This window comes from Streptomyces sp. NPDC001717 (assembly GCF_042892775.1).
In the GTDB taxonomy this organism is placed as follows: domain Bacteria; phylum Actinomycetota; class Actinomycetes; order Streptomycetales; family Streptomycetaceae; genus Streptomyces.
This window is the reverse complement of sequence record NZ_JBIAUK010000010.1, coordinates 1-41,565: the sequence shown is the minus strand read 5'-3', so window position 1 is coordinate 41,565 and position 41,565 is coordinate 1. Positions and strand designations below refer to the sequence as shown.

Sequence of the window (41,565 nt, the reverse complement as noted above, 5' to 3'; positions counted from 1 at the left end):
CGCCCCCCCCCCCCCCCCCCCCCCCCCCCCGGGGGGGGGGGCCCGCGCCGCCGCCCCCCCCCCCCCCCCCCGCCCCCCCCCCCCCCCCCCACCGGCCATCCTGGGGAGAGCGCAGGGCAACGTGTTCGACTTTCTTACTTCCGGGCAGTACGACGTGCTCGGAGCCTTCTGGGTGACGGTTCAGCTCACCCTCTACTCCGCGGTCGGATCCCTGATCTGGGGCACGATCCTGGCCGGGATGCGGGTCAGCCCGGTCCCGATCATGCGGTCCTTCGGCACCGCGTACGTCAACGTCGTGCGCAACACGCCGCTGACCCTGCTGATCATCGGCTGCTCGCTGGGCCTCAATCAGACGCTGAAGATCACGCTCGGCGGCGAGAACTTCAAGGAGATCGGCTTCCGCCTCGCGGTCCTGGGCCTGATCGCCTACACCGGCACGTTCGTCTGCGAGGCGCTGCGCTCGGGCATCAACACCGTGCCCGTGGGGCAGGCCGAGGCCGCCCGCGCGCTGGGCCTGAGCTTCTTCCAGGTGCTCACGCTGATCGTGCTCCCCCAGGCCTTCCGGGCGGTCATCGCACCGCTCACCAACGTACTGATCGCCCTCACCAAGAACACCACGGTGGCGGCGACCATCGGCGTGGCCGAAGCGGCTCTGCTGATGAAGGAAATGCTGGAGAACGAGGCGGACGCCATCTTCGCGGTCTTCGCGGTCTTCGCCCTCGGCTTCGTCCTGCTGACCCTGCCCACCGGCCTGCTGCTGGGCTGGGTCTCCAAGCGAGTGGCGGTGAAGCGATGAGCTCCGTTCTGTACGACACCCCCGGCCCCAAGGCCAAGGTCCGCAACCGGATCTACACCGGCCTGTTCCTGGTGCTCCTCGCGCTGGCCCTGTGGTGGGTGCTGTCCCTCATGGCCGAGCAGAACCAGCTCGACGCCGACAAGTGGACCCCGTTCATCACGGACAGCCAGATCTGGACGACGTTCCTGCTGCCCGGCCTCGGTGAGACCCTCAAGGCCGGCCTGATCGCCATGGTGATCGCGCTGCCGCTCGGTGCGCTCCTCGGCATCGCCCGGCTCTCCGACCACACCTGGGTGCGCGTCCCGGTCGGCACGGTCGTGGAGTTCTTCCGCGCCATCCCGGTCCTGATGCTGATGTTCTTCAGCTCCGCGCTGTACGTGATGCTCGGCACCGTCAGCTCGGACCTGCGGCCGCTGTACGCGGTGGTCACCGCCCTCGTCCTGTACAACGCCGCGGTGATCGCCGAGATCGTCCGGGCAGGCATCCTGTCGCTGCCGCGCGGCCAGACCGACGCGGCCAAGGCGATCGGCATGCGCAAGGGCCAGATCATGACGTACGTCCTGGTCCCGCAGGCGGTCACGGCGATGCTGCCCGCACTGGTGAGCCAGCTCGTGGTGATCCTGAAGGACACGGCGCTCGGTGGCGCGGCCCTCGGCTTCGCCGACCTGATGTCGATGAACCGGCAGATCTCGGCGAACTACAGCAACACCATCGCGACCATGGTCGTGATCGCCCTGATCTACATCGCGGTGAACTTCACCCTGACCACTCTGGCCTCGTGGCTGGAGAAGCGGCTGCGGCAGTCGAAGAAGGGCACGGGCGCCGTGGTCGAGGCCGACGTGGCCGAGGTCGACGCGGGCGGCGCGGCGGGCGTGGGCAAGGCTCCCTGACGCCCGGTCAGTACACTGGCGTGACACGTGTGGTGCGGCGGAAGTCATCCGCCGCACCACACGGCGTTGTCCCGACCTGTGTCACTTGACGCAGGCACCTCCAGTGGGTTGCATACGTTCTGTGATCACATACCGGACACCGGGAGCCACATCATGGACCCGGTGATCGTCGTCGGCGCGGGCCCCGTCGGGCTGTCCCTGGCCCTCGCCCTGGCCGGCCAGGGCGTGCCCTCCGTCGTGCTCGACGAAGGCCCCGGCAAGGAGGAGATCCGACCCGCGCGCACCGTCGTCCTGCACGCGGACACCGCCGCCATGGCGCACCGGCTGGGCTGTACGACGCTGCGCGACGAAGGGGCGTACTACGCCGCCTGGCGCACCGTGCGCCGCGGCCGGCCCGCCCAGCGGATCACCTTCGAGGAGCACCCGGCACCCCTGCACGTGCCGCAGCACGCCCTCACGCGCGGACTGCGCGAGTCCGCGGCCGCGCACCCGCTCGTCCAGCTGGTCACCGACAGCAAACTGGACTCCCTGGAACAGGACGAGCGGGGGATCACCGCGCACACCCGCGGCGCCGAGACCACGTGGTGGCGCGGGAGTCACCTCGTCGGCTGCGACGGCGCCCGCTCCACCGTCCGCAAGCTCCTCGGGATCCGCTTCCCGGGCCGCACCGCCGTGGAACGGCACGCCGTGGCCGCGCTGCGCACCGAACTGCCGTGGCCCGGCGAGGCCCTGCTGCACCGCAACCCGCCCTCCGGCCCCGCCGAGGTCACCTCACGGCCGCTGGCCGACGGGGTGTGGCGGTTGGACTGGCTGCTCCCGGCCCGCGGTGAACTCGTCACCCCCGACGCGCTGGTGACCCTGATCCGGGACACCCTCGCGGTGTGGTGCGGGGGCACGACTCCCCCGTACGACCTCCTCGACACGGGCGTCCACACCCTGCACCACCGCCTCGCCCGGCGCTGGCGCGACGGCCGTGCCTTCCTCGCCGGGGACGCCGCCCACCTGTTGGGAGCCCTCGGAACCCAGGGCGTCGAGGAAGGGCTGCGGGACGCGGAGAACCTGGCCTGGAAACTGTCCCTGGCCTGGCACCAGGGTGCCTCCGAGGAACTCCTCGACAGTTACGAGGGCGAGCGGCGCACCGCGGTCGCGGCCCGGCTGCGCGCCGCCGACCAGGCGATGCCCACGCTGCGGGCGGGGGGCGCGCTGCGCACCTACCTGCCCGGGGCCGCGCGTTCCGCCGAGACCCTGCTCACCGACGGCCACCTGGGACGGGGGCCGCTGGGCGCCGAGCCGACGTACGCCCCGCCGATGGCCGTGCGGGAGGTCCCGACGGCCACCGAACCGGGGGGCCCCGTGGCCAACGTCCCGGTGACCGCGCCCGACGGCTCGACGGTGCCGCTGCGCGACCTGCTGGGGCAGGGCCGGCTGCTGGTGGTGCTGGTTGCTCCGGGCACCGGGGTCTGGGACCGCCGGCACTGGCTGGGCGCCGGGCTGATGCCCCGGCTCGCGGCGGCGGTGAGCGCCCTGCCGGTCCGGACCGATCTGCTGGTCGCGGACGGCTACCCGGGCGCGCCGGCGCACACCGTGCTCCTCGTACGACCGGACGGGCACCTGGCCGCGACGTTCGCGGGGGTCCGTCCGGCGGAGCTGTACGAGGCGGCGGACGCGGTCCGCGCGGGGGCGCCCGCGGCGCGGCCCGCGCCCCCCTCGGCGACGGCTCCGGCCACGACGCCGACATCCGTGATCGATTGACCGTTTCCGGGACCGCGTGGTTCACTCGCGGAATGACCGGCAACGACGTACGCCTGTGGCGGAGGGTCCATATGGACCTGCTCCGCTATGCGGGCTGCGTGTGTCGCCCTTCCTGCTGAGTCGCCCTTACGCCCCCGCGCGCCCCGTGCCGTCCACCGGCCCGCGCGCACCTCCGCGAACCCAGGAACGGTCACCTTCCATGTCTGCACCCGCGTTCTCCCCTGCCACCACGGTCAACGCCGCCGGCCCCACGGCCGCCGAACTCCTCGCCTTCGCGCTGCGCACCGCGGCGGACCCCGATGTCGTCGCCGCGCTCCCCCTCGACCCCGAGGGGCGTACCTGGATCCGGCTGGACGGCCCTGGCGGCAGCGAGGCCTGGCTGATCGGCTGGCCGCCGGGCACCGGCACCGGCTGGCACGACCACGCCGAATCGCGGGGCGCGTTCGCCACCGCCCGGGGCCGGCTCACCGAGCACTCGCTGTCCGTACGACTCCCCTCGGAGGGCTGGCAGTCCCTGCACCTGGCTTCCGGTGTCGACCGCAGCCGACGGCTGGGCGCGGGCGCCGGACGCGCCTTCGGGGAACACCACGTGCACGAGGTCCTCAACGAGTCCACGACCGAGCACGCGATCTCCGTGCACGCGTACTACCCGCCGCTGCCGCTGATCCGCCGCTACAGCCGCAGCGGCCCGGTGCTGCACCTGGAGCACGTCGAGCGCCCGGCGGACTGGCAGTGAGCGCCCCGGTCGGCATCGACGAGCTGCTGGAGCGGGTCCGCGCGGGCTACGACCGCGTCGACGCGCGGGAGGCGTACGAGGCGTCCCGCGCGGGCGCCCTCCTCGTGGACATCCGCTACCAGGCGCTGCGCGAGCGCGACGGCCTGATCCCGGGGGCGCTCGTGGTGGAGCGCAACGAACTGGAGTGGCGGCTGGACCCGCTGGGCAGCCACCGTGCGGCCGAGGCGACGGGGCACGACCTCCAGGTGGTGGTGATCTGCAACGAGGGCTACGCGTCGAGCCTCGCGGCGGCCTCGTTGCACGCGCTGGGGCTGCGCCGCGCGACGGACCTCGCGGGTGGCTTCCAGGCCTGGCGAGCCGCGGGCCTCCCCGTGTCCCTTCCCTGACGCCCCTTCGGCACCGCCCCCCCCTCGGCATCGGCCGCACCGGCCGGGCGCCGGGGCCGGACCGGCGTGGCCCGGCGGGGCGCGGGCCGCTGCGCGGAGCCGTCCCCCTACCCGCCCTTCCACCGTTCCCCGGGGCTCCGCCCCGGACCCCGCGCCTCAAACGCCGGCGGGGCTGGAGTTTCGCCCGGCGGGACTGGATTGCCCGCAGGGCAATTTCAGCCCGTCCGGCGTTTGAGGACCGGGGGTCCGGGGGCCGGCCCCCGGCAACGGCGCCGCACCGAACCAGCCCCGCCGGCGTTCGCAGCGCGGGGCGCGGGGCGGAGCCTCCGGCAGCCGCGCCGCAGCCCGGCGGCTACGCCTTGGACGTGGCCACGTCCACCGGGCGGACCCGGAGCGCCACCCTCCCCGGGAGGGAAGTGGCCGCGAGGGCCAGCAGTCCGGCCGCCCCGACCACCACCGCGTAGGCCACCGGCAGGACCGCCGGCGCGGCCACGCCCGTCATGCCCACGCTGAACGCGGTCAGTACGGCCAGTGCGATGCCCGACCCCAGCACCGCCCCGATCAGCAGGACGGAGACGGCCTCCGCGCGCAGCATCCGCAGCACCTGCCGCCGCTTCGCGCCCGCGAGCCGCAGCATCGCGAACTCCCGTACCCGCTCGGCGGTGGACATCGCGAGGGTGTTGACCACCGCGATCGCGGTGAAGGCGAGCACCAGGCCCATCGCCAGCAGGTTGATCTCGGCCCCGGCGTCCTGCCGCTCGGCCCGTGCCGCGTCGGCGTCCGCCGCGGAGAGCAGGGCCACCCCCGGGTAGGCCTTCACCGCGGTGGCGAGCCGCTCGCGCCCCGCACCCGCACCCGGCTCCGTCGCCACCAGCACGGTGCTCGCGAGCGGGTTGTCGACGTGTGCGGCGACGAGGCCGTGCGGCAGCGTCAGGTCTCCGAAGCCCAGCCCCCGCGCGTACACGGCGGTGACCTTCAGCGTGACCGGGGTGCCGTCGCCGAGGGTCAGCTCCAGCGGGCTGCCCGGCTTCAGGCCGAGCTGGTCGGCGGCGAGTTCGCTCACCGCGGCGTCGCCCTCGCCGAAGCCGGCCAGGCTGCCGCCGGTGACCTCGGGGTCCCAGGTCCGGGTCAGGCCCGCAGGGGTCACGCCCTGCGCGGCGTACTTCGCCAGGCCCACGCGTACGGAGGTGTGGACGATCTCGGTGGCCGCGGCGACTCCGGGCGTACGGCGGATCGTTTCGGCCGCTGCCGGGGTGACGCCCGGGCCCTGCGCCGCCAGCACCCAGTCGGCCCGGATGCCCTCGCGGGCCTGCGTCCGGGCCGCGTCCCCGAGGGTCGGGGTGATGAAGAGCACGGTGCAGGTCATGCCGACCAGCAGGGCGAGCGGGGTGACGGCGGAGGCCATGCGGGTGGCGTTGCCGCGCAGGTTCGCGCCCGCCAGGTGTCCGCCCGCCCCGGTCAGCTTCAGCGGACCGGCGAGCAGCGCCGTGGCACCTCGTACGAGCAGCGGCCCGAGCAGCGAGACCGCCCCGGCCAGGACCACCACGGCCAGGAAGGTGACCGGGGTGGAGGCCGGCTCGGTGCGCAGCGAGCCCAGTACGACGACCAGCACCGCGCCGCCGGCCAGCAGGAGCAGCCCGAAGGCGGTCCGGAGCCGGCGCGGTCGGGCGGTCTCGACGGCGGCTTCGGCGAGTGCTTCCGCGGGGCGGATCCGGGCGATGCGGCGGCCGGTGATCCGTGCGGCGGCCCAGGCGCCGAGCAGGCTCGCCGCGACGGCGGCGAACATCGGGAAGATCCCGGCGGTGCGCTCCAGCGAGGCGGGGACGACGCCGCTGTCGACGAACCGGCCGTAGAGCCAGGCGGCGAGCGGCAGTCCGGCGAAGGCTCCCGCGATGCCGGCGGCCAGGCCGACGAGCAGGGCCTCGCGTCCGATGAGCTGTCGCAGCTGGCGGGGTGTGGCGGCGATGGCGCGCAGCAGGGCGAGTTCGCGGTAGCGCTGCTGGACGGAGAGGGAGAAGGTGCCGACGACGACGAGGATCGCGACGAGGAGCGAGGTGCCGCCCATCGCGCCGCCCATGGAGACCAGTTTCACGCGGGCTCCGGCGGCGTCGAGGAACTCCACGGGGCCGCGCTCGTCGCCGGTGGCGACCTGCGCTCCGGTGCCGCGCAGGGCCTGCTCGACCCGGCCCGCCAGCTCGGCGGCGTTCACACCGGGTGCGGGCAGGATTCCGATGGCGCCGATCCGTCCGGCGCGGGCGGCGAGCCGCTGGGCCTCGGCGTCGCCGAAGAAGAGGGCGCTCTGCCGGGCGAGGTCCCCGTGGGCGCCCTGCGCGATGCCGCTGACCCGGTACGTCTTCGGTTCGCCGGTCGCCTGCACGGTCAGCTGCGAGCCGGCCTTCAGTCCTGCCCGGGTGGCCAGTGCCCGGTCGACGACGACCTCGCCGTCGCCCTGGGGCGCGCGGCCCTCCACGAGTGCGAAGGGGGTGAGCGCGGCAGAGGTCCAGGCGTGCCCGTACGAGGGCTTCGACTCACCGGGGGTCTTGACGAGCGGGACGGCCTGGAAGGTGAGCTCGGGCACGGCCCGCTCGACTCCGGGGACGGCGCGGACCGTGTCCAGGGTGCCGGCGGGCAGCCAGGCCCGCTCTGCGACGGGCTTCGCCTTGTGCTTCGTCTTCGTCTTGCCCTTCTTCTCCTTGACCGTGGTCTCGTGGACGTTCTGGTCGGCGGAGACGAGGACCGGCGTCGCCGCGTAGCGCTCGGTGCCGATCTTTCCGCGGAGTCCCGTTTCCAGGAGCGTGCCGCAGGCGGTGACGAGGGCGGCCGCGCAGAGGAGCGCGACGAAGGCGCCGAGGAAACCGGCTTTGCGGTCCCTGACGGTCTGGAGGGCGTAACGCAGCATCATGCGGTCAACTCTGGCGCCGGGCGCGCCTTTTGACATTGGCGTGCCCCGGCGTCCGCACCCGGGGGTTACCCCCACCCCGGGCGCACCGGCTCACTCCCCCGGGTACCCGAGTTCGTCGGCGTCGTCGGGGTCCGGGCCTTCCGCCTCCAGGGCGCGGCGGACCACCCGCAGGGCCATGCCCTCCGGGTACCCCTTGCGGGCGAGCATCCCGGCGAGGCGCCGGATCCGCTTGTCGCGGTCCAGGCCCCGGGTGGCGCGGAGCTTGCGCTCCACGAGTTCCCGGGCGGTCTCCTCCTCCTGATCGGAGTCCAGCTGTTCCAGGGCCTCCTCGACGAGGGTGGCGTGGACCCCCTTGGTCCGGAGTTCCTGGGCGAGCGCGCGGCGGGCCAGGCCCCGGCCGCGGTGCCGGGACTCGACCCAGGCCCCGGCGAAGGCGGCGTCGTCGATCAGGCCCACCTCCTCGTATCGGGAGAGGACCTCCTGCGACACCTCCTCGGGGATGCCCCGCTTGTGCAGGGCGTCCGCGAGCTGGCGCCGGGTGCGCGCACTCCCCGTGAGCAGACGCAGGCAGATGGCCCGCGCCTGCTCCTCGGGGCTCTGGGGCGGCAGCTCCTGGCGGCCCTCACGGCCGCCCCGGCGTCCGCCGCCCCTTTCCTGCTCCTGCACGGGTCAGCTCTTGGACGCGGCGGCCTTGGCCGTCGTCTTGGCCTTCGTCGCCGGCGCGGGCACGGCTGCCGAGCCGTCGGCCGGCGCCGCGGCCGCCTCGTCACCCGCACCGTCCGCGGCGTCCTTGCGCACGCCGACGCCCAGCTTCTCCTTGATCTTCCGCTCGATCTCGTTGGCGAGATCCGGGTTGTCCTTGAGGAAGTTGCGGGCGTTCTCCTTGCCCTGGCCGAGCTGGTCGCCCTCGTACGTGTACCAGGCGCCGGCCTTGCGGATGAAGCCGTGCTCCACGCCCATGTCGATCAGGCCGCCCTCGCGGCTGATGCCCTGGCCGTAGAGGATGTCGAACTCGGCCTGCTTGAAGGGCGGCGCGACCTTGTTCTTCACGACCTTGCAGCGGGTGCGGTTGCCGACCGCTTCCGTGCCGTCCTTCAGGGTCTCGATACGGCGGATGTCGATGCGCACCGAGGCGTAGAACTTCAGCGCGCGGCCACCGGTCGTGGTCTCGGGCGAGCCGAACATCACACCGATCTTCTCGCGGAGCTGGTTGATGAAGATCGCGGTGGTCTTGGACTGGTTGAGCGCACCGGTGATCTTCCGGAGCGCCTGGCTCATCAGTCGGGCCTGGAGACCCACGTGCGAGTCGCCCATCTCGCCCTCGATCTCGGCGCGCGGCACGAGGGCCGCCACGGAGTCGATGACGATCAGGTCGAGGGCGCCGGAGCGGACGAGCATGTCCACGATCTCCAGCGCCTGCTCGCCGGTGTCCGGCTGCGACAGGATGAGGTTGTCGGTGTCGACGCCGAGGGCCTTCGCGTACTCGGGGTCGAGCGCGTGCTCGGCGTCCACGAAGGCGACGGTGCCGCCGGCCTTCTGCGCGTTGGCCACGGCGTGCAGGGTCAGGGTCGTCTTACCGGAGGACTCCGGGCCGTACACCTCGATGACGCGGCCGCGGGGCAGCCCGCCGACGCCGAGCGCGATGTCCAGCGCGGTCGACCCGGTGGGGATGACCTCGATGGGGTCGTTCGGCTTGTCGCCGAGGCGCATGACCGCACCCTTGCCGAATTGTCGTTCAATCTGTGCGAGCGCGGCGTCGAGAGCCTTCTCGCGGTCGGTGCCTGCCATGGGTTCCACCCGGTTTGCTTGAGTCGATCGCTTCACGCCATTGACGCTAATGCCTGCCACTGACAATGCGCCTCCACGACCGGTTCGGCTGTGGACAACCCATCAGAATGGATGTTCGATTTCCCTGTCAAGCGCGCCACGCCGGCCCCGGCGGACGGCGCCGCGGGGTCAGAATCCAGGCCCGTGATCATCAGCGGGCGCGCACTCGACCGGGCCGCCCTCGGCCGCCGGCTGCTGCTGGAACGCAGCCACTGACCGTTCCCGACGGACTGCGACGCGTGGTCGCCCTCCAGGTCCGGCATCCCGCCTCGCCCTACGTCGCCCTGCGGAACAGGCTCGCCGGCTTCACCCCCGCCGAACCCGACGCCGCGTCCTCCGGGCGGTCGGCGGTCAGGGCGACCCCGGTGCGGATCGCCTCCGTCGCGGACGTGGCGCAGTTCGGTGCAGCGGGCGCCCGTCCGCGCGGCGCTCCGCGCCCTGGACGACGCCGTCGAGGAGCTCCGGGGGCCGGACGGCGCGACGCCCCCACCACGGGTGGGCGAAGCTCCCGGAGGCAGAGGTCCGGGTGCCGTGGAGCGGCGGCGGCCCGCCGAGTCAGGGGGAGAGCGCGGTTCCGAGGGAGGCCGCGCCCATGGGTTTCGGTGCGCCCTCCTCGTAGAAGACGTCGAGCGCCGTGATCGTGAACCCCGCCGCCTCCACCATGTCGACGGTCGGCCGGGTGAGGTGACAGCCGCCGAGCAGCCGCTTGTTGAGCGGTTCGAGCCGTCGCTGCCAGTCGCGTACGCGCGGGTCCCCCTCCGGGGCGAGGCCGTGCTCGACGAAGTGCAGGGTCCCGCCGGGCTTCAGTACGCGCCGCAACTCCCGCAGGACCGCTCCGGGATCGGGGACCGTGCACAGGGTCCAGGTGGACAGGGCGGCGTCGAAGGTGCCGTCCCCGAAGGGAAGTGACCGGCCGTCGAGTCCGGCCCGGCGCACCGGGATCCGCGAGGCCCCCACGCGGTCGGCGGCCAACTTCCACCCGAGGTCGGAGGGTTCGACGGCGGCCACGCCCGTCACCTCCGGCGGATAGAACGGGACGTTGTGTCCGGAGCCGAATCCGATCTCGACGACCTCGCCGCTCAGGCCTTCGCAGACCCGGCGCCGCAGCGGCCGCGCCTGCTTGACCCCGCAGGCGAGGTCGATGATCCGCGGCAGGATCCGTTCTCCGTAGAACCCCATCCCGACCTCCGTGTCCCGCTTCAGCATGGCACCGCGGGCTCCCGATCGCGTACCGACCGAGCGGCCTACCAATCAACCGACCGACCCCGAAGTGACAACCAACGGTTGACAGTCAACCGACTGTCAACCTAGGGTTGCATCCATGACGAACCCTTCGGTGGAACCCGTTCGCATGACCAATCCGGTACGCCTCGACGATCTGATCGCGGCCATCAACAAGGTCCACACCGACCCCCTGGAGCAGCTCAGCGACGCAGTCGTCGCCGCCGAGGCGCTCGGGGAGGTCGCCGACCACCTCATCGGCCACTTCGTGGACCAGGCCCGCCGCTCCGGCGCCTCCTGGACCGACATCGGCCGCAGCATGGGCGTCACCCGCCAGGCCGCACAGAAGCGCTTCGTCCCCAAGGCCGACAAGGAGGGCGAAGCCGGCCTCGACCCCAACGCGGGCTTCGGCCGCTTCACCCCCCGCGCCCGCAACGTCGTCGTGACCGCGCAGAACGAGGCCCGCGCCGCCGGCAGCCCCGAGATCGGCACGGCGCACCTGATCCTGGGCCTGCTCGCCGAGCCCGAGGGCCTCGCGGCCCTCGCCCTGCGCGCCCAGGACGTCGCGGAGCAGGACGTGCGCGCCGCCGCGACGGCCGCACTGCCCCCGCGCCAGGAGGACCTTCCCGCCCTCATCCCCTTCGACGCGTCGGCGAAGAAGGCCCTGGAGCTCACCTTCCGCGAGGCCCTGCGCCTGGGCCACTCCTACGTCGGCACCGAGCACGTCCTGCTGGCCCTGCTGGAACAGGAGAACGGCGAGGGCCCGCTCAGCGGCCTCGGGGTGGAGAAGGACGCCGCCGAGGCGGCCGTCACCGAAGCCCTGGAATCCGTACTCGGCGGCTCGGACGGTCCGTAGTCGCGGCCGCGCCCTCCGTCAGCTCGTACCGCTTCACGTACGCCCCGAGGAAGGCCTGCAGCGTGGCGACGGCCGGGATCGCGATGAGCGCCCCGACCGCGCCCAGCAGGGCGGTGCCCGCGATGACCGATCCGAAGGCCACGGCCGGGTGGATGTCGACGGTCCTCGAGGTCAGCTTCGGCTGGAGCACGTAGTTCTCGAACTGCTGGTAGACCACCACGAATCCGAGGACGTACAGGGCGTACCAGGGATTGACGGTGAAGGCGATCAGCATCGGCAGCGCGCCCGCCAGGTAGGTGCCGATGGTGGGGATGAACTGGGAGACCAGCCCCACCCACACCGCGAGCGCGGGCGCGTACGGCACCCCGAGGAACACCAGCACGATGTAGTGGGCGATGCCGGAGATCAGCGCCATCAGCCCGCGCGAGTAGAGGTAGCCGCCGGTCTTGGCGACGGCGATCTCCCATGCGCGCAGCACCTCGGACTGCTTCGCGGGGGGCAGTACGGAGCACAGCGCGCGCCGCAGCCTCGGTCCGTCGGCGGCGAAGTAGAAGGAGAAGAGCCCGATCGTCAGCAGCTTGAAGAGTCCGCCGAGCACGGTGGCGGACACGTCGAGCACGCCGGTCGCGCTGTTCTGCACGTACTTGCGCAGCCAGTCGGAGCGCAGCAGGCTCTCCTGGATCTCCAGCCGGGAGAGCTCGGTGTGGAAGGTGGAGTTGATCGAGTCGATCACCGAGTCGAGGTAGCGGGGGAAGCCCTCGACCATCTCGACGATCTGCCCGGCGAGCATGGAGCCGAGCAGGGCGAGGAAACCGACGGCGGCGACGAACACCCCGAGGAACACCAGGAAGGTGGCGAGCCCGCGGCGCATGCCGCGGGCCGCCATCCGGGCCACGGCGGGTTCGATCGCGAGCGCGAGGAAGAACGCGATCAGGATGTTGACGAGCAGCCCGATCAGCTGGTGGAAGGCCCAGCTGCCGAGCTGGAAGCAGGCGACGAGTGCCAGTACGAGGACCACGGCGCGCGGCAGCCAGCGCGGCATCCGCGCGTCGGCTCCGGCGGGAGTGGTGGGTGGGACCCGGCTCCCGTCCCCGGGGGCGCTGCCCCGCGGGCCGGGCATGCGGGGGTGCTCCGCGTGCGCGTCGGCGGGGCCGTCGGCGCCCTCCGGGACGGCGGCCGGTGCTGTCGGCTCCGCCCGCCCGGGCGAGGGCGCGCCCTCGGCGCCCGGGGGCTGATCGGTCGTGTCTTCGGTGGCTGCCACCCGGCCAAGTCTGGCCCACGCGAGGCACTGACCACGAAACGGTGTCCTTCGGGCCCCGGCCGGCGCCCCGGGCGTACCCGGCGGAGCCCCGGGGCGTCAGCGCAGGGAGGCCGGTACGTCCATGGCCGAGCACACGGCGCGCCACACGTCCTTGGTCTCCCAGCCCGCGTCCAGCGCCTGGTGGACGGTCCGCCCGCCGAGCTCCGTCATGACGTGGTCCCGCGCGAAGGAATCGGCGTAGCCCTCGCCGAAGTGCTCCGCCATCCGCTCCCAGAAAATCGTCAACCGCATGCCCCCAGTATCCCGCCCCGGGAGAGTGCACCGGCCGCGTTCGCCCCTCCGCCGTGCGTCACGGCGTCCTACCTTGCACGCATGCCCGGAGACGAAGGTCCTTCACCGACCTCACCGACCTCACCGACCTCGGCGACCCCACTGGCCCGTGCCGAGCAGTTCATCTGGCTCACGGCCCGGGTCCTGGAGCAGCGGCGGTTCGCGTTCCACTTCCTCGGAGGGGACGCCGACGCGGTCGACACCGCCCTCGGCTCGTACCTGAACGGCGACGGCGGCTACGGCCACGCGCTCGATCCGGATCTGCGCGGCCCGCTGAGCCAGCCCCTGCACACCGCGCACGCGCTGCGGGTGCTGGACGGCCTGGGTCGGTGCGGCGGGCAGCGCATCGAGCGGCTCTGCCGCCACCTGACCCGGGTGTCCACCCCGGAGGGTGCGCTTCCGGTGACGTTCCCGGCCCCGCGCTGCTACCCGGCGGCGCCGTACCACCCGGTGCACGACGATCCGCCGGGCGAGCTGCTGACCACGGGCCCGGTGGTCGGGGTGCTGCACCGCAACCGGGTCTGGCACGCGTGGCTCTTCCGGGCCACGGACTTCTGCTGGGACCGGGTCGAGAGCCTGCGCCACACGCATCCGTACGAGCTCCAGGGCGCGGTGGCCTTCCTGGACGGGGCGCCCGACCGGGCCCGCGCGGCGGCGGCCGCGGACCGGCTCGGGAGGCTGGTGCGCGAGCGGGGGCTGGCCGTGCTGGATCCGGGGCGGTGCGAGGACTATCCGCTCGCCCCCGGCTACGCGCCGGGCGAGCGGCTTTTCCCGTACGACTACGCGCGGCGGCCCGAGTCCCTGGCGCGGGGCTGGTTCACCGACGAGGAGGTGCGGCGCTCGCTGGACTTCCTGGCGGCCGAGCAGCAGCCGGACGGGGGCTGGCCGGTGCGCCGCAGGGCCTGGGCGCCGGGCAGCTCGCTGGAGCGGCGGCCGATCGCCACGCTGGAGGCCCTGCTGACGCTGCGGGCGTACGGGCGCCTGCCGGCGCCGGTCAGCCGCCCAGCGCCCGGACGCCCGCGGTGACGACGACGGCGGCCGCGACCACGACCAGGAACGGGGCCCTGAGCAGCAGTGCGAGTCCGGCGGCGGCGAGTCCCGCGGCCCGTGCGTCGAGGACGAGTTCGTGCCCGGTGGCGAAGGTCTGCTGGGCGGTGAGGGCGGCGAGCAGCGCGACCGGCAGCAGCGCGGAGAGCTTGCGCACCAGCGGCCGTTCGAGGGCACCGGCGGGGACGAGGAGTCCGGCGAGCTTGACGGCGTAGCAGCCGAGGACGGTGATCCCGATGGCGATCCACACGTTCATGCCGTTCACGGGCGGCGTCCCTTCATCCAGAGCACGACGGGGGCGGCGAGGGCCGCGATCAGTACGGGCACCCCGGCGGGGAGCACCGGCAGGAATCCGAGTCCGAGGACCAGTGCGAGGGCGGCGACGGCCCGCTCGGTGGTGGTCTTCAGCATCGGTGCGAGGAGGGCGAGGAACACGGCGGGCCCGGCGGCGTCCAGTCCCCACGCGTCGGTGTCGCCGATGGCCTCGGCACCGAGGGCGCCGAGCAGGGTGGTGAGGTTCCACAGCACGTAGAGGGCGAGCCCCGTGACGCCGAAGCCGAGCCGGGCCGACCTGCGGTCCGGCTGCGCGAGTGCCACGGCGGTGGTCTCGTCGATCACCCAGTGCGCGGCGAAGGGCCGTGCCGCGCGGGGCAGCGCGAGCAGCTGCGACAGCCTCAGGCCGTAGAAGGCGTTCCGGGTGCCGAGGAAGAAGGCCCCGGCGGCGGCGGTGAAGGGGTTCCCGCCCGCGGCCAGCGCTCCGACCAGCGCGAACTGGGAGGCGCCGGTGAAGACGAGCAGGCTGAGCGCGCAGGCCTGGAGGGTGCTGATGCCGGCCCCGGCGGCGGTCACGCCGAAGGCGAACCCGGACAGCCCGACGGCCACTCCGACCCCGAGCGCGTCCCTGATCACGGCCGCCCGCGGCCGGGCGACGGGCGGTGCCGGCCGTCGTGTGTCCTGCTCTTCGATCATCGTCTGGTCTCCCACGCCCCGAAACTAGGCGGGGGCGGGCCGGGCCGTCTTGTACGTTCTTGCGCGCGGGGCCCAGGCCCCGCTGTCGTCGGGCGGAGTCCGACCGGCGCGCTCCCGCCGGTAGGCGCCCGGGGGGACGCCCACGATGCGGGTGAAGTGGCGGTTCAGGTGCGGCTGGTCGGTGAAGCCGACGGTCACGGCCGCCTCCGCGGGCGGGGTGCCCGCGTCCAGGAGCCGGCGGGCCCGGCGAACGCGGGCGTCGGTGAGCCAGGTGTGCGGCGGCATTCCGTAGCGGTCCCGGAAGGCCCGCAGCAGGGCGAAGGGGCTGGTGCCCAGTTCGGCCGCCAGCTGCTCCAGGGAGGGCGGGTCGGCCATGCGGTCCTCCAGGACGGCCCGGGCGGCCTCCGCGTCGGTGCCGCCCGTACCGCGGGCCGTGCGGGCCGGCAGCGGTCCCGCGTGCCGGGTCAGCATCCGCGCGACCACGCCCCGCAGCATCGTGTCGGCGGCCAGCGCGTTGCCGGACTCGGCGGCCCGGTGCAACTCGGTGATCGTCCGCGAGGCCTGCGGGTCGGTGACCATGTCGGCGGTGAAGCCGGGCGTGCCGCGCAGGGTGCCGATCTCGGCGGCCACCTCGGCGATCAGTTCGCGGGAGGGGTAGAGGGTGGCGTACGCCCAGCCCTCGGGCACCCCGGCGCGCGCGGTGTGCGCCACCTCGGGGTTGATCAGGACCACGCTGCCCGGTCCGGCGCGCAGTACGTGGCCGGGGAGGCCTATCTCCTCGATGCCGCCGGTGACCGCCGCGATGACGTACCCGTCGTGCGCGTGGCGCGGGAAGGTGTGGCGTACGTAGTGGGCGCGCAGCAGGTCCAGTCCGGGCAGCTCCGGGTACTGCCAGTGCCTGGCCCACTCCCGGCGGCCCTCGTCCGCGTCCGTCCCCATCCCCCCATTCTGGGCCTCGCCCGGCAGGGCTGTTTCCCCAGGTCCGGGCCGTTGTCAGTGGCGGGGTGCACGATGGGGGCATGTCCGGCTCCGCGCTCGATTCGTTCTCCCCCGCGACCCGCTCCTGGTTCACGGGGGCCTTCGTCAGGCCGACCTCCGCGCAGGAGGGCGCCTGGCGGGCCATCTCGGAGGGGTCGGACGTGCTCGTCGTGGCGCCCACCGGCTCCGGCAAGACGCTGGCCGCGTTCCTCGCCGCGCTCGACCGGCTGGCCTCGGCCCCGCCGCCGGCCGAGCAGCGAAAGCGCTGCCGCGTGCTGTACGTGTCGCCGCTGAAGGCGCTGGCCGTGGACGTGGAGCGCAACCTGCGCAGTCCGCTGACGGGGATCCTGCAGGAGTCGGTGCGGCTGGGGCTTCCCGAGCCGGAGATCCGGGTCGGGATCCGTTCGGGCGACACGCCGCCGGCGGAGCGGCGGGCGCTGGCCACACGGCCGCCGGACATCCTGATCACGACGCCCGAGTCGCTGTTCCTGATGCTGACGTCGTCGGCGCGCGAGGCGCTCGCCGGCATCGAGACGGTGATCCTGGACGAGGTCCACGCCGTCGCGGGGACGAAGCGCGGGGCGCACCTGGCGTTGTCGTTGGAGCGTCTGGACGAGCTGCTGCCGCGTCCGGCCCGCCGGATCGGGCTGTCGGCGACGGTCCGTCCGGTGGACGAGGTGGCCCGGTACCTGGCGCCGCGCGGCAGGGTGGAGATCGTCCAGCCGCCGTCCGCGAAGGAGTTCGACCTGTCGGTGGTCGTCCCGGTGCAGGACATGGGCGAGTTGGGCGGCTCCCCGGCGAGCGAGGGCAAGGAGGGCGGGGACAAGCCGTCGATCTGGCCGCATGTGGAGGAGCGCATCGCGGATCTGGTGCAGTCGCACCGTTCGACGATCGTGTTCGCGAACTCCCGTCGTCTCGCGGAGCGGCTGTGCAACCGGCTGAACGAGATCGGGTACGAGCGGGCGATGGGCGAGCGCCTGCCGGAGGGGGCGCCTCCGGCCGAGGTCATGGCGCAGTCGGGTGCCGCGCTCGGCGCGCCGCCGCTGCTGGCCCGTGCGCACCACGGTTCGGTCTCCAAGGAGCAGCGGGCCCTGGTGGAGGAGGACCTGAAGGCGGGCCGGCTGCCCGCCGTGGTCGCCACCTCCAGTCTGGAACTGGGCATCGACATGGGCGCGGTGGACCTGGTGGTGCAGGTGGAGTCCCCGCCGTCGGTGGCTTCCGGGCTCCAGCGGGTGGGCCGGGCCGGGCACCAGGTCGGCGCGGTCTCCACCGGGGTGGTGTTCCCCAAGTACCGGGGCGACCTGGTGCAGGCGGCGGTGGTCACCGAGCGGATGCGCACCGGTTCGATCGAGTCCCTGCGCATCCCGTCCAACCCGCTCGACGTCCTCGCTCAGCAGATGGTCGCGATGACCGCGATGGACACCTGGCAGTTGGACGACCTGCTCGCCCTGGTGCGGCGGGCGGCCCCGTTCGCGGCTCTGCCGGAGTCGGCGTTCACGGCGGTGCTGGACATGCTGGCGGGCCGCTATCCGTCGGACGCGTTCGCCGAGCTGCGACCGCGGGTGGTGTGGGACCGCGTCGCGGGGACGGTCACGGGCCGGCCGGGGGCCCAGCGCCTCGCGGTCACCTCCGGCGGCACCATCCCGGACCGCGGCCTGTTCGGGGTGTTCCTGGCGGGCTCCGATCCGAAGAAGGGCGGCGGCCGGGTCGGCGAGCTCGACGAGGAGATGGTCTACGAGTCCCGTGTCGGGGACGTCTTCACGCTGGGGACCACTTCCTGGCGGATCGAGGACATCACCCGTGACCGGGTGCTGGTGACGCCCGCCCCCGGGGTGCCGGGCCGGTTGCCGTTCTGGAAGGGCGACCAGCTGGGTCGCCCGCTCGAACTGGGCCGCGCGGTCGGTGCGTTCCTGCGCGAGCTGGGCGGCCTGTCGGAGGAGGACGCGCGGCTGCGGCTGCTGGCGGCCGGCCTGGACGCCTGGGCCGCGGAGAACGTGCTGGCGTACCTGACCGAGCAGCGCGAGGCGTGCGGGCACGTGCCGGACGACCGGACGATCGTGGTGGAGCGCTTCCGCGACGAGCTCGGCGACTGGCGGGTCGTCGTCCACTCCCCGTTCGGCGCGCAGGTGCACGCCCCCTGGGCGTTGGCGCTGGGCGCCCGGCTCGCCGAGAAGTACGGCATGGACGCGCAGGTGATGCACGCGGACGACGGGATCGTGCTGCGCCTGCCGGATGCGGACCTGCTGTCGATGGACCTCCTGGACCACGATCCTTCCGCTTCCGCCTCGTTCGAGTTCGACGACGAGCAGGCGCCGCTGGGCGCCGCCGACGTGGTCTTCGACCACGGGGACGTCAACGGGATCGTGACCGACCAGGTGGGCGGCTCCGCCCTGTTCGCCTCTCGGTTCCGCGAGTGCGCGGCGCGCGCCCTGCTGCTGCCGCGCCGCAGTCCCGGCAAGCGGACCCCGCTGTGGCAGCAGCGGCAGCGCGCGTCGCAGCTGCTCCAGGTGGCTTCGGAGTTCGGTTCGTTCCCGATCGTGCTGGAGGCCGTACGGGAATGCCTCCAGGACGTCTTCGACGTGCCGGGGCTGACCGAGTTGATGGGTGACATCGAGGCGCGGCGGGTCCGGTTGGTGGAGGTCACCACTCCGGAGCCGTCGCCCTTCGCGCGTTCCCTGCTCTTCGGGTACGTCGCCCAGTTCCTGTACGAGGGTGACTCGCCGCTCGCCGAGCGCAGGGCGGCGGCGCTGTCGTTGGACTCCCGGCTGCTGGCCGAGCTGCTGGGGCAGGCCGAGCTGCGCGAGCTCCTCGACGCCCAGGTGCTGGAGGAGCTGGAGCGGGAGTTGCAGTGGCTCACCGAGGACCGGCGGGCCAAGGACGCCGAGTCGGTGGCCGACCTGCTGCGGCTGCTGGGTCCCCTCACCGACGACGGGCTGGCGGAGCGCGGCGCGGATCCTGGCTGGGCCCCGGCCCTGGCGGCGGCCCGGCGCGCGATCCGGGTCCGGATCGGCGGCGCGGACCACTGGGCGGCGATCGAGGACGCGGGTCGGCTGCGGGACGCGCTGGGCACGGCGCTTCCGGTGGGCGTCCCGGAGGCCTTCACCGAGCCGGTGAAGGATCCGTTGGGCGATCTGCTGGCCCGGTACGCGCGCACGCACGGGCCGTTCACCACGGCCGCGGTCGCCGCGCGCTTCGGGCTGGGTCCGGCGGTGACCGAGGGCGCCCTGAACCGGCTCGCGGCGGCTGGCCGGGTGGTCCAGGGCGAGTTCCATCCGGCGGGCATCGGGCAGGAGTGGTGCGACGCGGCGGTGCTGCGCAGGCTCCGGCGGCGTTCGCTGGCGGCGCTGCGGCAGGAGGTGGAGCCCGTTCCGCCGACCTCGCTGGCCACGTTCCTGCCGCAGTGGCAGCACCTGGGCGGTGGCCTGCGCGGTATCGACGGCCTGGCGCGGGCGGTCGAGCAGCTGCAGGGCGCCCCGGTGCCGGCGTCCGCGCTGGAGCGGCTGATCCTCCCGTCGCGGGTCGCCGGGTACTCCCCGGCCCTGCTGGACGAGCTGACGACCAGCGGCGAGGTGGTCTGGGCGGGCGCGGGGGCCCTGCCGGGCAAGGACGGCTGGGTCTCCCTCTACCTGTCGGAGGCGGCGCCGCTGCTCCTGCCGCCGCCGCACCCGCTGGAGCCGGGTCCCCTGCACCAGGCCGTGCTGGACGCCCTGGCCGGTGGGTACGGGCTGTTCTTCCGCCAACTCTCCCAGATGGTCCGCGACCGGCATCCCGAGGCCTCGGACCTGGACCTCTCCTCGGCCGTGTGGGACCTGGCCTGGTCGGGTCGGCTCACCAACGACACGCTGGCCCCGCTGCGCTCGCTGCTGGGCTCGGGCCGCACGGCGGGCTCGACGGCCCACCGGGCGCGGCGGACGGTGCCGCGCGGCCGGTACGGCACGCTGAGCTCGACGGTGTCCCGTACGGGCCCGCCCACGGTTTCGGGCCGCTGGTCCCTGCTGCCGTCCCAGGCCCCCGACCCGACGCACCGTGCGCACGCCCTGGCGCGCACCCTGTTGGACCGCCACGGGGTGGTGACCCGGGGCGCGGTCGCGGCGGAGGGCGTGGAAGGGGGCTTCAGCGCGGTGTACCGCGTGCTGTCCGCGTTCGAGGACAGCGGGCAGGCCCGGCGGGGTTACGTGGTCGAGGGGCTGGGCGCGGCCCAGTTCGCGATGGACGGCGCGGTGGACCGGCTCCGTGCGGCCGAGCGCACGCCGCCCCCGCTGGCCGCGGTGGTGCTGGCCGCCGCCGACCCGGCGAACGCGTACGGTGCGGCGCTGCCCTGGCCGGAGCCGCCTGCCGGGGCGAGCCACAAGCCGGGCCGGAAGGCGGGTTCCCTGGTGGTCCTGGTGGACGGTGAGCTGACGCTGTACCTGGAGCGCGGCGGGAAGACCCTGTTGGCGTGGCCGGAGCCCTCCGACCCCCGTCTGGAGGCGGCGTTGGCGGCCCTCGCCGCGGGATCCCGTGCCGGCACGCTCCCGGCCCTCACGGTGGAGCGGATCAACGCCGCGGCCTCGCTGACGTCGCCCCTGGGGGCCGCCCTGGAGTCGGCCGGTTTCCACGCCACCCCCAGAGGGCTGCGCATGCGCCCTTGAAGGCGTCCGACCTCGACCGTCGGGTATCGGGAGGGCTTCGAATGTCTTGGGCATGTCACAGGACCGTCGCCGACCGACTCCCGGACTGGCCTAGGCACTTATTCATCCCCTACAAAGATGATCACAGGCATCACGTTGACGATGCACAGTCATGGGGGAGAAGAAAAGTGAGCAGCATCAGCATGCGCAAGTCCACCCTGGTCGCCGTCGGTCTCGCGGTCGCCGGCACCATGGCCCTGACGGGCTGCAAGAACGGCAACGAGGACGCGGCCGCGCCGAGTTCGTCCGCCCCGGCGGGCGCCCCGGCCAGTCCCTCGGCCGGCGGCTACAGCGAGGCCCCGGGCGGCGCGGCCAGCCCCTCCGCCGGCTACAACGAGGGCACGGGTGGCACGGGTGGCGCGGGCGGTGCGGCGGGTGCCGCGGCGAAGCCCGGCCAGGCCTTCAAGATCGGCGAGACCGCCACGGTGCCGTTCGACTCCGGCAACACCAAGGGCGGCACCATCGCCCTGACGGTCACCGCCGTCGAGCAGGGCAACCCCGCCGACCTGGCGCCGCTCAACCTCGGCGACAAGGTCAAGGGGATGATCCCCTACTACGTGCGCTACACGGTCAAGAACGTCGGCACCGTGGACCTGTCGTTCACCTCGGTGAGCCACATCAAGGGCCTGCTCGCGGACGGAAGCGAGGCGCAGGGCGTCTCGGTCATCGGCAAGTTCGAGAAGTGCAAGGAGGACTCGCTGCCGAAGGGCTTCACCAACGGCCAGACGCAGCAGGAGTGCGCCATCGCGCTGGCCCCCTCCTCGCAGACGAAGGTCTCCGGTGCCCAGTACTGGAACAACCCGTACATGAGCAAGGGCAAGGAGCTCACCTGGAAGTGACGGGGCGGCCGACAGGCCTTCCGTCCTCCCACCGCGAGCCCCCGCGACGGCACCCCGTCGCGGGGGCTCGCCCCTTTGCCCACGGGCTACCCCGTCAGCGCATCACCTTGATGCCGAACCGGGCGCCGCCGAGCGCGAACTGGATCGCGCTGTGCATGTGCGAGTACATCTCCATGCCGCGCGAGCAGACGAGCGGGCCGAGGTCGAGCACGTCCTGCCAGCCGTAGGCCCGCAGCAGGGCGGTGACCTCCGCCTTGGCGTCGTCGTGGTCGCCCGCGACGAACATCGTGTGGTCGCCGCCCGCCACGGAGCGCGGGTCGACGGCGGTCGTCTGCTCCTGGGTGACGCAGGCCTTGACCACCTTGGCCGCGGGGACGGCGCGCTGGATCCGCTCCCCCAGGCTGTCGTGGTCCACCGGGTCCAGGGCGGGCATCACCCCCCACGGGGTGGGCCACGGGTGGGCCTGCTCGGGGTTGTAGACGAACGGCACGGCGTAGTCCATCAGGGTCTTGCCGGCCAGGTGCCGGCCGATCCCGGTGAGCACGTGCACCGCGTTGGCGCCGTCGATCCCGTTGATGACGAAGTCGGCGGCGGCCGCGGCCGCGGCGAAGTCCACGAGCTCGATGTCCGGGTATGCGGCGGCCCACTGCCCGAAGGGATCGATGCCCATGAAATCGGGTTCGGAGCGGCCCAGGGTCACCTGCGCGTCCCGGGTGCCGACGAACACCCGGTGTCCGAGCTCCAGCAGCCGGGCCGCGTGCGCGCGACCTCCACCGCCGGTGCCGAGAACTGCGACCTTCATGCGGATGCTCCGTTCTGCGCGGGCGGCTCCCCGTACGCAGAGCCTCGCGAGGATTCCGCCCCGCCCGGCAGCGGACGCGCGGGCCCACCCCGGCGCGTCCCCCGGCCGGCCGAGTCCACCGCCCCGCTCCGGGGCGGACAATGGGGGCATGCCCGAAGGAGACAGCATCCGCCGCGTCGCGGACCGGCTGCACGCGGCCCTCGCCGGAAAGCCCCTCGTCCGCAGCGACCTGCGCGTCCCCCGCTTCGCCACCGCCGACCTCACGGGCCGCGTCACCCTCGACGTCACGCCCCGCGGCAAACACCTCCTCGCCCGCTTCGAGGGCGGCCTCACCCTGCACAGCCACCTGCGGATGGACGGCGCCTGGTACGTGTTCCCCGTCGACGAGCGCTGGCGCGGCGGCCCCGCCCACGAGATCCGGGCGGTCCTGGGCACCGCCGAGCACACCGCCGTCGGCTACCGCCTGCCCGTGCTGGAACTGATCCGGACCGCCGAGGAGGACCGCGCCGTGGGCCACCTGGGGCCCGATCTGCTCGGCCCGGACTGGGATCCCGCCCTCGCGGCCGCCAACCTGCTCTCGGACCCCGCGCGCCCCCTCGGCGAGGCCCTCCTGGACCAGCGCAACCTCGCGGGGATCGGCAACATCTACAAGGCCGAGCTCTGCTTCCTCGCCCAGGTCACGCCCTGGACCCCGGTCTCCGCCCTCCCCGACCCCGAAACCACGCTCCCCCGGCTGGCCGCCGCCGCCCACCGTCTGCTCGCCGCCAACATCGGCGACACCCACCGCCGCCGCAACACCACCGGCAGCCGCCGCCCCGGCCAGGAGCTGTTCGTGTACGGACGCGCGCACGCCCCCTGCCTGCGCTGCGGCACGCCCGTCCGCGAGGCCCCGCAGGACGATCGGCCCACGTACTGGTGCCCGCACTGCCAATCCGGCCCCACCGCCTAGTTGACGCACCGTCAGATCCGCTCGTACGGTCCCGGCATGCCCACACCCACAGCCTCGTACGACCTCACCGGCCGCACCGCCCTGGTCACCGGAGCCGCCGGCGGCATAGGCCGTGCCACCGCCGTCCTCCTCGCCGCCGCGGGCGCCCACGTGCACTGCGCGGACCGCGACGAAGCCGGCCTCGCCGAAACGGCCGCACTCGTCTCCAAGGCCGGCGGCGCCGCCACCGTCCACCCCCTCGACGTCACCGACCGGGCGGCGCTGCGCGCGGCCGTCGCCGCGGCCGGGCCGCTCGACATCGCCGCCGCGATCGCCGGGATCATGCACAGCAGCAGCGTCCTGGAGACGGCCGACGAGGACCTCGACCGGGTTCTCGACATCAACTTCAAGGGGGTCCTGCGCACCTGCCAGGAGGCCGCCCGCGCCATGATCGCGGCGGGCCGGCCCGGTTCCATCGTCACCATGGCCTCCGGCGCCGTGGACGCCGCCCAGCCCGGTCTGCTCTGCTACAGCGCGGCCAAGGCCGCGGTGGTCCAGCTGACGAAGACCCTCGCCACCGAGGCCGGCCCGCACGGGATCCGGGTCAACGCGGTCGCGCCCGGCTGGATCCGCACCCCCATGACCGACCGGCACAGCCCCGAGGCGCAGGAACAGACCGAGGCGATGATGGTCCGCATGTCCCCGCTGCGCCGGGTCGGCGAGCCGGAGGACATCGCCCAGGCCGTGCTCTACCTGGCGTCGGACGCCTCGTCCTTCATGACGGGACAGATCCTTCGCCCGAACGGTGGAGTGTCGATGCCCTGGTAGCGGCTTCCTCCGCAGCGCCGGACGCCCCCCGCCGGGCCTTCCTCACCGGGCGCGGCACACAGTGCACCGGCAGCAGCCCCAGCCCCCACCCGCCCACGGCCACCGCACCCTCGACGGGCCCGGCCTGAGCCGGCGCGAGGACCAGCCTCAGTACGGCCCACCACCACAGCAGGCCCACCGTGAGGGCCAACGCCACAGGCAGTCGCGGTAACCGCCGCACGGCTGCCTCCCAGGGGGCCGGGACCCGGACGGCCCCATCCTCCCGCACCCCCCGCCAGCCCGCACCCAGAACGGCCGGGAGCCCCGGCCGGTGCTCCACGCACCGACCGGGGCTCCGGCCACACTCACGAACCGACGTGCTCGCTCACGCGGCTACGACATTCACCGCTTCCGCAGGCGCCTTGATGGTCACCCGCTCGGGACCCGTGACCGAAGTCATGGAGACCGAATTGAGCATCGGGCGTACCGGCACACTCACCGGTTCGCTTGCCGCGGCCGACTGTGCCAGCTCGGCCAGCGACAGTTCATCGCTGACTTCGCGCATCAGCTCGGACATCCGTACGTCCAACGCGTCGCAGATCGCGGAGAGCAGCTCGGAGGATGCCTCCTTCTGCCCCCGCTCCACCTCGGAGAGATAGCCGAGCGAAACTCGGGCCGACGAGGAGACTTCGCGCAGAGTACGGCCCTGGCGCTGGCGCTGCCGACGCAGCACGTCACCCAGCAGGCGACGGAGCAGAATCATCGGTGGCTCCCTCCTCTGACCGTGTAGCCGCATCCTTCACGCCCCACCGTACCGCCTCGCGCCGCGGCCGTGCGGGGAGCGATGTCGTGTTCACTCAGGGCTGCAAACATCAAATCCCCCCGTTCTGTTCCGTATCCTGCCTCCGCGCATTCTCACGGAGTTGGCTTGAGAGAAGTTCGAGCACTGTGCGTGCACTCTCCCTACGGATTTCCGCACGGGAGCCGTTCAACCTCAGCCGAGCCGATTTCCTGCCCGCCGGACCGTCCACGGCGACGAAGACGGTGCCCACCGGCTGGCCGTCCTGCGGGTCGGGACCGGCCACTCCGGTGGTCGCGATCCCCCACGAAGCGTCGAGCACCCGCCGCACTCCGGCCGCCATCTCCTCCGCGACCTGCGCGTTCACCGCGCCTTCGGCCGCAAGCAGCCCCGCGTCCACTCCCAGGACGCGGTGCTTGAGCTCCGTCGCGTACGCCGTGACCGATCCGCGGAAGGACCGGGAGGCCCCGGGGACGGCCGTGAGCTCGGCGGCCACCATGCCGCCGGTCAGGGACTCCGCCACGGCGAGGGTCTGGTCACTCTCCGCGAGCAGTCGCAACACCTCCGTCGCCACCGCGACGGCACTCGCGCCGGATCCCGCCCCCGCGGAATTCCCGGCGCTCTCCCCCGCCACCCCTGTCACGCCGCGGCCCGCTCCGCCGCGAGACCCTTGCGGCGCAGTACGACCGCCTGCCGGATGTAGTCCAAACCGGTGAGGACGGTCAGCACCACGGCGAGCGCCATCACCCAGAAACGCATCGTCGCCAGCGCCCCGGTCAGCGCGAGCACGTACATGCCCACGGCCGTGCCCTGGGCGAGGGTCTTCATCTTGCCGCCCCGGCTGGCCGGAATCACTCCGTAGCGGATCACCCAGAAGCGCATCAGCGTGATCCCGAGCTCCCGGCCCAGGATCACCCCGGTCACCCACCACGGCAGGTCTCCCAGCCAGGACAGGCAGACCAGCGCGGACCCCATGATCGCCTTGTCGGCGATCGGGTCGGCGATCTTGCCGAAGTCCGTGACCAGGTTGTACGTCCGGGCCAGGTGCCCGTCGAAGATGTCCGTGATCATGGCGACGGCGAACGCCGCCCACGCCCACGCCCGCCAGACGGGGTCGTAGCCCCCGTCGGCGAGCAGCAGGAGCACGAATCCCGGCACGAGGACGAGCCGGACCATCGTCAGGATGTTGGCGATGTTCCACAGGCTGGCCTGATTGACGGCCGCGGCCCCCAGCTTCGCGCCGGGCGCGGGCCGGCGGCCGGTCCCGCCCGCCGCAGATGCCGGGACTCCGGTCATCCGGCCGCCTCCTCGAGTTCCAGGCCCAGCGGCTCGGCCACGAGGTCCACACCCAGGGTGCCGACCACCTTCGCGGTGACGATGCGCCCCGGGACCAGACCCGTGCTGTCCGTGAAGACCACCTGGCCGTCGGTCTCGGGCGCCTGGTGCGCGGCACGTCCGTAGGCGCCGACCTCGTCCTCGTCGTCGCCGCCGACGGGCTCGACGGACTCGACGAGCACCTCCAGGGTCTCCCCGATCCGCTCCTCCGCGCGCTGCGAGGTGAGCTCCTCGGCGAGGCGCTGCATGTGCGCGAGACGCTCGGCGATCGTGTCCTCGTCCAGCTTGTTCTCGTAGCCGACGGCCTCGGTGCCGTCCTCGTCCGAGTAGCCGAAGACGCCGATGGCGTCGAGGCGGGCGTGGGTGAGGAAGCGCTCCAGCTCGGCGAAGTCGCCTTCCGTCTCTCCGGGGAAGCCGACGATGAAGTTGGACCGCACGCCGGCCAGCGGGGCCTTGGAGCGGATGGTGTCCAGCAGCTCAAGGAAGCGGTCGGTGTCACCGAAGCGGCGCATGGCGCGCAGCACGTCGGGGGCGGAGTGCTGGAAGGACAGGTCGAAGTACGGCACGACCTTGGGGGTCGAGGTCAGTACGTCGATCAGGCCCGGGCGCATCTCGGCGGGCTGGAGGTAGCTGACGCGGACGCGCTCGATGCCGTCCACGGCGGCCAGCTCGGGCAGCAGGGTCTCCAGCAGGCGGATGTCGCCGAGGTCCTTGCCGTACGAGGTGTTGTTCTCGGAGACCAGCATGATCTCCTTGACGCCCTGCTCGGCGAGCCAGCGCGTCTCGCCCAGCACGTCGCTGGGGCGGCGGGAGATGAACGAGCCGCGGAAGGACGGGATGGCGCAGAAGGAGCAGCGCCGGTCGCAGCCGGAGGCCAGCTTGACCGAGGCCACGGGGCTCTTGTCGAGGCGGCGGCGCAGCGGCGCGCGCGGCCCGGAGGCGGGCGCGAGGCCCTCGGGGAGGTCCGAGGGGGCGGCCGCGGGCTCCTGGGCGTGGCCGGGCAGGGCCACGGCGGTGTCCTGGCGCTCGGCCGGGCTGATCGGCAGCAGCTTGCGCCGGTCACGCGGGGTGTGGGCCTCGACGCTGCCACCGCTGAGGATGGTCTGGAGGCGGTTGGAGATGTCGGCGTAGTCGTCGAAACCGAGGACTCCGTCGGCCTCGGGGAGCGCTTCGGCGAGTTCCTTGCCGTAGCGCTCGGCCATACAGCCGACGGCGACGACGGCCTGGGTCTTGCCGTGATCCTTGAGATCGTTGGCTTCCAGGAGGGCGTCTACGGAGTCCTTCTTGGCGGCTTCGACGAAGCCGCAGGTGTTGACGACGGCTACGTCCGCATCGGCGGCGTCCTCGACGAGCTCCCAGCCATCCGCCGCCAAGCGGCCTGCGAGCTCCTCCGAGTCCACCTCGTTACGGGCGCAGCCAAGAGTGACAAGGGCGACGGTACGGCGTTCGGGCATGGACTCAAGACTACTTCGTCCCGACGCCGGCCCCGGCCCCAAGTCCCCTTACATCAAGATCCCCGGGGTGCGGAAGGGCACCCCGGGGATCCGGATCAAAGCATTCCGCCCTAGGGCGGACCGGGCTCAGCCCGCCTGGGGCTGGTTCTGGAGCGGGTCCTGCTTGGTGTATGTGAGACGTTCCACCTGCCCCGGCTGGAAGTCGTCCTTGATCTCCTTGCCGTTCACGAACAGCTTCACGGCCCCGGCGTCGCCGAGCACGAGGTCGACGGACTCCTTGTCCGTGAAGGTCTTCGACTCGCCCCGCGCGAGGGTGCCGTCAAAGAGCAGACGGCCGCTGTGGTCCTTCGCGGAGATCCAGCTCTCCCCCGTCTCGGCCGTCAGGACGACCGTGACGAGGTCCTTCGGTGCCGCGGCGATGGCGCTGTCCGAAGGCTCCGGCTTGGGCGCCTGCGGGGCCTGGGGGGTCTGCTGGGGCTGCGCGGCGGGCTTTCCGCCGCTCTGCTTGGGTGCGGGCTTCGGCGAGGCGGAACCTTCCGCCACGGGCCGCTTGTCCTTCTCGTCGCCACCGCTGAAGGCGGTGAAGCCCACGAAGCCGATCACGGCGACGATGGCGGCGACCATGGCGGCGGTCCAGTTGGGCCGCTGCCGCTCGGGGCGGATCCGCTCGGCTTCGAACATCGGCGCGGCGGGGGTGGGTGCCGGCCGGCCGCCGTGGGCCGCGTCGTAGGCCTCGACCAGGGGTGCCGGATCGAGGTGTACGGCGCGGGCGAGCGTACGGATGTGACCGCGGGCGTAGACGTCGCCGCCGCACCGCGTGAAGTCGTCCTCTTCGATCGCGTGCACGATCGGGATGCGCACGCGGGTGGTGGAACTGACCTCGTCGACTGTCAGCCCGGCGGCGATCCGGGCCTTCTTGAGGGCCGTCCCGATGGACGGTCCTTCGACGGTGCGTTCGACGATGCGGTCCTCGGACCGGTCGTCGGTCGAAGGCCGCTTGTCTTCGGGGGAGTTGGAGTTGCCGATGGACACGAGTGCGCCTTTCGAGCGTGTAGCCACCTGCTGGATGTCCAGTCTAGGGGGGTGACGAAAGGGTGGAGCAACCGGAGGGTGCACTTCCTACGCCATCCGAATGGCGGGGGAAGCTCCCCTCCGTTCAACTTGACGCGGGGCCAAGGGAAACGGTTGCCCGCGGTTTGCTTACGGTCCGGTCTCGCCGCGGATGACGGCCAGCACGGCGTCCAGCTCGTCGGCCTTGAGCAGCACGTCGCGCGCCTTCGAACCCTCGCTCGGGCCGACGATCCCCCGCGATTCCATCAGGTCCATGAGCCGACCGGCCTTGGCGAAACCCACCCGCAGCTTGCGCTGGAGCATCGAGGTGGAGCCGAACTGGGTCGAGACCACCAGCTCCGCCGCCTGGCACAGCAGGTCCAGGTCGTCGCCGATGTCCTCGTCGATCTCCTTCTTCTGCTTCTGCCCGACGGTGACGTCGTCCCGGAAGACGGGCGCCATCTGGTCCTTGCAGTGCTGCACGATCCCGGCGATCTCGTCCTCGGTGACGAAGGCGCCCTGGAGGCGTACGGGCTTGTTCGCGCCCATCGGCAGGAACAGGCCGTCGCCCTTGCCGATGAGCTTCTCCGCGCCCGGCTGGTCGAGGATGACCCGGCTGTCGGCGAGCGAGGAGGTCGCGAAGGCGAGCCGCGAGGGCACGTTCGCCTTGATCAGACCGGTCACCACGTCCACGGAGGGCCGCTGGGTCGCGAGCACCAGGTGGATGCCGGCCGCGCGGGCCAACTGGGTGATGCGGACGATCGAGTCCTCGACGTCGCGCGGGGCCACCATCATCAGGTCGGCCAGCTCGTCGACGATCACCAGCAGGTACGGGTAGGGGCTGAGCTCGCGCTCGCTGCCCGGCGGCAGTTTGATCTTGCCGTCCCGGATCGCCTGGTTGAAGTCGTCGATGTGCCGGTACCCGAAGGCCGCCAGGTCGTCGTAGCGCAGGTCCATCTCGCGCACGACCCACTGGAGGGCCTCGGCGGCCCTCTTGGGGTTGGTGATGATCGGCGTGATCAGGTGCGGGATGCCCTCGTACGCCGTCAGCTCGACCCGCTTGGGGTCGACGAGGACCATCCGCACGTCCTCCGGCGTGGCCCGGACCATGATCGAGGTGATCAGGCAGTTGATGCAGGAGGACTTGCCGGAGCCGGTGGCGCCGGCCACCAGTACGTGCGGCATCTTCGCGAGGTTGGCCATGACGTAGCCGCCCTCGACGTCCTTGCCCAGCGCCACCAGCATCGGGTGGTCGTCCTCGGCCGCGTCCGCGAGGCGCAGCACGTCACCGAGGTTGACCATCTCCCGGTCGGTGTTCGGGATCTCGATGCCGACAGCCGACTTGCCCGGGATCGGACTGATGATGCGGACGTCCGGCGAGGCCACCGCGTAGGCGATGTTCTTGGTCAGCGCGGTGATCCGCTCGACCTTGACCGCAGCGCCCAGCGTGACCTCGTACCGGGTGACCGTCGGCCCCCGGGTGAAGCCGGTGACGTCCGCGTCGACCTTGAACTCGGTGAACACGTTGCGCAGCGAGGCGACGACCGCGTCGTTCGCGGCGCTGCGGGTCTTGCCGGGCCCGCCCTTCTCCAGCAGGTCCAGCGAGGGCAGGGAGTACGTGATGTCACCGCGCAGCTGGAGCTGCTCGGCGCGCGGGGGCAGCGGCTGGGTCTCGGGCGGGGCCTTGGTCAGATCGGGCACCGACAGCGTCCCGGAGGCCGCGGCGGTGGTGGCGTGCGGCGCCTCGGCCTGCGGCACCTCGGCGGGAGGGGCCTGCGGTACGGGGCGTTCCTCTCGGGCGGGCGGCACGGGAGCGGTGACCTCCACGCCCTCCCGCTCGGGCGTGATCCCCTGGGTGAGGTCGGCGACGAGGGGCGAGGGCGGCAGCCCGCCGTAGACCACGCCGTCCAGCGCCGCGGCGGCCGCGGCCGCCACGTCGACGGCGTCCATCTCGCGGTCCATGGACGGCCGGGCCCTGCGCGGGCGCCGGCGCCGGGCCAGCGCTTCCTCCTCGGCGGCGTCGGCGGGATCGTCGGAGCCGGCTGCCGCGCCCGAACGGGCCCGCCACTGCTCGGCGTCGTGCCGGTCCCGGCGCGCCGGGACGGCGCCCTCCTGTTCCCCGTAGACCTCGTCGTACTCGTTCGGGGCGATGATCCCGAGCCGGATCCCGAGCCGGCGCAGTCGCTGCGGGATCGCGTTGACCGGGGTCGCGGTGACGACGAGCAGCCCGAAGACGGTGAGCAGCACCAGCATGGGCACGGCCAGCGGCGCGCCCATGGTGAAGATCAGCGGCTTCGAGGCGCCCCAGCCGATCAGCCCGCCCGCGTTCTGCATGGCGGTGGTGCCCTCGTCGCGGCCGGGAGCGCCGCAGGCGATGTGGACCAGGCCGAGCACGCCGATGACGAGGGCGGAGAGGCCGATGCCGATCCGGCCGTTGGCGTCGGTCTGCTCGGGGTGGCGGATGAAACGTACCGCCATCACGCCGAGCAGGATCGGCACGAGCAGGTCCAGTCGTCCGAAGGCGCCCGTGACCAGCATGGTGACCAGGTCCCCGACGGGCCCGCTCAGATTCGACCAGGTTCCGGCGGCGACGATCAGCGCGAGGGCGAGCAGCAGCAGCGCGACGCCGTCCTTGCGGTGGGCGGGGTCGAGGTTCTTGGCCCCTTGGCCGATCCCGCGGAAGACCGCGCCGACCGCGTGCGCGCAGCCGAGCCACACGGCGCGCACCAGCCGCAGCACGCCCCCGGTCGGGGACGGCGCGGGCTTGGCCGCGACCTTCTTCACCGGGGCGCGCTTGCCCGCCGCGGCCTTCTTCGCGGGCGGTTTGCGCGCGGGAGCCGCCTTCTTCGCCGGCGCCGTCGTACGGCCGGTGCGGCTCTTCGCGGTGCCCGCGGTGCTCTGGGAACCCTTGCCGGACGTACTTGAGGCCATGGGCCCGAGGTTACCGGTGCGCGCCCCGGTGGACACGCGTGCCCACCCCTTCACCCGTTCGTGTCGCGTGCCCCATGGGCTCTTTGACGCCCCACCAAACCTGACGAAGCCTCAACCCGCGCCCCGGGGCCACTTCGCGACACCCCGGGCGCACGTCGGCACCCCGGCTGCCGCGACCCGCCGGGCACCCCGCAGTCCGCCGGCACCCGGGTCCCGACCCGGGCACGGCGGCAGGCCGCGCCCCGGCTCAGCCCTGCGCGGGGAGCACCGCTCCCCCGGCACCGGGCTCCAGCGCGTCCAGGGCCCTGCGCAGTCCGGTGAGCTTGCGCTCCAGGTGCGCCGCGGTCGCCACCACGCCCGCATCCGCCGAATCCTCGCCGAGCTGCTTGGTCAGCGCCTCGGCCTGCTCCTCGACCGCCGCGAGCCGCGCGGAGAGCTCGGCCAGCAGACCGGCCGTCTCCTTGCTGCCGTCGCCGTTGGAACCGCCGCCCTCCAACTGGAGCCGCAGCAGCGCCGCCTGCTCCCGCAGCTTGCAGTTCTTGGTGTACAGCTCCACGAACACCGAGACCTTGGCCCGCAGCACCCACGGGTCGAAGGGCTTGGAGATGTAGTCCACCGCTCCGGCCGCGTAGCCGCGGAACGTGTGGTGCGGACCGTGGTTGATCGCAGTGAGGAAGATGATCGGGATGTCCCGGGTCCGTTCCCGCCGCTTGATGTGCGCGGCCGTTTCGAAACCGTCCATTCCCGGCATCTGGACATCCAACAGGATGACCGCGAAATCGTCCGTCAGCAGCGCTTTGAGCGCTTCCTCCCCCGACGACGCCCGGACCAGTGTCTGATCGAGCGCGGAGAGGATGGCCTCCAACGCCAGCAGATTCTCCGGCCGGTCGTCGACCAGGAGGATCTTGGCCTTCTGCACCATGCCCTGTCCTCCTCGCCCCGGCATGGGGCCTCCCCGGCTCAAGGCTCCGGCCTGTCCGCCGGGCCCCGCCCCAGAGGACGGCATCCTTACGCCGTCCGTCCTTGTGCCGGTCATCGTAGCCCCAGTCCCGAGATCGCCACACCCTGTCACCAAGATGTCACTGTGCACGATGCGGAAACGTGGTGGGAGGGCAGAAGGTTCCCCCCTGCGCCTCCCGATCACCTCCGCACGTTGATCACTTTCCGCGCATATGCCCTTCCATGACCGACAGTAGGTAGTCGGGCTCGACCGGCTTGGTGACGTAGTCGGACGCACCGGACTCGATGGCCTTCTCCCGGTCGCCCTTCATCGCCTTGGCGGTGAGCGCGATGATGGGCAGCCCCTCGAACTGCGGCATCTGCCGGATCGCGGCCGTCGTCGCGTACCCGTCCATCTCCGGCATCATGATGTCCATCAGGACCACCGCCACGTCGTCGTGCGATTCCAGGACCTCGATGCCCTCCCGCCCGTTCTCGGCGTAGAGCACCGCCAGCCCGTGCTGCTCCAGCACGCTCGTGAGCGCGAAGACGTTGCGTACGTCGTCGTCCACGATCAGCACCCGCTCGCCGCGGAAGTCGTACGCCCGCGGCGGGACCGGGAGCGGCTCCTCCACGCCCCAAGCGTCGACGTCCGGCCGGCCCTGCGCCTCCGCCCTCGGCAGCGGCTCGGGCAGGCTCTTGCGCCGCCTGCGGAACAGCGCCGAGGAGCCCTGACCCGACGGCTCCGCCGCGGGCAGCCCCGGCCGGGCATGTTGTGCGTGCACCGTCGGTACGGGCACGGAGGCGGCCGGGGCCTGCGGCAGCGCGGGCCGCACCCCGTCGGCCGACCTGCGGTACAGCTCGCCGCGCGCACCCCCGGGCGTGGGCGGCGCGTACCCCTGCGGGGGCAGCTCGCTCGGGTGCAGCGGCAGGTACAGCGTGAAGGTGGACCCGCGGCCGGGCTCGCTGGCCGCGTGGATCTCCCCGCCGAGCAGCCGGGCGATCTCCCGGCTGATCGACAGCCCCAGGCCCGTGCCGCCGTACTTGCGGCTGGTCGTCCCGTCGGCCTGCTTGAACGCCTCGAAGATCACCAGCATCTTGCTCGCCGCGATCCCGATGCCGGTGTCGGTCACCGAGAAGGCGATCAGGTCGGCGTCCGCCTCCCGCAGCGAACCGGCCTCCAGCAGCTGCTCGCGGATCGCCGTCGGCACGTCGGTCCCGGCGGGCCGGATCACCAGCTCCACCGCCCCGGTGTCGGTGAACTTCACCGCGTTCGACAGCAGGTTGCGCAGCACCTGCAGCAGCCGCTGCTCGTCCGTGTGCAGGGTCGCCGGGAGCTCCGGCGAGACCCGCACCGAGAAGTCCAGGCCCTTCTCCGCCGTCAGCGGCCGGAAGGTGGCCTCCACGTAGTCGACCAGCTGCACGAGGGCGATCCGGGTCGGCGAGACGTCCATCTTCCCGGCCTCGACCTTCGACAGGTCGAGGATGTCGTTGATCAGCTGGAGCAGGTCGGAGCCGGCGCCGTGGATGGTCTCGGCGAACTCCACCTGCTTCGGCGAGAGGTTCTCGTCCGCGTTGTCGGCGAGCAGCTTCGCCAGGATCAGCAGCGAGTTGAGCGGGGTGCGCAGCTCGTGCGACATGTTCGCCAGGAACTCGGACTTGTACCGCATCGAGACCGCGAGCTGCTCGGCACGCTCCTCCAGGACCTGCCGGGCCTCCTCGATCTCGGTGTTCTTCACCTCGATGTCCCGGTTCTGACGGGCCAGCAGCTCAGCCTTCTCCTCCAGCTCCGCGTTGGCGGCCTGGAGGGCCTTCTGCCGGTTCTCCAGTTCGTCGGACCGCTCGCGCAGCTGCTCGGTCATCTCCTGGGACTGCTTGAGCAGCATCTCCGTCTTGGAGTTGACGCTGATGGTGTTGACGCTCGTGCCGATCATCTCGGCGATCTGGCTGAGGAAGTCCTTCTGGATCTGCGTGAACGGGGTGAAGGACGCGAGCTCGATGACGCCGAGCAGCTTCCCCTCGAAGAGCACCGGCAGCACGATCACGTGCGCGGGCGGCGCCTCGCCGAGCCCCGAGGAGATCTTCAGGTAGCCGGGCGGGGTGTTCTCGACGAGGATCGTCCGCTTCTCCTCGGCGACCGTGCCGATCAGCCCCTCGCCCGGCCGGAAGGAGGTGGGCACCTGGCCCCCGGCGTACGCGTAGCTCCCGCGCATCCGCAGCTCGTACGAGCCGTCCGTGCCGCCCTCCGTCCCGATCTCGGTGGTGCCGCCGGCCGGCAGTGCCAGGAAGAAGGCGCCGTGCTGCGCGGAGACGACCGGGGTCAGCTCGCTCATGATCAGCGAGGCCACGTCGTCGAGCTCCCGGCGGCCCTGCATCAGCGCGGAGATCCGGGCGAGGTTGCCCTTGAGCCAGTCCTGCTCCTTGTTGGCCAGGGTGGTGTCGCGCAGGTTGACGATCATCGTGTTGATGTTGTCCTGGAGGACCTGGATCTCGCCCGCCGCGTCCACGTCGACCTTCAGGCTCAGGTCGCCGCGGGTCACCGCGGTGGCCACGGCCGCGATGGCGCGCACCTGCCGGGTCAGGTTCCCGGCCATCTCGTTCACGGACTCCGTCAGGTCCCGCCAGGTGCCGTCGACGTCCCGGACGCGGGCCTGGCCGCCCAGGATGCCCTCCGTGCCCACCTCGCGGGCGACGCGGGTCACCTGGTCGGCGAAGGAGGACAGCTGGTCGACCATCGTGTTGATGGTGGTCTTGAGCTCCAGGATCTCGCCGCGGGCGTCGATGTCGATCTTCTTGGTCATGTCGCCCTTGGCGATGGCGGTCGTGACCATGGCGATCTGCCGCACCTGACCGGTGAGGTTGGAGGCCATGAAGTTCACCGAGTCGGTGAGGTCCTTCCAGGTCCCCGAGACGCCCGGCACGTGCGCCTGACCGCCCAGGCGGCCCTCCGTACCCACCTCGCGCGCCACGCGCGTGACCTCGTCCGCGAACGAGGAGAGGGTCTTCACCATCGTGTTGACCGTGTCCGCGAGCTGGGCGACCTCGCCGCGCGCCTCGACCGTGACCTTCTTCGTCAGATCGCCGTTGGCGACCGCCGCCGAGACCTGCGAGATGTTGCGCACCTGCGAGGTCAGGTTGTTGGCCATCAGGTTGACGTTGTCGGTCAGGTCCTTCCAGATGCCGGTCACGCCGCGCACCCGTGCCTGACCGCCCAGGATGCCCTCGGAACCCACCTCGCGGGCCACCCGGGTCACCTGCTCCGCGAAGGAGGACAGCTGGTCGACCATCGTGTTGACGGTGGTCACCAGCTCCAGGATCTCGCCCTTGGCGTCGACGGTGATCTTCTTCGACAGATCGCCCATGGCGACGGCGGTGGTCACCTCGGCGATGTTGCGCACCTGCGAGGTCAGGTTGTTCGCCATGAAGTTGACGGACTGGGTGAGGTCCTTCCAGGTGCCGGAGACACCCTTGACCTCGGCCTGACCGCCCAGGATTCCCTCGGTGCCCACCTCGCGGGCGACCCTCGTCACCTGCTCCGCGAAGTTCGAGAGCTGGTCGACCATGGTGTTGAGGGTGTTCTTCAGCTCCAGGATCTCGCCGCGCGCGTCCACGTCGATCTTCTGCGACAGGTCACCGCGCGCGACCGCCGTGGCGACCTGCGCGATGTTGCGCACCTGCGAGGTCAGGTTCCCGGCCATGCCGTTCACCGAGTCCGTCAGGTCGCGCCACACGCCGGCCACGCCGGGCACCTGCGCCTGACCGCCGAGCCGGCCCTCCGTACCCACGTCCCGGGCCACCCGGGTCACCTGCTCGGCGAAGGCCGAGAGCTGGTCGACCATCGTGTTGATGGTGTTCTTCAGCTCCAGGATCTCGCCGCGCGCGTCCACGTCGATCTTCTGCGACAGGTCACCGCGCGCCACGGCCGTGGTGACCTGGGCGATCTGGCGCACCTGGGAAGTCAGGTTGCCGGCCATGAAGTTGACGGAGTCGGTGAGCTCCTTCCACGTGCCGGACACCCCCTCGACCCTGGCCTGGCCGCCCAGTCGGCCCTCCGTACCCACGTCCCGCGCCATCCGCGTGACCTGGTCGGCGAAGGAGGACAGCTGGTCCACCATCGTGTTGACGGTGTTCTTCAGCTGGAGCATCTCGCCGGAGACGTCCACGGTGACCTTCTGGGACAGGTCGCCGTTGGCGACCGCCGTCGTCACCTGGGCGATGTTGCGGACCTGCCCGGTGAGGTTGCGGAAGGCGGTGTTCACCGAGTCGGTGAGGTCCTTCCACGTACCCGCCGCGCCCGGAACCTGCGCCTGACCGCCCAGTTCACCCTCGACGCCGACCTCGCGGGCCACGCGCGTCACTTCCGCACCGAAGGACTGGAGTTGGTCCACCATCGTGTTGACGGTGTTCTTCAGCTCCAGCATCTCGCCGGCCACGTTGACCGTGACCTTCTGCGAGAGGTCGCCGTTGGCGACCGCCGTCGTCACCTGCGCGATGTCCCGCACCTGCGTGGTGAGGTTGCGGAAGACCGTGTTCACCGAATCGGTGAGGTCCTTCCACGTGCCCGCCGCGCCGGGAACCTGCGCCTGACCACCGAGCAGACCCTTGGCCCCGACCTCGCTGGCCACACGCGTGACCTCGTCCGCGAACGTCCGCAGCGTTTCGGTCATCTGGTTGATCGTTTCGGCCAGCTGCGCGACCTCGCCCCGCGCGCTCACCCGTACCTTCTGCGACAGGTCGCCGTTCGCGACCGCCGTCGTCACCTGGGCGATGCCGCGCACCTGGGCCGTCAGGTTGCCGGCCATGGTGTTGACGGAGTCGGTCAGGTCCTTCCACACGCCCGCGACACCGGGCACCTTCGCCTGGCCGCCCAGCTCGCCCTCCGTGCCCACCTCGCGGGCGACGCGGGTCACCTCGGAGGAGAAGGAGGACAGCTGGTCCACCATCGTGTTGACGGTGTTCTTCAGCTGCAACATCTCGCCGGCCACGTGCACCGTGACCTTGCGCGACAGGTCGCCCTTGGCGACCGCCGTCGTGACGAGGGCGATGTCACGCACCTGGGCGGTGAGCCGGTACGCCATGGTGTTGACGGAGTCGGTCAGGTCCTTCCAGGAGCCCGACATTCCGCGCACCTGGGCCTGGCCGCCGAGCTTCCCCTCGGTACCCACCTCCAGCGCCACGCGCGTCACCTCGTCGGTGAACGCGGACAGCTGGTCGACCAGGTTGTTGACCGTACGCCCGACCTTCAGGAACTCACCGCGCAGCGGATGCCCCACCCCCTCCGGGGCCTGGGTCCGCAGGTCCATCCGCTGGTCCAGGTCGCCCTCGGCGACCGCCGACAGCACCCGACCCACCTCGGACACCGGCCGCGCCAGGTCGTCCACCAGCTGGTTCGAGGCGTCGATCGCGGCCGCCCAGGAGCCCTCGCAGGCACCCGTTTCCAGCCGTTCGCTCAGCTTGCCCTCGCGGCCCACCATCCGTCGGACCCGGGAGAGCTCCCCCGTGAGGTGCAGATTGCGGTCGGCGACCTCGTTGTAGACGGCGGCGATCTCCGCCATCACGCCTTCGCCGGACACCGTCAACCGCTTGCGGAAGTTCCCGTCCCGCATCGACACCAGGGCCGTGAGCAGCCGGTTCAGAGCCGCGGTATCGACCTCGGTCGTGTCGCCGCGCCGCGGACGCCCTCCCTTGGCCCGCGTCCCTGTACGCCGCACCGCTGCGCCAGACTCCACCGTGTCCCTCCCGAAAGGGTCGACCGCCGTTCCACCGGACACCTGACTCCTCACGAGCCGGTTCCGCAAGCCTGCCCAGTGTTTCACCCTGGCCGAACCCGGCCATAACACTTCGGCACCATCGCATACCCGCCGTACCCTCCGAGTGGATTCCCGGACGACGGCACCATGCCGACCGCGAAGGTAAGTAACCTGGCACTCGATGTCCAACCGCGTCGAAGGAGAGCAGTGATCACGGCACGGGCGGCTGCCAGTTTCGATCCCGTCGGGCGATCCGTCGCCGCCGCTCGCGCGTTCGTCCGCGACACGCTGCAGGGCTGGGGCTTCGCGGACATCGTCGACGACGCGGTGGTCCTCACCAGCGAGCTCGTCACGAACGCCGTGGTCCACGCCGGGACCCGGGCCGAGGTCCTGTGCCTGCGCTCCGGGGACGGAGTGCGCGTCGAGGTCGCCGACCGCTACCCGGAGCGGGAGCTCCCGCTCCAGCACCCCGGCGAGCGTCCGTACGCCGACCCCGACCGTGAGAACGGCCGCGGCCTGATGCTCTGCGCCGCCCTCGCCACCCGCTGGGGCGTCGAGTACACGGCCACCCACAAGCACGTGTGGTTCCGGCTCGACCTTCCGGACCGGCCGGTCGGTACCCGCTCCGCGGGCCCGGTCGTGCCCGACCGCCTGCTCCCCCTCGCCGACAGCCGGGTCCGCGTGGCCGTCCTCCAGATCGACTCCGGCGACCGCATCAGCGCCTGGAACGAGGACGCGGAGCACATCTTCGGCTACCCCGCGGAGAAGGCCCTGGGCCGCCCGCTCGCCGAGCTCGCCGCCTGGCCGCAGACCCCCGGCACCGGAACCGGCATCGCCGAGGCCCTGCGACTCTCGCGCTGGGAGGGCAGTTACGGAGTCCGCGGCGCGGACGGCCGCGTCATCCCCATCTACGCCTCCCACCTGCGGGTCCGCGACGCCCACGGCGAGCCGTCCATCGTCTGCCTCCTCGTCCACGACGACGAGCGCGCCCTGCTCCAGACCCCCGTGCGCACACCCACCGGCGACAGCGCCCAGCTCACCGAGCCCCGCCCCGTGGACCCCTTCGAGGTCTTCATCGGCTCTCCCGCCCCCGACGACCTCGACGCCCTGCTCCAGCGCACCGTCGAACGGGCCCGCGACCTCCTCGACGCCGACTCCGCCTTCCTCCTCCTCGCGACGGACGACGAAACGGAGCTCGAGGTCCGCGCCACCACCGGCCTGCCCTCCACGCGCCAGCGGTTCGCCCGCGTCCCCGTCGAGGCCGGCACCAACCGGTACGGCTCCGCCCGCATGCCCGCCGTCCACGACGACCTCTCGGTCGTCCCCGGCGCCGTGCCTCTCCTGGAGTCCACCGGCATGCGCTCGGCGGTCACCGTCCCGCTCAAGGTCGAGGGCCGGCTCACCGGCTCCCTCGGCGTGGCCGCCGAGATCCCGGGCCGCTACACCAACGAGGAGGCCCTGCGCCTCCAGTTCGCCGCCGACCGCATCGCCCTGGCCGTCGAGTCCGCCCGCCTCGGCGAGCTGGAACGCCTCCGGCGCGGCTCCCTCTCCTTCCTCGTCGAGGCCTCCGACCTGCTGGCCGGCACCCTCGACCGGGACCAGACCCTGGCGCTGATGGCCCAGATGACCGTCCCGACCCTCGCCACCTGGTGCGCCGTCTACACGATCGCCGACCAGTCCTCCGACCCGTACCTCTCGTACGTGCTCCACGAGGACGAGGAACGCATCGACGCCCTCAAGGCCCTCCTCTCGCGGGTCAGCCCGCCCGAACCGGTCCGCGAGGCCGGCGCCCGCCCCTGGCCGGAGACCTCCCTCGCCGTCGGCGGCGAGACCGTGGTCCTGCCACTGCTCGCCCGCAACCGCGTCATCGGACTGCTGACCCTCGGCAAGCCGTCCGAGGAACACTTCCGCCAGGAGATCCTCGAACTCGCCGAGGACCTGTCCCGGCGGGCCGCGCTGGCCCTGGACAACGCCCGTCTCTACTCCGAGCGCACCGCGATCAGCCGCTCCCTCCAGCGCAGCCTGCTGCCGCCCGGCTCCCCCGCGATCCCCGGCATGGAGGTCGAGGTCATCTACCGCGCGGCCGGCGAGGGCAACGAGGTGGGCGGCGACTTCTACGACGTCTTCCCGATCCGCGACGGCGCGTACGGCTTCGCCATCGGCGACGTCTGCGGCACGGGCCCCGAAGCGGCCGCGGTCACCGGCCTCGCCCGGCACGCCCTGCGCCTCCTGGCCCGCGAAGGCCTGGGCGGCCCGGCCGTCCTGCAGCGCCTGAACGCGGCCATCCTCGACGAGGGCGCCCGCAGCCGCTTCCTCACCCTCCTCTACGGCGAACTGCACCCGCAGCCGGACGGCGGGGCCCTGATGAAGGTCGTCTGCGCCGGCCACCCGCTCCCGCTGCGCCTGCGCCCAAACGGCGAGGTCCTGGCGGCCGCGGAGCCCCAGCCGCTGCTGGGCGTCATCGACGACCTCGACCTCTACGAGCAGACGCTGACCCTCGATCCGGGCGACGTGCTGCTGTGCGTCACGGACGGCGTGACCGAACGCCGCGAGGGCACCCGCATGCTCGGCGACGACGGCCTGACCGAGGTCCTCACCACCTGCACGGGCCTCACCGCGGGCGCGGTCGCCTCCCGCGTGCTGCGCGCCGTGGAACGCTTCGCGGCGGAACCCGCCTCGGACGACATGGCCATCCTCGCGTTCCGGGTCCCCCAGCAGCGCACGAGCGACTGATCACCGCCGCGGCAATCGCGGCGACACGATCATGAATGACGGTGCGGCCATCTCCGAGACCCAGGGAGGCGCGGAGGCCGCCCCGACACCCGGGTCGGAGCTCTCGGCCACGGGACCGGGCTCGAAGGGCACCGACGACGACACGCAACCGCCACCGGCAACGCCGGCCGGGGCCGTCACGAGCCGGAGGAAGAGGCGTCGGATCCATGCGATGTTCGTGGTGATGTTCGTGTTCAGGCTCATGAGAGGGTCCTTCCTCGGATCGAGGAGCTCGGGCTCCCGTGATCCCATTGCGCCCCGAGGCGCGACCCTGGTCATGGCCCGGAAAGTCGGGACTTGACAGGCACCGCACGGACCCACAAACGCAGAAAGGCCCCCGCCAACAGGCGGGGGCCTTTCTCTTTGGAGCCCTTTAACGGAATCGAACCGTTGACCTTCTCCTTACCATGGAGACGCTCTACCGACTGAGCTAAAAGGGCGGGTTGTTCGGCGGCGTCCTACTCTCCCACAGGGTCCCCCCTGCAGTACCATCGGCGCTGAAAGGCTTAGCTTCCGGGTTCGGAATGTAACCGGGCGT

At 72.4% G+C, this 41,565-nt stretch carries 34 protein-coding genes, 1 tRNA gene and 1 rRNA gene; 14 read left to right on the top strand and 22 right to left on the bottom strand.

What is annotated here, in order from left to right:
- Positions 1 to 121: 121 nt before the first annotated feature.
- From ACFYZL_RS18580 to ACFYZL_RS18555, 6 genes are all read left to right on the top strand, one after another.
- Positions 122 to 796, top strand: a complete 675-nt coding sequence (locus tag ACFYZL_RS18580) for an amino acid ABC transporter permease (RefSeq protein ID WP_384758799.1) — start codon at positions 122 to 124, stop codon at positions 794 to 796.
- On the top strand, positions 793 to 1,686 hold the full coding sequence (locus ACFYZL_RS18575; RefSeq protein ID WP_388680043.1) for an amino acid ABC transporter permease: 894 nt from the start codon (positions 793 to 795) through the stop codon (positions 1,684 to 1,686). The genes ACFYZL_RS18580 and ACFYZL_RS18575 overlap by 4 nt, the downstream gene beginning before the upstream one ends.
- A 153-nt stretch (positions 1,687 to 1,839) precedes the next feature.
- A complete protein-coding gene (locus tag ACFYZL_RS18570) occupies positions 1,840 to 3,438 on the top strand; it encodes an FAD-dependent monooxygenase (RefSeq protein ID WP_384758793.1) in 1,599 nt (532 codons plus the stop codon).
- A 32-nt stretch (positions 3,439 to 3,470) separates the two neighbouring features.
- Positions 3,471 to 3,557: a putative leader peptide gene (locus ACFYZL_RS18565; RefSeq protein ID WP_311318651.1), complete on the top strand. Its 87-nt coding sequence runs from the start codon at positions 3,471 to 3,473 to the stop codon at positions 3,555 to 3,557.
- An 80-nt stretch (positions 3,558 to 3,637) separates the two neighbouring features.
- Entirely contained in the window at positions 3,638 to 4,174 is a 537-nt protein-coding gene (locus ACFYZL_RS18560; RefSeq protein ID WP_384758790.1) for a cysteine dioxygenase, read from the top strand.
- Entirely contained in the window at positions 4,171 to 4,560 is a 390-nt protein-coding gene (locus ACFYZL_RS18555; protein WP_384758787.1) for a rhodanese-like domain-containing protein, read from the top strand. The genes ACFYZL_RS18560 and ACFYZL_RS18555 overlap by 4 nt, the downstream gene beginning before the upstream one ends.
- Positions 4,561 to 4,912: 352 nt before the next feature.
- Here the strand turns inward: ACFYZL_RS18555 and ACFYZL_RS18550 are convergent, their stop codons facing one another.
- The 3 genes from ACFYZL_RS18550 to recA all read right to left on the bottom strand — a co-directional run bounded on the left by ACFYZL_RS18550 (position 4,913) and on the right by recA (position 9,250).
- Complete coding sequence (locus tag ACFYZL_RS18550) at positions 4,913 to 7,462, bottom strand: FtsX-like permease family protein (RefSeq protein WP_388680039.1); 2,550 nt, start codon at positions 7,460 to 7,462, stop codon at positions 4,913 to 4,915.
- Between the two features lie 90 nt (positions 7,463 to 7,552).
- Entirely contained in the window at positions 7,553 to 8,128 is a 576-nt protein-coding gene (gene recX / locus ACFYZL_RS18545; protein ID WP_384748485.1) for a recombination regulator RecX, read from the bottom strand.
- A gap of 3 nt (positions 8,129 to 8,131) precedes the next feature.
- A complete protein-coding gene (recA, locus tag ACFYZL_RS18540) occupies positions 8,132 to 9,250 on the bottom strand; it encodes a recombinase RecA (protein WP_384748482.1) in 1,119 nt (372 codons plus the stop codon).
- A gap of 111 nt (positions 9,251 to 9,361) precedes the next feature.
- On the opposite strand from recA, the gene ACFYZL_RS18535 reads away from it, so the two are divergent.
- Positions 9,362 to 9,505 carry a hypothetical protein gene (locus ACFYZL_RS18535; RefSeq protein ID WP_388680035.1) on the top strand — a complete coding sequence of 48 codons (144 nt, stop codon included), beginning with the start codon at positions 9,362 to 9,364 and terminating at the stop codon, positions 9,503 to 9,505.
- Between the two features lie 339 nt (positions 9,506 to 9,844).
- Here ACFYZL_RS18535 and ACFYZL_RS18530 read toward each other — a convergent pair whose 3' ends face one another.
- Complete coding sequence (locus tag ACFYZL_RS18530; protein WP_388680032.1) at positions 9,845 to 10,495, bottom strand: class I SAM-dependent methyltransferase; 651 nt, start codon at positions 10,493 to 10,495, stop codon at positions 9,845 to 9,847.
- Between the two features lie 115 nt (positions 10,496 to 10,610).
- Here ACFYZL_RS18530 and ACFYZL_RS18525 point away from each other — a divergent pair, with 115 nt between their 5' ends.
- A complete protein-coding gene (locus ACFYZL_RS18525) occupies positions 10,611 to 11,366 on the top strand; it encodes a Clp protease N-terminal domain-containing protein (RefSeq protein ID WP_384748473.1) in 756 nt (251 codons plus the stop codon).
- Here ACFYZL_RS18525 and ACFYZL_RS18520 read toward each other — a convergent pair.
- Together ACFYZL_RS18520 and ACFYZL_RS18515 are read right to left on the bottom strand one after the other, a co-directional pair.
- The gene (locus tag ACFYZL_RS18520) at positions 11,320 to 12,408 is read right to left on the bottom strand and encodes an AI-2E family transporter (protein ID WP_384593288.1); all 1,089 of its coding nucleotides are present in this window, start codon (positions 12,406 to 12,408) and stop codon (positions 11,320 to 11,322) included. The two genes, ACFYZL_RS18525 and ACFYZL_RS18520, sit on opposite strands and share 47 nt — an antisense overlap.
- A 315-nt stretch (positions 12,409 to 12,723) precedes the next feature.
- Complete coding sequence (locus ACFYZL_RS18515) at positions 12,724 to 12,918, bottom strand: DUF3046 domain-containing protein (RefSeq protein ID WP_030010745.1); 195 nt, start codon at positions 12,916 to 12,918, stop codon at positions 12,724 to 12,726.
- Positions 12,919 to 12,999: 81 nt separating this feature from the next.
- Between ACFYZL_RS18515 and ACFYZL_RS18510 the strand changes: the two genes are divergently transcribed.
- Positions 13,000 to 13,983 (top strand): hypothetical protein, encoded by a 984-nt coding sequence (locus tag ACFYZL_RS18510; RefSeq protein ID WP_384748470.1) that lies wholly within the window; start codon positions 13,000 to 13,002, stop codon positions 13,981 to 13,983.
- Here the strand turns inward: ACFYZL_RS18510 and ACFYZL_RS18505 are convergent.
- The 3 genes from ACFYZL_RS18505 to ACFYZL_RS18495 are packed head-to-tail and all read right to left on the bottom strand — an operon-like array spanning position 13,952 to position 15,912.
- The gene (locus ACFYZL_RS18505; protein WP_384748499.1) at positions 13,952 to 14,260 is read right to left on the bottom strand and encodes an AzlD domain-containing protein; all 309 of its coding nucleotides are present in this window, start codon (positions 14,258 to 14,260) and stop codon (positions 13,952 to 13,954) included. The two genes, ACFYZL_RS18510 and ACFYZL_RS18505, sit on opposite strands and share 32 nt — an antisense overlap.
- 5 nt (positions 14,261 to 14,265) lie before the next feature.
- The gene (locus ACFYZL_RS18500) at positions 14,266 to 14,973 is read right to left on the bottom strand and encodes an AzlC family ABC transporter permease (RefSeq protein ID WP_384748496.1); all 708 of its coding nucleotides are present in this window, start codon (positions 14,971 to 14,973) and stop codon (positions 14,266 to 14,268) included.
- Between the two features lie 24 nt (positions 14,974 to 14,997).
- Complete coding sequence (locus tag ACFYZL_RS18495) at positions 14,998 to 15,912, bottom strand: helix-turn-helix domain-containing protein (RefSeq protein ID WP_384748467.1); 915 nt, start codon at positions 15,910 to 15,912, stop codon at positions 14,998 to 15,000.
- 80 nt (positions 15,913 to 15,992) lie between these two features.
- Here ACFYZL_RS18495 and ACFYZL_RS18490 point away from each other — a divergent pair, with 80 nt between their 5' ends.
- Positions 15,993 to 20,582 (top strand): ATP-dependent helicase, encoded by a 4,590-nt coding sequence (locus tag ACFYZL_RS18490; protein ID WP_384748464.1) that lies wholly within the window; start codon positions 15,993 to 15,995, stop codon positions 20,580 to 20,582.
- A gap of 167 nt (positions 20,583 to 20,749) precedes the next feature.
- Entirely contained in the window at positions 20,750 to 21,460 is a 711-nt protein-coding gene (locus ACFYZL_RS18485; RefSeq protein WP_384748461.1) for a hypothetical protein, read from the top strand.
- A gap of 94 nt (positions 21,461 to 21,554) precedes the next feature.
- Here ACFYZL_RS18485 and ACFYZL_RS18480 read toward each other — a convergent pair whose 3' ends face one another.
- Positions 21,555 to 22,262 (bottom strand): NADPH-dependent F420 reductase, encoded by a 708-nt coding sequence (locus ACFYZL_RS18480; RefSeq protein WP_384748457.1) that lies wholly within the window; start codon positions 22,260 to 22,262, stop codon positions 21,555 to 21,557.
- Positions 22,263 to 22,410: 148 nt separating this feature from the next.
- On the opposite strand from ACFYZL_RS18480, the gene ACFYZL_RS18475 reads away from it, so the two are divergent.
- Positions 22,411 to 23,211, top strand: coding sequence for an Fpg/Nei family DNA glycosylase (locus tag ACFYZL_RS18475; protein ID WP_384748454.1), 801 nt, complete (start codon positions 22,411 to 22,413; stop codon positions 23,209 to 23,211).
- A 36-nt stretch (positions 23,212 to 23,247) separates the two neighbouring features.
- Positions 23,248 to 24,018: an SDR family NAD(P)-dependent oxidoreductase gene (locus ACFYZL_RS18470; RefSeq protein WP_384748451.1), complete on the top strand. Its 771-nt coding sequence runs from the start codon at positions 23,248 to 23,250 to the stop codon at positions 24,016 to 24,018.
- Here ACFYZL_RS18470 and ACFYZL_RS18465 read toward each other — a convergent pair.
- From ACFYZL_RS18465 to ACFYZL_RS18425, 9 genes are all read right to left on the bottom strand, one after another.
- Complete coding sequence (locus ACFYZL_RS18465) at positions 23,966 to 24,238, bottom strand: hypothetical protein (RefSeq protein WP_388680025.1); 273 nt, start codon at positions 24,236 to 24,238, stop codon at positions 23,966 to 23,968. The two genes, ACFYZL_RS18470 and ACFYZL_RS18465, sit on opposite strands and share 53 nt — an antisense overlap.
- 144 nt (positions 24,239 to 24,382) lie before the next feature.
- A complete protein-coding gene (locus ACFYZL_RS18460; protein ID WP_150259817.1) occupies positions 24,383 to 24,760 on the bottom strand; it encodes a helix-turn-helix domain-containing protein in 378 nt (125 codons plus the stop codon).
- Between the two features lie 109 nt (positions 24,761 to 24,869).
- The gene (locus ACFYZL_RS18455) at positions 24,870 to 25,370 is read right to left on the bottom strand and encodes a CinA family protein (protein WP_384748493.1); all 501 of its coding nucleotides are present in this window, start codon (positions 25,368 to 25,370) and stop codon (positions 24,870 to 24,872) included.
- Positions 25,371 to 25,435: 65 nt separating this feature from the next.
- The gene (gene pgsA / locus ACFYZL_RS18450; protein ID WP_384748445.1) at positions 25,436 to 26,092 is read right to left on the bottom strand and encodes a CDP-diacylglycerol--glycerol-3-phosphate 3-phosphatidyltransferase; all 657 of its coding nucleotides are present in this window, start codon (positions 26,090 to 26,092) and stop codon (positions 25,436 to 25,438) included.
- Positions 26,089 to 27,585 (bottom strand): 30S ribosomal protein S12 methylthiotransferase RimO, encoded by a 1,497-nt coding sequence (rimO, locus tag ACFYZL_RS18445; RefSeq protein ID WP_384748442.1) that lies wholly within the window; start codon positions 27,583 to 27,585, stop codon positions 26,089 to 26,091. Before rimO ends, pgsA begins: the two co-directional genes overlap by 4 nt.
- 126 nt (positions 27,586 to 27,711) lie before the next feature.
- On the bottom strand, positions 27,712 to 28,617 hold the full coding sequence (locus tag ACFYZL_RS18440; protein WP_384748439.1) for a helix-turn-helix domain-containing protein: 906 nt from the start codon (positions 28,615 to 28,617) through the stop codon (positions 27,712 to 27,714).
- A gap of 168 nt (positions 28,618 to 28,785) precedes the next feature.
- Positions 28,786 to 31,566, bottom strand: coding sequence for a DNA translocase FtsK (locus ACFYZL_RS18435; protein WP_384748436.1), 2,781 nt, complete (start codon positions 31,564 to 31,566; stop codon positions 28,786 to 28,788).
- A gap of 247 nt (positions 31,567 to 31,813) precedes the next feature.
- A complete protein-coding gene (locus tag ACFYZL_RS18430; protein ID WP_384748433.1) occupies positions 31,814 to 32,488 on the bottom strand; it encodes a two-component system response regulator in 675 nt (224 codons plus the stop codon).
- A gap of 235 nt (positions 32,489 to 32,723) precedes the next feature.
- Positions 32,724 to 38,234, bottom strand: coding sequence for a HAMP domain-containing protein (locus ACFYZL_RS18425; protein ID WP_388680019.1), 5,511 nt, complete (start codon positions 38,232 to 38,234; stop codon positions 32,724 to 32,726).
- Between the two features lie 168 nt (positions 38,235 to 38,402).
- Here ACFYZL_RS18425 and ACFYZL_RS18420 point away from each other — a divergent pair, with 168 nt between their 5' ends.
- Positions 38,403 to 40,988: a SpoIIE family protein phosphatase gene (locus tag ACFYZL_RS18420; RefSeq protein WP_384748427.1), complete on the top strand. Its 2,586-nt coding sequence runs from the start codon at positions 38,403 to 38,405 to the stop codon at positions 40,986 to 40,988.
- On the opposite strand, the gene ACFYZL_RS18415 is transcribed toward ACFYZL_RS18420, so the two are convergent.
- The 3 genes from ACFYZL_RS18415 to rrf form a co-directional block, all read right to left on the bottom strand.
- Positions 40,989 to 41,231 carry a hypothetical protein gene (locus tag ACFYZL_RS18415; RefSeq protein WP_388680016.1) on the bottom strand — a complete coding sequence of 81 codons (243 nt, stop codon included), beginning with the start codon at positions 41,229 to 41,231 and terminating at the stop codon, positions 40,989 to 40,991.
- A 160-nt stretch (positions 41,232 to 41,391) separates the two neighbouring features.
- A tRNA-Thr gene (locus ACFYZL_RS18410) sits at positions 41,392 to 41,467 on the bottom strand.
- Between the two features lie 5 nt (positions 41,468 to 41,472).
- Positions 41,473 to 41,565 (bottom strand): 5S ribosomal RNA (rrf, locus tag ACFYZL_RS18405); the annotation flags it as partial.

Bases quoted from the DNA above. Each gene is read 5' to 3' on its own strand.
- pgsA (WP_384748445.1), bottom strand. From the start codon at position 26,092: ATGACCGGAGTCCCGGCATCTGCGGCGGGCGGGACCGGCCGCCGGCCC.
- ACFYZL_RS18525 (WP_384748473.1), top strand. From the start codon at position 10,611: ATGACGAACCCTTCGGTGGAACCCGTTCGCATGACCAATCCGGTACGC.
- ACFYZL_RS18575 (WP_388680043.1), top strand. From the start codon at position 793: ATGAGCTCCGTTCTGTACGACACCCCCGGCCCCAAGGCCAAGGTCCGC.
- ACFYZL_RS18415 (WP_388680016.1), bottom strand. From the start codon at position 41,231: ATGAGCCTGAACACGAACATCACCACGAACATCGCATGGATCCGACGC.
- ACFYZL_RS18470 (WP_384748451.1), top strand. From the start codon at position 23,248: ATGCCCACACCCACAGCCTCGTACGACCTCACCGGCCGCACCGCCCTG.
- ACFYZL_RS18495 (WP_384748467.1), bottom strand. From the start codon at position 15,912: ATGGGGACGGACGCGGACGAGGGCCGCCGGGAGTGGGCCAGGCACTGG.
- ACFYZL_RS18560 (WP_384758790.1), top strand. From the start codon at position 3,638: ATGTCTGCACCCGCGTTCTCCCCTGCCACCACGGTCAACGCCGCCGGC.
- ACFYZL_RS18460 (WP_150259817.1), bottom strand. From the start codon at position 24,760: ATGATTCTGCTCCGTCGCCTGCTGGGTGACGTGCTGCGTCGGCAGCGC.
- recA (WP_384748482.1), bottom strand. From the start codon at position 9,250: ATGGCAGGCACCGACCGCGAGAAGGCTCTCGACGCCGCGCTCGCACAG.
- rimO (WP_384748442.1), bottom strand. From the start codon at position 27,585: ATGCCCGAACGCCGTACCGTCGCCCTTGTCACTCTTGGCTGCGCCCGT.
- ACFYZL_RS18480 (WP_384748457.1), bottom strand. From the start codon at position 22,262: ATGAAGGTCGCAGTTCTCGGCACCGGCGGTGGAGGTCGCGCGCACGCG.
- ACFYZL_RS18420 (WP_384748427.1), top strand. From the start codon at position 38,403: ATGCCGACCGCGAAGGTAAGTAACCTGGCACTCGATGTCCAACCGCGT.
- ACFYZL_RS18530 (WP_388680032.1), bottom strand. From the start codon at position 10,495: ATGCTGAAGCGGGACACGGAGGTCGGGATGGGGTTCTACGGAGAACGG.
- ACFYZL_RS18435 (WP_384748436.1), bottom strand. From the start codon at position 31,566: ATGGCCTCAAGTACGTCCGGCAAGGGTTCCCAGAGCACCGCGGGCACC.
- ACFYZL_RS18535 (WP_388680035.1), top strand. From the start codon at position 9,362: ATGTTCGATTTCCCTGTCAAGCGCGCCACGCCGGCCCCGGCGGACGGC.
- ACFYZL_RS18500 (WP_384748496.1), bottom strand. From the start codon at position 14,973: ATGATCGAAGAGCAGGACACACGACGGCCGGCACCGCCCGTCGCCCGG.
- ACFYZL_RS18510 (WP_384748470.1), top strand. From the start codon at position 13,000: ATGCCCGGAGACGAAGGTCCTTCACCGACCTCACCGACCTCACCGACC.
- ACFYZL_RS18490 (WP_384748464.1), top strand. From the start codon at position 15,993: ATGTCCGGCTCCGCGCTCGATTCGTTCTCCCCCGCGACCCGCTCCTGG.
- ACFYZL_RS18515 (WP_030010745.1), bottom strand. From the start codon at position 12,918: ATGCGGTTGACGATTTTCTGGGAGCGGATGGCGGAGCACTTCGGCGAG.
- ACFYZL_RS18430 (WP_384748433.1), bottom strand. From the start codon at position 32,488: ATGGTGCAGAAGGCCAAGATCCTCCTGGTCGACGACCGGCCGGAGAAT.
- ACFYZL_RS18505 (WP_384748499.1), bottom strand. From the start codon at position 14,260: ATGAACGTGTGGATCGCCATCGGGATCACCGTCCTCGGCTGCTACGCC.
- ACFYZL_RS18520 (WP_384593288.1), bottom strand. From the start codon at position 12,408: ATGCCGCGCTGGCTGCCGCGCGCCGTGGTCCTCGTACTGGCACTCGTC.
- ACFYZL_RS18550 (WP_388680039.1), bottom strand. From the start codon at position 7,462: ATGATGCTGCGTTACGCCCTCCAGACCGTCAGGGACCGCAAAGCCGGT.
- ACFYZL_RS18570 (WP_384758793.1), top strand. From the start codon at position 1,840: ATGGACCCGGTGATCGTCGTCGGCGCGGGCCCCGTCGGGCTGTCCCTG.
- ACFYZL_RS18475 (WP_384748454.1), top strand. From the start codon at position 22,411: ATGCCCGAAGGAGACAGCATCCGCCGCGTCGCGGACCGGCTGCACGCG.
- ACFYZL_RS18565 (WP_311318651.1), top strand. From the start codon at position 3,471: ATGACCGGCAACGACGTACGCCTGTGGCGGAGGGTCCATATGGACCTG.